This window comes from Methylobacterium sp. GXS13, from assembly GCF_001455965.1.
GTDB lineage: Bacteria > Pseudomonadota > Alphaproteobacteria > Rhizobiales > Beijerinckiaceae > Methylobacterium.
The window spans coordinates 1-56,970 of sequence record NZ_LKKO01000033.1 but is presented as its reverse complement, the minus strand read 5'-3'; the positions used below and the strand labels follow the sequence as shown (position 1 = coordinate 56,970).

Sequence of the window (56,970 nt, the reverse complement as noted above, 5' to 3'; positions counted from 1 at the left end):
GAGAACGGGTCGAGCAGGAACCGGGCGTATTGGTCGAGGCCGAAGCGGGTCATGACTGGATCGGCGTAGAAGCTTACCAGCACCAAGAGCGCCAACGGCGCCAGGAAGAAAACGAGGAAGAACGCCCCGAGCGGCAGCGCGAGGCGGATGTCGTAGGCCGCGATCCAGGGACGGCCCGGGCGGCCCGGCGCCGCGACCGGGTCAGGCGGCATCGGCGCGAAGACCGCGGTCACACCCGGATCTCCCGATTGAAGCGCTCGATCCAGGCTGCGCGGCTGTGGTTGATCGCGGCCCAATCCTGGAACACCGCCTTGCGCTTCAGATCTTCGGCGTCCTTGGCCAGAACCTTCGCGACCTCGCCGTCCATCGCCACCTTCCGGTTGGTCGGGACGATCAGATAGGGGCTCTGCATCAGCTTGGCCTGAACCTCCGGCGAGAGGGCGGCCTCGATCAGCCTGAAGGCCAGATCCTTCACGGGGGTGTTCTTGACGATGTGGATCGTCGTCTTGAAGGCGATGATGCCCTCCTTCGGCGCGGCGAACTCCACCGGCACGCCGCGGGCTTTCAGGATCTGGATCGCGTTGAAATTGCCAGGCCCGATATCGACCTGCTCCTGCTGGTACAGCGCCGCCAGGGCACCGGGATTGGCGGCGACGGCGGCGAGGTTGGGTTTGAGCGCTTCCAGCGCCTTGAAGCCTGGCTCGACATTGGTCTCCGAGCCCCCGTGCATCCGGGCGATCTCCACGAGGAAGCCGGTGCCGAGCGTCGAGTTCAGGTTGGTGATGCCGACCCGGCCCTTGTATTCGGGTTTCCACAGATCGGCCCAGGAGGTCGGCGGCGTCTTCACCTTCTCAGGATTGTAGGTCAGCCCAACGATCTGGAAAAACGGGGCCGGGCCCATCGGCTCCTGCGCATCCGCGATCAGGTCGGCATAGTGGGCGGACTGGGCCACCGGATAGGGCTCGACGAGGTCCTGGGCGATCGCCGTGAGTGCGGGACCGGGATCGTGCAGCATCACGTCGATCGGCGGGTTGGTGCGGGCCGCCTGGACCTTGGCGATCTGATCGACCGAGAGCATCGGATCGAGGATGATGTCGCCGACCGTGCTCTTACGGAAGGCCGGGACCAGCACCGCCCGGTGGGCCTCTTCCCAGCTGCCCGTGAAGGTCGCGAAGACGAGCTTGCGGGCCTGCGCGTGGGACAGGCCGGGGAAGGCTTGCGTCGCGCCGAGAGTTAAGGCGCCGGCGAGGAGGCTGCGGCGGTGCAGGATCATGGTCGGAATCTCCGGGCGGCTCGGCTTCAGTGGCGGGGGTCGGGGAAGACGCCGACCCGCTCCGGCTCGGTCGGGTGCAAGCGCACGCGCGCGCCGGGCGATCGCGGGCCGGCGCCCGCCGCACGGGCCTCGGCAGTCTTCAGGCGTGCGCCGCCGTCCAGGCGGATCTCGTGGACCAGCGTGGCGCCGAGCGGCAGGCCGATCTCGACGACGCCGTCGAGTCCCTCCCCATCCGTTTCGAAGGCGACGTGCTCGGGCCGCAGGCAGGCGGCTACGCGCGTCCCGTCCGGCAGGGCGGTGACGGTGGGGAGAAGACCGCCGCCGGCGAGCGCCACCGCGCGGCCGCCATCCGGGCCGGTCGCGAGCTGACCGTGCAGGACGTTGGCCGTGCCCACGAAGGTATTGACGAACAGCGTCTCGGGGCGGTCGTAGATGTCGGTCGGCGGGGCGAACTGCTCCAGGCGGCCGGCATTGAGCACCGCGACCCGGTCGGCCATCGACAGGGCCTCCTCCTGGTCGTGCGTGACGATCAGCGTGGTGGTGCCGGCGCTGCGCTGGATGCGCTTGATCTCGATCTGCATGTCGAGGCGCAGATTCTTGTCGAGGGCCGCGAAGGGCTCATCGAGGAGCAGGATCGAGGGCCGCACCGCGAGCGCCCGGGCGAGCGCCACGCGCTGCTGCTGACCGCCCGACATCGCCCGCGGGTAGCGCTCGGCCAGATGCTCCAGGCGCACGAGGGCCAACATCTCGGCCACGCGCGCCTTCTGCTCGGCACGACCGACGCCCCGGGCGGCGAGCCCGTAGGCGACGTTCTCGGCCACGCTCATGTGGGGGAACAGGGCGTAGTTCTGGAACACGATGCCGACGGTGCGCCGGTTCGGCGGCAGGTGATCGACCGCCTGCCCCCCGATGATGACGCGCCCCTCCGTGGGTTTCAGGAAGCCGGCCACCGCCCGCAGCAGGGTGGTCTTGCCGCAGCCGGAGGGGCCGAGCAGGGCGACGAGTTCGCCGCCCTTGATGTCGAGGGTCACGGTGTCGACGGCGAGCGCCGTACCGTAGCGCTGGGTGATCCCGTCGAGGATCAGGGAGGTCTCGCCTCCGGCCGCGGCGCTCACGGCCGGGCCTCCGCGAACACGCGGCCCCGCGCGGCGAGATCCGCATGGGTGCAGCCGGCGAGGTCCAGGCCCTTCCAGAGGGTGACGGCGACCGAGTCGAGGACCGGCACGCCGAGTTCGGCCTCCAAAGCCGGGGCAAGCGCCGCGCCCGCGAGGTTGGTGCAGACGATCGCCACCGCATCGACGCCCTCGGCCGCCACCGCGCGGACCATCTGGGCGATCGCCTCCGGGCCGACCGTGGCGAAGGCGAAGTTCTCTGACAGGCCGCAATGGCGCTCGGCGGCGCAGTCGAGGCCGGCCGCCTCCCAATTCGCCTGGATCTGCCGCTGGACGTCGCCCGTATAGGGCGTCACGAGACCGATCCGGCGATAGCCCCGAGCGCGGAACAGATCGCGGAAGGCGAGCGCGGCGGGCGAGGCGGGGCAACCGGTCCGGTCCTCGATCGCGTCGCGCAGGCGCTCGTCCGCGTCGAAGCCCAGCCACGCGCCGGAGGTGCCGTTCCAAAGGATCGCCGCCACGCGGGCATCGGCGAGCAGTTCGGCCGCCATCAGGATCGGCTCAGGGTCGAACTGCCCCAGGGCCGCCTGCGACAGGCCGATCTGCGTGACCCGGAAGCGTGAGAAATGCGCACTGACCTGCGCGCAGCCGGCGAGCAGATGCGCGGTCGCCGGCTCCAGCACGCTGTTCGACGAGGGCGTGAGCATGCCCAGACGCGTCGTCCCGTTCGGTTCCGCCATCGCATATGTCTCCGATGCGGCGAGCATCATCCAGGCGCGTCCGACCAACAAGGTATTTTCTGCATGCTGCATGCAATTTGCGCAAATGCCTGTTACGGCACCGCAAAGACGCCAAAAATGGATCACGGGCCCAACGCTCGGATGCGCTAGAGCGGTCGCGTAGAGTTGGAAAACCGATGGACGATGTCGCACGCCCCAGGGGCCGCCCCCGCAAGGCCCTGATTGTCCCGGCCGCCCCGCTCCCGCGAACCGGCCTACACGAGCGGGCAGCCAGCCGGCTCAAGGACATGATCGTCCGCGGCGTGCTGCCGGCGGGCGCACCCCTGGTCGAGAAGGACCTCTCGATCGCGCTTGGGGTTTCCCGCACGCCGTTGCGGGAAGCCCTAAAGCTTCTGGCGGCAGAGGGTCTGGTCGAGCTGCATCAGAACCGGAGCGCGCGCGTTCCGGACTGGGAGCCGGAAGAGGTCCTCGAACTGTTCGAGGCATTGGCGGGCATCGAGCGGCTGACCGCGGAACTCGCAGCGATTCGGATCTCCGACACCCTCTTGGACGAACTGCGCGAGAAGCAGGCCCGGCTCGATTGCATGCACCGGGACAAGGTGCTCGACGCTTATTTCGCTCTCAACCAAGAGATCCACCGGACGATCGTGACGGCCGCCCACAACCGGCCATTGGCCGAGGCCCACGCGCCGCTCCAGGCCCGAGCCCAATGGGCACGCCTGCGGGCGCTCTCGACTGGCAGCCGTTGGGCGGAATCGGCTCGGGAACACCGCGATCTGTTCGCGGCTCTCGACGCGCGCGATGCCACGGAAGCGGGCGCCATTGCCTATCGGCACGTGCTGCGCACCGGTGTCGTCATCGCCGATACCCTGAGAGCGCAGCGCGCGAAGGCCCCATCCGCAAGCACGTGACCGGCAGCGCATGCGGTCTGGATCGGATCGCGCCAAGCGCACACGACTTCTGAGGTCGGCACAGCTTGGATGACGTCGCGCAGGTGATCTGACCGGCTGGCTTTGAACCCGGCCGATAGAGAGGATCAGTTAGGACCAGAGAAGTCGGGGATGGCGCGGGCGGCGTATGCCGGCGCAGTAAAGGTAGCGTGTTGACGCCTCATGTTATCCCACAGCACGCCCGATCGTTGTGTGAGGCTTGCTTGATCGCGCCTTAACACTTGGAATGACCAGAATACGCTTTCTCCTGATCTAAGCGCCGTTGTTCGGCCCCATTCCTGCAAGCGCCCGCGAGCTGGATCGCTCGGTGGGTCCGGGCTGGGATCAACGCACAACGATCACGCCGAGATAGATCGGGAAGTCTTCCATGAAGCGACGGACGCTGTTGCAGGGTGCGGGCGCCGTGGTCGCCAACGCGGTCGCGGCCCCAGCCCTGGTCAGGGCGGCTACCGCCTCCACCCTGCGCTTCATCCCGCAGCAGGACCTCGTGACCCTCGATCCGGTCACGACCTTCGCGTACATCACCCGCAACCATGGCTACATGGTCTTCGACACGCTCTACGGCATGGACGCCTCTTTCCGCGCCACGCCCCAGATGGTCGATGGCCATCGTGTCGAGGCGGATGGGCGCCGCTGGGATCTGACCCTGCGCGACGGCCTCCTCTTCCACGACGGAGCCCGTGTGCTCGCCCGCGACTGCGTGGCCTCCCTGCGGCGCTGGGCCAAGCGCGACCCCTTCGGTGGCTCGCTCCTGGAGGCGACGGACGAGCTGTCGGCGCCCGATGATCGGACCATTCGGTTCCACCTCAAGCGCCCTTTCCCGCTCCTGCCGATCGCGCTGGGCAAAGCCTCGGTGCCGGTCTGCGCGATGATGCCGGAGCGCCTCGCCGTCACGGACCCGTTCCAACAGGTGCCCGAACTCATCGGCTCCGGGCCGTTCCGCTTCAAGGCGGACGAGCGGGTGCCCGGTGACCGGACCGTCTACACCCGCTTCGAGGGCTACGTGCCCCGCAAGGACGGCCGGCTCACCTGGACCTCAGGTCCAAAGGTCGCCCACTACGACCGAGTCGAGTGGCGCGTCATCGGCGACACCTCCACGGCGACCTCCGCGCTGATCGCCGGCGAGGCCGACTGGCAGGAATACGCCTCGCATGACCAACTGGGGCTGCTGAAAGCGGCCAAGGGCGTGAGCACCCGCGTACTCGATTCGACCGGCTTCGTGACGATGCTGCGGGTCAACCACTTGCAGCCGCCCTTCAACAACCCGGCCATCCGGCGGGCGCTCTGGGGGGCGATCGACCAGACCTCCTGCATGCAGGGCGTCGTGGGCGCCGACGATCCCGGCCTGTTCCACGTGCCGCTCGGCTTCTTCTGTCCCGACACGCCGATGGCCTCGACCGACGGGCTCGCGCCGCTCACGACGCCACGCGATCCGGCCCAGGTGCGCGCCGACCTCAAGGCTGCCGGCTATGCCGGCGAGACCGTGCTGCTGATGGTGCCGTCGAACTCGGCGCCGCTCCTGGCACTCGGCCAAGTCGCCGCCGACCTGCTGCAACGCGTCGGCATGAATGTCGAGGTCTACGCGGTCGAGTTCAACGCGATGCTGCAGCGGCGCAACCGCAAGGGGCCGGTCTCCGAGGGCGGCTGGAGCGCCTTCGTCACGAACTGGTCCGGTACGGATTGGCTCAATCCCGCCGGCTACATCGCCCTGCGGGGAACCGGCGAGACCGGCTATGCCGGCTGGGCCACGACGCCGCGGATCGAAGCCCTGCGCGAGGCGTGGTTCACGGCCCCGGACGAGGCGGCGCGCGCCGCCCTCTGCCGGGACATCCAGCTCCAGGCCATGGAGGACGTGCCCTACTATCCCCTTGGCCAGTACCTGCAGCCGACCGCCTATCGCTCAGGCCTCACCGGGATCCTCGACGGGTTTCCGACTTTCTGGAACGTGCGGCCCGCCTGAAGCTCGCGGCGCCGAGGCCTCACAGCCCCGGGAAGGTCGGCGGGGCGATGGCGTCGGGGCCGCGCCCCGCCCAGTCCAGCTGCCGGATCTGCGCGAGCGCGCGACCTTGCGCTTCCTCAAGGGCTGCGGCGGCGGCCGCGTAATCGACCGTCAGTACGCGGCCGTCGCGCACGATCTCGCGGCCATCGACGAAGACCTGCCGCACCGCGCGGTCGGCCGCCGAATAGATCAGCGATTGCACGGGGTCGCGGCACGGCCGCATGGCGGGATGCGCGCAGTCCACGAGCACGAAGTCAGCCTTGCAGCCCGGCATTAGCCGGCCGATGTCGGAGCGCCCCAGCGCCCGGGCCCCGCCGATTGTGGCGGCGTGGAACACGTCCGCCGCGCGGGTGTCACGGGGGTTCTCAGCCACGACCCGGGCGAGGTACGAGACAAGGCGCATCTCGTCGAGCATGTTGTGCGGATAGACATCGGTGCCGATGCCCATGTTGATGCCGGCTTGGACGTAGCGGCCGAAATGATTGAGTGCGATGCCGCGGCGGGCGAAGACCGTCGGGCAATGGGCTACCGTGGCGCCGCGCTCGGCCAAGCGCCGCATGTCCGAGCCCGGGCTGTGCCAGTGGGTCCAGGGATGGTCGTCGAGGAAGATCCCGTGGCCCACGATGGTGCGCTCGGTGAGCACCCCCAGATCGTCGAGCCACTCGATCGGCGTCATGCCGGTGCGGCGGGTGATCTCGTGGAACTCCGACAGGGACTGCGCTGCATGGGTGTGGAAGCGCAGGTCGCGCCGCACCGCCTCGGCATGGGCATCTCGCATCAGCTCCGCCGTGCAGGTGTCCACCTGCGCCGGGCAGAGCATACCGAAGAGACGTCCGCTCGGATGCGCCTCCGCTCCCTCGATCTCGGCCAGGGCCTGATCCAGGCCGCGTCGGCCGGCGACCTCGTCCCATTCGTACTCCACGCTGTAGCCGTTCCGGGTTAGCCAGCGGCCGGACCGGAACATCGGGGCGATGCAGACTCGCAGGCCCGAGCTTCCGAGGAGGTCGAGCCAGCCCTCGCTCGGCAGGGCGAGGTCGCACACGGTCGTGACTCCCGAGAGAGCCAGCTCGGCCAGCGCGACCCCATAGGCGGCCCGCGTGCCCTCCACATCCGGACGCAGGATCGGCAAGTACTCGTAGAGCGAAGTATTGTAGAGCCGTGGGCTGCCGACCTCGTCCCACATGCCCTTGTTCATCGGTTCCGAGAACAGGTGCGTGTGGATGTCCACGAGCCCGGGCATGATCATGCAGCCGGATGCGTCGACGGTCCGGACGGCCGGGGCCCCCGCGTAGTTCGGACCGACATGGATGAGGGCGCCGTCCTCGAAGGCGACGTCCGCGCCGGTGCGATAGACATGGCCGCCGCTGTCGGGATCCCAGGCGACGACCCACCGGGCCCCTTTCACCAGGGTTACGCCGGCCGTCTTGTCCGCATCGCTGTCGTGCATCGAGAACCTCCTAACCGGGTCGGGTCCGGGGGCAAGATCAGTGCCCGATCGGGCGAGCGTCGAAGGTGGCGCGGCCCGAATCTCGCTAGATCGGGATCGGTCCGTCGGCGGCAAGGCAGCTCTTGGCGGGACGAACAGGAGGAGGCATGCCCAATCCCGGCGCCATCAGGCCGGCGCGCATCCTGGTGATCAACCCGAATTCCTCCCGAACCGTGACGGCCGCCATCGATGCGGCGCTGGCGCCGCTGCGCCTGCCGAGCGGTCCCGACATCACCGTGACGGATCTGCCGGAAGGGCCCGAGAGCATCTCCTCGCAGCAGGACGCGGATCATGTGGTGATGCCGCTGGCGCGGCGCATCGCAGAGGATTCGGCGGACGCCTTCGTCATCGCCTGCTTCAGCGACCCGGGTCTGCAGACCGCCCGCGAGGTCGCCGCCGGCCGGCCGGTGATGGGCATCGCCGAATGGGGGATCCTTCGCTCGCTCACCCTCGGTGAGCGCTTCGGCATTGTGGCGCTGTCGGAGGGCAGCGTGCGCCGCCAGCGCCGGATGGTCCGCCAGATGGGCCTCGGGGAGCGCTATGCCGGCAGCCGGCCGATTGAGGCGCTGGCGGCCGAGATGGCGGACGAGGCCATCCGCATACGTCTAATCGCGGCGGCCCGGATCCTGATCGAGCAGGACGGCGCCGACGCCATCGTGCTCGGTTGTGCCGGCATGGCGCCCCACCGGATAGCGGTCGAGCGCGCGATCGGGCGCCCGGTCGTCGAACCCTGTCAGCAGGCCGTCGCCGCAGCCCTCGGGGCTGTACTGCTTCGGGCGGCCCCTTAGGGAGGAATGCCGATGCACTATGACCTGCTGATCCGCGGCGGCACCTGCGTGACGCCCTGGAGCGCCGAAGTCGCCGATATCGGCGTTCGCGATGGGCGCATCGTAGCCATCGGAGCGCCAGTCGGCGAGACCGCGGAGGTGCTGATCGACGCCGACGGCTTGCATGTCCTGCCGGGCCTGATCGACAGTCATGTACACCTGCGCGATCCCGGCAATCCGGCCGTGGAGACGATCGAGAGCGGCACGCGGGCTGCGGTTTTGGGCGGGATCGCCACCCTGTTCGACATGCCCAACACCGATCCGCCGATCGCTGATTTCGAGCGCCTCGCCTGGAAACGCGACTACATCGCTGGCCGCAGCTGGTGCGACATCGGCCTGTACGTGGCCGGCGCCAAGACCAACATCGACGCACTCGCCGCGCTCGAGCGCGAGCCCGGAGTCTGCGCCGTGAAGGTTTTCGCGGGGAGCTCCACAGCCTCCCTGATGATCGAGGACGACGCGCATCTCGAGCGGGCGATGCGGTCCGGCCATCGGCGCATAGCCTTCCACAGCGAGGACGAATATCGCCTCCAGGCGCGCAAGCCGCTCTTCAGCCGGGGGCAGCCGCACCGGACCCACATGGAGTGGCGTGACGAGGAATGCGCATTCCTGGGGACCCGACGCCTGATGGCACTGGCCCGTAAGACCGGCCGAGCGACGCACATCCTCCACGTGTCCACCGCCGAGGAACTCGAATACCTCCGGGACTATCGCGACATCGCGACCGTCGAGGTCTTGGTCAACCACCTGACCCAGGTGGCGCCCGACTGCTACGACAGGCTCGGCGGGTTCGGAGTGATGAATCCTCCCATCCGCGGCGAGCGCCATCGGGCTGCTGCCTGGGCCGCCGTGCAAGACGGGACCGTCGATACGATCGGCAGCGACCACGCACCCCATGCCCGGGCAGCCAAGGAGCGGCCCTGGCCCGACTGTCCGGCCGGCCTGACCGGGGTCCAAACCTTAGTCCCGGTCATGCTCGACCATGTCGCAGCTGGGCGCCTGTCGCTGGCGCGCCTCGTCGACCTGATGGCGGCCGGCCCGGCCCGTGTCTACGGATTGCTTGGTAAGGGGCGCATCGCAGTCGGATACGACGCGGATTTCACCCTGGTGGATTTGAAGGCACGTCGCACCATAGAAGAATCCTGGATCGCGTCGCCCTGCGGTTGGACTCCTTTCGCGGGACTGCGCGTGATCGGATGGCCGGTCGCCACTATTGTCCGAGGCAAATCCGTCATGCACGATGACGAGGTCTTGGGCGATCCGGTCGGGCGCCTGGTGCGCTTCTCCGGCTGAGCCGAGGCGCCCCGATCAATCGCATCTGGTTTCGGCTACCAGCCAGGTGGTGAGGATCGCGACGGCGTCCATTAGGTCGTCTATCTCCATGGCCTCATCGGGGTTGTGGCTGCCGTTAGCGTTGCGCACGAATAGCATCGCCATCGGAACACCAGCTTTGGCGAAGGCCGCAGCATCATGCGAGGCCGGGCTGCCGAGGGGAATGGTGGCGATGCCAAGGGCTGTAGCCGCGGCCTCGAGACCGCCGCGGATCGGCGACGAGACTTCTCCGACCGCCACCTCGGCGCGCGGGCCGAGTACAATCTCGACATTGCGGCGCGCCACGATTGTCGCGACCTGGGAAAGAAATTGTTCCTCGATCTTAGCAAGCATGTTCGCCTCATAGGCGCGTACGTCCAGGCTGAACCGAAACTCGCCCGGGACTGTGGTCAGCCCGTGGGCTGCACCGTCGGTGTGGAACCGCCCGAACGTGACGGCCATAGGGCGGCCGGCCTCTTCGTTGGCCTGCCAGATCCGGTCAAGCGCCAGAGCGATCTCCGCGCCGGCCATGGCAGCGTCGCGCCGGAACCGCCGGGGCGTGCCAACATGGTCGTAGCGGCCGAGGATCTGGGCATCCGGATAGCGGAAGTTGCCAGGGATCCCGGTGCAGATGCCGACCGCGATCCCGGCCTCGACGAGACTCGGAGCCTGCTCGATATGCACCTCCAGGAAGGCGTGGATCGCGGACGGATCGAGCGGCGGCGCACCTCCGCGCAGGGCCTCGGGATCACCGCCGGAGGCCGCGATGTGATTGGCGAGGTCGCGCCTTGTATCGACCCGAGTGATGGCCAGTGCTCCCTCCGGCAGAGTGCCAAGTGCCGCTCGACTTCCAAGGTAGGATACCTGGAACCAGACGCTCTCCTCGGCGCGCACGGCCATGACGGTGATATCGCGGTCCGGGGTCAGTCCAAGGCTCTGGATCGCCGCGACAGCCGCGAGCCCGGCGACGACCCCGGCGGCCCCGTCGAAGTTGCCGCCGTGCGAGACGGTGTCGAGATGGGAGCCGATTAGAATCGGTGGCAGGGTGCGGTTCCTGCCTGGTAGCGTCATGTAAGTATTGGCGGCGGCATCCTGGCGGATGGACAAACCTAGATCATCTGCGCTGCGCATCACGAGAGCGTGGGCTTCGGTCTCCTCCGGGCTGTACGAGGGCCGGGTGAACCCAGGATCGTTCCGGCCGCAGCAGGCGAGCTCTGTCAACAGATGCTCCGCCCGCCCTCGTTGCTGGCGGACCGCTTGGCGGAGAGCAATGACGGATGCTTGTTCCAATGGGTTTCTCCCTGGCCGGGACAGAAATCTCGCCGCCCGTCACGCCGGTCTCGTTGGGCTCCCAATGATCGCCCGGCAGTATTGGTTCAGGCCTGCACGGCGATGATCGACACGTGTGCGGAGACCACGTTCCACCCGATATTGGGCAGGCGCATCCATGTCTGGCTTTGGCGCCCTATACCGGGCTTGCCGCGCGGCTTGAACTCCAGGTTTACGATGGCGACGTCTGAGCCGATCGTCAGGATCTCCAGCCGGATGCGTGCCTCCTTGGTCCCCCCAGGCGGTGTATCGGCCGCGATGCGAGCGGCATGAATCGCCGCGAAGCCATAGCCATTCTCGCCCACGGCGTAGCGGATCGTGTGAGGGCTGTCCCAGAAGGTCGCGTCCAGAACCGCGACCTCCTTGTCGATCAGTGCCTGCTCGTAGCGCTCGAACAGGGCCGAGACCTCGGCCACGACTTCGGGGCGGTTTACGGTCGCGTCCATCTAGGCCTCCAGGGCGAGAGCGGTGCGGATTAGGTTGAGGTCGGATCCGCGCGCACCGATGATCGACAAGCCCACCGGGGCGCCATCGACCTGCCCGCCCGGAATGTTCACCTGCGGGACGCCCGTGAGGCCGCCGTGGCTCGTCAGGCAACTGATGCGCTCACGCAGCGGATTGAGCACACTAAGTGGTAGCCCGCGCCTTGGGGCCGGGAACGGTGTGGTTGGAAGACACAGGATGGTCCCGGTGGGCAGAAGCCGTGCCATGCGCGCCCGTGCCTCGATCCGCATCAGGTTCGCGGCGCTGCGCTCGGCCTCCGTCATCATCGAGCCCTGGACGAGCGCTCGGGCTACGGAGAAGGCGAGGCGCGGATTGTGGGTGTCGAGCCAGGGCTCGAAGGTCTGCCACGCCTCGCTGCTCTGCAGGACGCGCTGTGCTCGCTGCCACATTGACAGGCCCTGCGGCGCCATCGTCACGTCGCGCCGGTTACCGATCAGGGCGGCCAGACGGTCGATGAACGGTGTTAGCGTCTGCTGCACCGCGGCGTCGGCGAAGCCGAGCGCATCCGCGGCCACAAGCAGCGTATCTGGCAGCCGATCCGGCATCGCCGCGCCGAACAGGACTTCGCCGACCTGAGCGAAGGTCTTCGGATTGCGGGCGAACCAGCCGCAGGTATCGGCGCTCGGAGCCTGGACGCAGATCCCGGAGAAATCGATGCGACCATGCGTCGGGCGGATCCCGTAGAGGCCGCAGAAGCTCGCCGGCACACGCACGGAACCCCCGCTGTCGGTGCCCAGCGCGAAGTCACAGGCTCCCGAGGCTACAGCTGACGCCGAGCCGCTGGATGAACCACCGGGCACCCGGTCCGGTGCAGCTGGATTCAGCGGGGTGCCGTCATGGGCATTCTCGCCGAGGATCCCCAACGAGACCTCGTCGGTGACGGTCTTGCCCACCACCGAAGCGCCCGCGTCGAGGAGCGTCTGTACCGCCCAGGCGTGTCGCGCCGGAGTCGGGTAGATGCGCGGCCAATCCGGGTTGCCGCCACCGGTGGGGATCCCGGCGACGTCGATCAGGTCCTTCACGGCGAAGCCGAGCCCAGCGAGCGGCCCGGTCGCGGAGCCGACGACGCGGGTGCGCGGCCCCGGCAGGAATGGGTCGGTCGACATGGCGGACTGCTCGGGCATCATGCGGGGATCGATTCCTGCCATTGGGCGCCGGGCACGGCTGCAAACAGCGCCCGGGTGTAGGGGTGCTTAGGCGCGAAGAAGATCTCGGACGTGGGCGCGACCTCGACCACCTGGCCGGCCCGCATCACGGCGATCCGGTCGCAGACCTGCAGGGCGACGCGCAGGTCGTGGGTCACGAACACCATGCTGAGGTGCAACCGCGCTTTAATGTCGGCGAGCAGAGCCAGAACCTGGGCTTGCACTGAGACGTCCAGGGCTGAGACCGGCTCGTCGGCCACCAGCACCTCGGGCTGCATGGCCAAGGCGCGGGCGATGCCGATCCGCTGACGCTGGCCGCCGCTGAATTCGTGCGGGAAGCGCTGCGCCGCCGCGGGGTCGAGGCCGACCCGCGCCAGCATCTCGCGGGCTTGAGCCTTGGCGACCTCCGGCATGGTGCCATGGATGATCGGGCCTTCGGCCACGATGTCGACGACGCGCTGGCGCGGGTCGAGGGATCCGTAGGGGTCCTGGAACACCATCTGCACCCGCTTGCGGTGCGGACGCATCTGGCGGCGGGTCAGCGCGCCGACGCTGTGCCCAGAGAGAAGGATCTCGCCGCTATCGACGGGCATCAGCCGGGTGATCGCCCGCGCCAGAGTGCTCTTGCCCGAGCCGCTCTCGCCGACGAGCCCCAGGGTCTCCCCCCGCCGCAACTCCAGATCGACGCCGTCGAGCGCGCGGGTGATGCGCCCGCCGAACAGGCCGCGCGCACCGTAGGTTTTCTCGACCGCCCGGGCTTCGACCACCAGGGGGGCCGTGCTGGGCGGTCGTTGCGACGGCGGCGCCAGCCTGGGCACCGCCGCGATCAAGGTGCGCGTATAGGGATGCTTCGGGGCGCCAAGAACCGAAGCTGCGGGGCCTTGCTCAACCAGGGTGCCCTTCTGCAGCACCGCGACCGTGTCGGCGATGTCGGCGACCACCCCGAAATCGTGTGTGATGAACAGGACGCTGGTCCCGTGCTCACACTGCAATTCCCGGATCAGGAGAAGGATCTGCGCCTGGGTGGTCACGTCCAGCGCGGTGGTCGGCTCGTCGGCGATGAGAAGCCGTGGGTTCAGCGCCAGCGCCATGGCGATCATCGCGCGCTGGCGCTGGCCGCCGGAGAGCTGGTGGGGATAGGAGCGCAGGAGCCGAGCGGGCTCCGGCAGGTGGACGCTGTCGAGAAGCGCGACGACCCGAGCCCTCCGGTCGGCGCGGCCGAGCGCCGTATGGATTCGCAGGACCTCGTCAAGCTGGCGCCCGATCGTGTGAAGCGGGTTGAGAGCCGTCATCGGCTCTTGGAAGATCATCGCGATGCGCGCCCCCCGGATGCGGCGCATCTGCTTCGGCGTGATCGTCACGAGGTTCTCGCCCTCAAAGTCGATGCGCCCGCCGGAGACGCGCACGTGCGGCCCGGGCAGCAATCCGAGGATCGCGCGCGCCACCAGCGACTTGCCCGATCCGCTCTCGCCGATGAGGCAAGTGACGGCGCCCGGACGCAGCACGAGGTCCACGTCGGTGACCGCGTTCGGCCTGTCCGCGCCTGAGGGCAACGCGATCGTCAGCTTCTTGATGTCTAGGACGGAGTCGCTCATCGCTCGCGGAGCCTCGGGTTCATTGCCTCGTTCAAGCCATCGCCAACGAGATTGATGCCGAGGACGGTGAGCAGGATTGCGATGCCGGGGAAGGTGCAGATCCACCACGCCGAGCGCAGAACCGCGCGTCCGGCACTGATGATCAGGCCCCAACTCATCACGTTCGGGTCGCCAAGCCCAAGGAACGCGAGCCCTGCCTCGATCAGGATCGCCGTGCCGATCAGCAGCGACCCCACGGCGATGATCGCCGAGGCGCAGTTCGGCAGCATGTGGCGGAAGATGATGCGGGCGTCGCCCGCCCCGAGGCCGTCGCAGGCGAGCACGAACTCGCGCCCGCCAAGCGCCACGAACTCGCCCCGCACCAGCCGGGCGATGCCCGGCCAGGAGACCGCTGCGATGGCCACGATCTCGCTGGTGAGCGACGGCGACAGGATCGCCACGATGAGGATCGCCAGCACGAAGGCCGGGATCGTCTGGAAAAACTCTGTGAGCCGCATCAGCGCGATCTCGACGCCGCCCCGGTAATAGCCGGCCAATCCCCCGACGAGGGTTCCGAACAGGATCGCGGCAAGCGTCGCGCCGAGCCCGATCATTAGCGAGGTGCGCGCGCCGTAGGCGATCTCCGCGGCGACATCCCGCCCGAGCGTGTCGGTGCCGAGCAGGAACCGGCCGCCCGGCGGCTGGAGCGCGGGCCCGACCAGGCGAAACGGATCGTCGGGAAACAGCAGCGGGGTGAGCGCCACGAGGGCAAGCAGCCCGAGCAGCACGGCCGCTCCGAGGAGCGCCAGTCGGTTGCGCGCGAACCGCGCCAGAGCGGACCGCATCGCTACAGCTCCATCCGGGGATCGAGGCAGACGTAGACGAGGTCCACGGCGAGGTTGATCACCACCACGAGGCAGGCAGAGACGAAGAAGATGCCGAGCAGCAGGTTGAGGTCGCGCGACTGGAGGGCGTTGAAGGCCAGGGTGCCGACCCCGGGCCATCCGAACACCGTCTCGACCACGATCGAGCCGCCGATCAGATTGCCGGCCTGTACCCCCGCCATGGTGACCACCGGCAGTAGGGCGTTGCGCAGGACGTGGCCGGTCATCACCCGGGTCTCGGTCTGACCCTTGGCCCGGGCCGTGGTGACGTAGTCCATGCCGACCTGTTCCAGGACGGAGGCGCGCATCACCCGGGCGTAAACGGCGAGGTAGAAGAGCGAGAGGGCAACGGCCGGCATGACCAAGTGACGCCCGACATCCCAGACCTCGTCCCAGCCCTCGTTGTCGGCCCCCACCGTGTCGAAGCCGCTGGTGGGCAGCCAGCCGAGCCGGATCGCGAAGATCACGATCATCATCAGGCCGAGCCAGAATCCCGGCGTGGCATAGGCCACCAGGCTGACGAGCGAGATCACCGCGTCGCGCCAGGAATTGCGCCCGGTCGCGGCCGCGAGGCCCAGAAGCGTGCCGATGACCAAGGCGGTCCCGAAGGCGGTCAGCATCAGCAGGCTCGTCGGCCACAGCCGGTCGAGGATCAGGCTTGCCACAGGGCTGTCGTTTCGGAATGAGTAGCCGAGATCGAGGTGCAGCATGTTGAGCAGGTAGACGCCGAACTGCGTCGCCATCGGTTGGTCGAGGCCGAACTTGTGCCGCAGCTGCTCCATGTATTCCGGGCTGGCCGCCCCGCTCTCGCCAGCCAGAACCGACGCCGCATCGCCCGGCGCCAGGTGGATCAGGAAAAAATTCAGCACGACGATGCCCAGGATCACCGGGATCGCCAGCAGAAGCCGATGACCGAGAAAGCGCGCGAGCCGCACGGGATTACTTATCCATCCAGGCTCGCTCAAACGCCTGTTGTGTGCCCAGCGGTCCGGTGGTGTGATCCTTGAGGCGCCGGTTGAAGACACTCACGTATTGCACGTCGATCAGCCAGATCATCGGGCTGTCCTCGGCCAGGATCTGCTGGACCTTTTTATAGATCGCCCCGCGCTTTTCTGGGTCCAACTCGCGCGCGCCCTCGCCGAGCATCCGGTCGACCTCTGGGTTCGCGTAGAACGTGTCGTTGACGAAGGTGACACCTTTTCGGATCTGCGATGTCAGGAACTGCTTGTTCAACCCGTAGACCGGATCGACGCCCTGGCTCAGAAACGGCTCGTTGATGTCGTAATCGTAATTCGTATAGACGCGCCGCAGCCAAGTCGCGGTGTCTTCCGAACGGAGTGTCACGTCGATTCCGACCCCGCCCAGCGCCTGTTTGAGGTACTCGGCCTGCCGCAGCCACTGCTCGCCGAACGAGTTCACTTCCAGGTGCAGGGCAAAACGTATCCCGCCCGCTCCGCGGGGCGCACCGGCCTCATCGAGCAGGCGGTTGGCGATCTCCAATCGATCCGGCACGTCATACTGACGCACGTCGTCGGTGTAGAGGCCAGCCGTCTTAAATTTGCGGCTGAGCGGACCCGAGGCGGGCAGGCCATAACCGAACATCACGTCCCTGAGGATGACGTTGCGGTCGATCGCGTAGGCGATGGCTTGGCGCACCGGCTTCTTCTGGAGCTGCGGATGGCGGCCGTTCAACTCCAGGACGCTCTGGGCCGGCGTCATCTCGTAGCCTTGGGTCGTCAGGTCGAGGACTGGATTGGTCTTCATCCGCGCGAGATCGGCATAGTTCACCGCGCTGTAGCCGGCGAAATGGGCTTCCCCGGCCTCCATGGCGGCCGAACGCGTTGCGGCATCCGGGATGAAGCGGGCGACGATACGATTGAGGTACGGCAGCCCTGGCTTCCAGTAATTCTCGTTGCGGTCGAGCCGCACGGACTGACCGCGCTCCCAGCTCACGAACTTGAACGGGCCGGTCCCAATCGGCTTGTTGGCGGTCGGGTTCTGAAGGACATCGGTTCCCTCGAACACCGATCGGCACAGGATCGGCAGGTCGCGCCCCGAAAGCGCTTTCATGATGTACGGGGCAGGGTTGGCGAGGCGCAGCACCGCGGTCATCGGATCGGGCGTATCGACTGCTACCAGTTCTGCAAGCATTACTGGGGCGACAGGATTATACTTCTTCAGGATTTCCATGAAGGAGTATTGCACGTCCGCGCTAGTGAGCGGCTTGCCGTTGTGAAAGGTCACGCCCTCCTGAAGTGTGAATGTGATGGTCTTGCCGTCCGGTGCGACATCCCACGACTTGGCGAGGTTGGGCCGTGGGTTCAAATCCCAGTCGTAGGTGCACAGTCCTTCATAGACCTGCGTGGCAATCGGCGGGATGTTGCCGGCCGACACGGCGTAATGAGCTAAGGTCGAAGGCTCTGGATGCACGATCATAACCATCGTGCCGCCCCGCTTCGGTTCGGCTGCGCTTGCGCCGCTCGAGGCCGCGGCGAGACCGAGTGGGAGCGCCAGCACCGTGCGGCGGGAGAAATCAGTCAAGTGAGATGTGCGAGACAAGCCGAAGGACTCCTGAAGTTGAGGGGGCTTCAGCAACGGTCGTGCCACCGGGAGGACAAATTCATCCCATTATGATGTCGATTGATCGGGGGGATCTGCGCACGGCATCGAAGACCGCGTGAAAGCAAACTGGAAATAAGTCTTTATCTCCGATGCCGGATGCCTGAGTTCCGCCTCGGAACGAACCTTGCCATGAGCTGCGACCGAGCCGTCCCTGGCTCGCGTTTGGAGCCATTGAACACGATGCTCGAATCCGGACGGACGATCAGGCTCGGGATGCTTACCCCTTCGTCGAACAGTGTGCTCGAACCGATGACGGCGCGCATGCTGGCCGGACAGGACGCGGTCACGGCCCATTTTTCACGCGTGCGCGTGACGCAGATCGGCCTGTCAGCCGTCGCACTGGGCCAATTCGCGCAGGAGCCGATGCTCGCGGCCGCCGACCTGCTCGCCGATGCGCGAGTCGCCTCGATCCTTTGGAACGGGACTGCGGGTGCCTGGCTTGGCTTCGACAATGACGTGGCGCTCGCAGCGGCGGTGACCGAGCGAACCGGCGTGCCGGCCTCGACCTCCGCGCTTGCTTTCCGCGACCTGTTTCGGCGACGCGGCATCGAACGCATTGGGCTGGTGACCCCCTATACCGGGGACGTCCAGGCGCGGATCCAGGCGAATTGGCGCTCCGGCGGGTTCGACTGCTCGGCAGAGCGGCATCTCGGTCTCTCAGAGAACTTCGAATTCGCTCTGGCCGGCGCAACCGAGATTGCAGGCATGGTGCGCGCCGTCGCGGCAGAGGGGGCGCAGGCCGCGGCTATCGTCTGCACCAACCTCGCGGGCGGCGCGGCCGGGGCCGCCCTGGAGGCCGAACTGGGCATCCCAGTCTACGATTCGGTAGCGGTCAGCCTGTGGAAGGCGATAGACCTTGCCGGGGCGCGCACCGAGGCAATCATTGGATGGGGCGAAGTGTTCGCGACTGCCTGAGCGACCTGCCTCAGCAGGCGTCATCATCGGCTTTGCGGCGCTCGATCCACCGCCGCAGGGACGGCGCGAAGCCGGTGGCCGGCTTGGCCGGCGGACGTGCGAAGCGGCCCGCCCGCGGGGGCTTCACGCCGAGCCGGACCATGACCTGCGCCTGCCCAAGCGCGGCAGAGAGCGGATCGATCAGCGGCACCGGGACCGCCTCGGCAATCCGAGCGGCCAGGCCGGTCAGCGGCGCTCCGGCCAGAATCACCGCGTCGACACCACCCTCGGTCACAACTCGGTTCGCGAGGGCGATGATCTCGGCCTCAAGCGCGTGCTGCACCTCCGTGACGGACCGGAAGCCGGCCGCAACAGATCGGACGCAGGCGCATCGGGCAGAGAGTCCGGCCAGCAGCACCGCATCCTCGTACCAGGGCAGCAGAGCGCCCGAGAACGTCACGACACCGAAGCGCTGGCCGAGCATGCAGACGGTGAGCATCGCCGCCTCGGCCATCCCAACGACGGGCAGGTCGAACAGCTCGCGTGCTGCGATCAGGCCGGGATCGCCAAAGGCCGCGATCACGGCGGCGTCGAAGCCGGATTGATGTTCGGCTAGAGTCTCCAGCACCGCTGCGCCGGCGAGCTGCGCATCTGCTCGGCTCGCGATGTAGGGGGAGGCCGTGCGCCGCCGTCAGTGCGGTGAGCCGCACGTCCGGGGCCAGCGCATTGGCGGCGGCGGCCTCCATCCGGGCCGTCATGGCCGCCGAGGTGTTCGGGTTGACGAGGAGGATTCGCACGCCTCAGACGCGCGAACTCGGGCGGTAGAACGGCTCGTGCCGAGCGGGGTCGATATAGTCGGCGTAAAAGCGCCGGGCGTGAGGAAGGAGGGCCTTGGAGAGCTGACGCCGCTCGACCTCATCGTCTGACAGGGCGCGTGCCAAGTCGTCGTGCAGCGCCTTCAGGGCAGCGTCGCGGTCGACCCGGGTGAAACGGCCATCAGCGTAGAGCACCTCGCCGTCGCACAGCACCGTCGTGACGCCGCCGGTTTTGGCGCGCTGGATCACCGCGTCGAGCAGCGGCGTCTCGGCGTCGAGGTAGGGATATGCGATCTGGTCCCAGTCCAACAGCACGAGGTCGGCGGCCTTGCCGACCTCGATCGTGCCGAGGCTGTCGCCGAAGCCGGTGGTGCGGGCGCCTCCGACAGTCGCCATGCGCAGCACCTGGGCCATGCCCGGCACGTCGGCCTCGTCCATGCCGGGCACCCGGTGGGCGCGCAGCACAAGCCGCATCTCTTGGAGCATATCGCGATCGTCGTTGATGCCTGCTTCGTCGAGTCCAATCGCGGTGTTGATGCCCTTCGCCTCGAAGCGGTTCAAAGCCGCCACCCCCGAACGCAGCCGGAAGTTCGAGGAGCAGTTGTGGCAGATACAGGTTCCGGTCGCGGCCACGCGGTCGATGTCGGCCTCGTTCAGCCAGACGCCATGGCCGAGCGTCATACGCGGCCCGAGCAGGCCGAACCGGTCGAGATGTTCCACTGCCGTCCCGCCGCTGCGCTTTTCTGCGTAGGCCTTCTGGTAGGCGGTCTCGACCAGATGCATGTGCATCGGCACATTGTAGGATTCGGAGAGCCCGGACAGACCCTCGAGCGCCGCGTCGGAGCACCAGTGGAGGTTGGCCGGGGCAAGCTGGATCTTGGCCCGTGCAGCCCCGGTCTGGCCTGAATGCAGGCTGCGGAATAGCGCGAAATTGTCCTCCAGTGACATCTGGAAGCGTTCGAACCAGCGCTTCATCGGATCTTGAAGCGAGGTCGGCAGGCTCGCCACGAAATCCATGTCCGCCTGGTAGACGAGTCGGTTCTGGTCGCGCACCGCGAAGCAGTACGAAACCCGCATGCCGATGTCGCGATAGGCACGCAGCACCTCGTTCGAGCGCGCCTCGACCTCCTCCAAAGAGCCGGGCATCCACCCGTGGATGTGCTGGACCGTGGTGATCCCGGAGCCGACCATCTCGAAGGCCGAGTAGAGAGTGTCGAGATAGAGGTTCAGGTTGCGCGCCACCATGCGGGTGACGAACCAAAGCTCAAGCGGCATGTCGGGGGAGCCGAGCTGGACCGGCGTCAGACCGACATGGTGGTGCCCGTTGACGAAGCCAGGCAGCAGGATCTCGCGGCCCGAGCCGATCACGGGCGCGTCGGGATAGCGCGCATGCAGCTCCGCGTAGGTGCCGACCGCTTCGATCACCCCGTCCTTCTGGAGCACAGCTCCATCGGCGACCTCCTCCCACCGCTCACGGTCGAGTGTGCGGGTGATCATCCGCCGGCTGCGAATCAACGATGTGGCCATGCTTCGGTCCGTTATGGTCGGAATTGGTCAGGCGAGTGCTTCCTGCTCGGCGAAGGCCCGATCGACCTCATCACGCAGGAGTTCGGTGAGATGCCGCCGCATTGCTTCGGCACCGGGCGAGAAAGGGTTGCGGGGGCGCGGCAGGGTGTTGACCACGATCGTTTTGATCCGGCCCGGACGCGCGGTGAACACCACCACTCGGTCGGCCAGCGCCACCGCCTCGTCGATGTGGTGGGTCACGAAAAGCACCGAGGCGCCGCTATCGCGCCAGACATCGAGCAGGAAGTCCTGCATCTTCTGGCGGGTCTGCACGTCGAGCGCCGCGAAGGGTTCGTCCATCAGAAGGACTTTGGGGCGCATGGCCAGCGCCCGGGCAACCGCTACGCGCTGACGCATGCCCCCCGACAGCTCGTCGGGCCGCTTGTCGAACGCCTCGACGAGGCCGACCCGCTGGAGGGCGGCTCGCGCGATGCTTCGGCGCTCCGATTCCGGAACACCCTTTAGCGATAGGCCAAAGCTGACGTTCTGCCAGACGCTGAGCCAGGGGAAGAGCGAAGTCTCCTGAAAGATCAGGCTGCGTTCGGGGGATGGTCCAGCCACCGGTTCGCCAAAGGACTGGATCCGCCCCCCTGTGGCGGCCTCGAGCCCGGCGATCAGGTAGAGCAGCGTGCTCTTCCCGCAGCCGGATGGGCCGAGGAACACCACGAACTCGCCGGGCTGCACGTCGAGGTCAATGTCGCGCAGGGCCTCGTGGGCGCGGGCGGTGCCGGCGGCCCAGACCTTGGAAACGCCGCGGCAGGACACAGCGTCGTTCTGGCCGGACACGGCCGGGCGATCGGTAACGGAGAGATGGTCAGAGTCCAAGGGAAGATCCCGCGGCGCGTGGCAGCCAGTAGAGCATCCGCCGCTGAACCAGCCGAAACAGCAGATCAAAGGCAAAGCCGAGGAGGCCAATCAGCGTGATGGTGAAGAAGACTAGCGACGGGTTGAAGGTGTTACGCGCCAGCATGATCACCTGACCGAGCCCGTAGCCAACGCCGGTCGCCTCGGCGACGAGGACCACCATCCAGGCCCCGAACAGGTTGAGACGAAGCACTGCCAGAAGCCCCGGCAGGATCGCCGGCACGATCACTCGTGCATAGATCTGGCGCTTCGACGCACCCATCGTCCGGGCGACGTTGATGTAGTTCCGGTTGACCCCGTCGATCTGATGGACGGTGGAGAGGACCATCGTGAAGAATAGGGCGATGAACACCATGAAGATCGCCGGAGCGTTGCCGATCCCGAACATGAAGATCGCCACCGGCAGCCACGCGATCGGCGAGACCGGCGCCAGGAGCGTGATGGTCGGCAAGGTCAGCCGCTCGAACAGCACGAAATAGCGGATCGTCACGCCGACGAGGATCGACAGGGTCGCGGCCAGGAACAGTCCTGCCAACACCCGGCCGGTAGAGGCCATCACTGTGATCAACACCGCCATGGCGGGGCTTGGGCCGGCGGTCATCCCGGTGCCGATCTGCCAGCGCTGGGCGGTGTTGAAGAAGCGTGCCTGCTCTACGAGGTTGCCGAGGAAGATGTGCGGCGGCGGCAGCAGCTTGGCATCGGCGATGCCGAACGCCCAGAGCAGCTCCCAGAGGCCGGCGAAGCAGCCGACTGAGACCAGCATCCAGCCGATCCGTTGCAGAAGCGGGACGAGCCCGTCGGGCAGAGCGAGGCGCTGCGCGAACGGGAGGCGCGGCTGGCCGTGCGGAACGGCGGCGGCGCGGGCAAGATCGATGGCCATCCGCTCAGGCCGACTTCAGCTTGAGCTTGCCGTAGAGATCAGGGTTCTCGGCGATAACTTGCTCCAAGAGCGTCCAGTCGATCGCGTCGCGGCCGGGCTTCTTCTTGATGTAGCCCATCTCGGCGACGGAATCGGTCCGGTCGAGGATGAATTGGGTCTGGTTGCGTGCGTCCACCACCGAGGGCTGCCGGCCCATGGCGAGCTGGGCGTTGCTCATCGAGGTCTTGTAGTAGGAGCCGACGAGCTTGTTCAGGGCGGCCTGGGGGTCGCCCTCGGCCAGGGCCTGAGCCTTCATCATGCTCTTGATCAGAGCTTTAACGGCGCCCGGCTTCTTGGCCATCAGCTCATTGCGCACGGCGAGCACGCAGTCAGTATAGCCCTTGCCGTAGATGTCGGTGCCGTCGGAGAGCTTTACGGCGCCCTTCACGTCGGTCAGCAGCGCCGTGCCGTAGGGCTCGATCGTGGAGATGATGTCGAGGGCGCCGGCGCGGAACGCCTCCACGGCCTCCGGGGTGGACCCCATGTAGCGGACCGTGATGTCCTTGAAGGCGACGCCGTTCTTCTTCAGCCAGTCGTAGGGCAGTACTTCGAGCGTATCGAGCTGGAAGGTGCCGAGTGTCTTGCCCTTGAGCTTCTCCGGACTGTCGAGGCCCGGCTGGGCTACGAGCACGCAGCCCTCGATGCCGCCGCCCGCCACGATCTTCACCGGGGCACCCGCATCGTAGAGTGCCATGAAGCTCGTATAGGGCATCACGCCGGCATCGACCTGACCCATCCCGAGGAAGGTGACCTGATCCGAAAAGGTCGGCGTGTTCACGAAGTCGATGGTGAGACCGTCGTCCTTGGCGAGTTGCATCGCCTCGGCCAGGAAGAAGTTCAAATTGCAGAAGCCGGTCCCGTGCGTCGCCCGGATGCCGGTGGCCGCCGCGATCCGGCCGATCGTGCCGGGCCCCACGGCGAGCGTGAGTGCCGCGGCAGTTCCGCCGAGAAAGCGTCTGCGGCTGGGCTTGAACCGTGAGAAATCGGGAACGCGATAATCGCCGTGACGGTCGCACATATCGGCTCTCCTCAGGAGGCGGATGTCGGAGTCTTTCAGGCGGTGCGCCGGCTCCCGGCCGGACGCGCGACTATGTCGAGGTCGTGATTGGGGCAAAGCGGTCGCGGAGATCCGGTCACCCGGCACCTCACAGTATCGACGGCACACCAACCCGTAGTCGTCGCTTTGCGCGACGCTGCGCTGATGTGATGCTCACAAGAAGCGTGCCATTCGCGACCGAAACGTCTGGTAGGACGCGCCTCGACCGGCGCAGGCATTCCTGCGCCCCGGTGACGTGGGCTGGATGCACCTGCCCTCGTGATTTTGACGAAGTCGCGCCCCGTTTCCGACGGTTGAGAAACTCGTAATTGATACGATAATTTTGACGTTCTCAGCCGAAGACCGCCATTCGTGCGCGCATGTGCCGTCAATATGCGCAAGATCCTCGCCGGCCTGCAGCCTCTTTGACCTTCCCGGTTACCGAACATCGGTCGACAATCGGGCGCTCAATCCTTGGGAGCTTCGGGATCGATGACGCATCTCACGCGGCGCAGCTTCGTCGGCACCGCGGCGCTGCTCGCGGCGCCGGCTCTCATCCGGCCGGCCTTCGCCGCCGACACCGTCAAGCTCGGCTGCCTGTTCTCGTCATCCGGCACGATGGCCAATATCGAGGGCCGGCTGAACCATGTGGTCCGCATGGCCGCCGACGAGATCAACGGCCGCGGCGGCGTCAACGGCCGCCAGATCGAGGTGCTGACCTCCGATCCGGCCTCGGACTGGCCACTCTACGCGCAGGTCGGACGGCAGATGCTGCAGCAGGAGAAGGTCGCGGCCCTGTTCGGCTGCTGGACCTCCGTGTCCCGTAAATCGGTGCTGCCCGTCGTCGAGCAGAATGACGGGTTGTTGTTCTACCCGCTCCATTTCGAGGGCGACGAGAATTCCAAGAACGTCGTCTACGTGAACTCGCCGCCCGCGAGCTCCGTACTGCCGGCGGTGGACTACCTGATGGGTCAGGACGGCGTCGGCGCGAAGCGCTTCTTCATGATCGGCTCGGACTACGTCTGGCCGCGCACGATCAACAAGCAGCTGAAGGGCTACTGGAAGAGCAAGGGGGTCCCGGAAAGTGCGTGGCGCGAGGAATACGTCCCCTTCGGCTTCTCGAACTTCCAGACCCTCGTGAACCAGGTGCGCAGCTTCGCCAGCCAGCCCGGGGGCCAGCCGATCGTGGTGCTGACCGTCGTTGGCTCCTCGATCCCCGATTTCCTGCGCGAATTCGCCAACCAGGGCATCAGCGCCACCGACGTGCCGATCCTTGGGCTCGACATGGTGGAAGCGGATCTCGAGGGTCTCGATACCGGCAAGCTCGTCGGCCACCTGAACTGCTGGGCCTATCTCCAGGCCGCCAAGGGCGAGCGGAACAAGACGTTCCTCGGTGACTGGGCCTCATACGTGAAGGCCAAGAACGTCCCATTCAGTGCAGATACGGTGATCGATCCGATGGTCTCGGCCTACGACAGCGTCCATCTCTGGGCGCTGGCCGCCGCCAAGGCGGGCTCCTTCGCGGTTCCAGAGGTGCGCGAGGCCTTCGCGGGCCTCAGCTTCGACGACCCGTCGGGCTACACGCTGACCATGACGGGGGAGAACAACTACGTCTCCCGCGGCGTCTTCATCGGGTCGGTCAACGAGAAGCGTGGCTTCGACGTGCTCGTGCAATCCGCCGACGCGCCGAAGCCGGTCCCGTTCAGCCCCTATGGTTGATCCGATTCGGCGTGCTCTCCTGGCGCTCTGGTATCTGGCGCTCCTGGCAATCCCAGCCTCCGCAGCGCCGCTCGACCGGACGATGTTCGCCGGGTCCTTGTGCAAGGATGGCGCCGCGCAGGTCGGCGCCGCCGAGGGGCTCGTCCGCGCCGGCGGCGATCTGCCGGCGGACGACCTCGCCTTCGCCGGGGGGCTTCTCGGCGCCCTCGCCGAGCGGCGCCTCACCTGCCCGCCGGACGGTGCCCTGTTGCTCGAGAGCCCGAATGCGGCGGGGGGCCAGGACGCCGTGACCGGCGCGCCGCGGCCGTCCGCCGAGGCACGCGCGCCGGTCCTCGGCCTGCGCCAGCGTGCCGCCGTCGAGACCGCACGCGGCGTGGTGGCGCTGCTCACCGAAGAGACGCCCGCAGCGCGCTCTGCCGGTCTTGCGGTCCTGGAACGGCGCATCGCCACCGTCCCGGCGGCGGTGCTCGATCGGGCGCGAAACGCGGAGACAGATGCTGCTCTGAAGGGGACGATCGCCGGCCTCGCCCAGGGCGCCGCCCTGTCCTCGCCCGATCCGACCCGGCGCCGGGCGGCGATCGCCGCCGTGGCCGCGAGCCCGTCCGGGGCCGCCGCGGCGCGGCTCGCCGCACTGAAGGGCGACCCCGCCTACGGTTCCGACCCAGCCTTCCGGGCCGCCCTCGATGCGGGTCTCGCCAAGGTCGGGCGTGCGGTCACGATCGGCGATGGCCTCGCGATCCTCTACAACGGCCTGAGCTTCGCCAGTATCCTTTTCATGGCGGCGGCCGGGCTCGCGATCATCTTTGGGCTGATGGGCGTGATCAACCTCGCGCAGGGCGAGTTCATCATGCTCGGCGCCTACGCCACCTACGGCGTGCAGGAGGTGCTGCGTCGGTTCGCCCCCGCGCTGCTCGACTTCTACCTCGTGGCGGCGATCCCGGTCGCCTTCCTGGCGGTCGCCCTGGTCGGCATCGTCGTCGAGGCGCTGATCCTGCGCCACCTCTACCGGCGTCCGCTGATGAGCCTGCTCGCCACCTGGGCGGTGAGCCTGTTCCTGGTGAACCTCGTGCGCGTGACCGTCGGCACTCAGAACCTCCAATTCGCCATGCCGGCCTATGTCAGCGGCGGCGTGCCGCTCTACGCGGACTTCGTCGTCACTTGGAACCGCCTCTTCGCGATCGGCTTCGCGGCGGCGACGCTGGTCCTGACGCTGCTGATCCTGCGCCGCACGCCGCTGGGGCTCGACATCCGGGCCGTGACCCAGAACCGCGACATGGCCGCCTGCCTGGGCTTGCCGACCCGCCGGGTCGACCGCCTCGCCTTCGGGTTGGGCTCGGGGCTGGCGGGCCTCGCCGGCGTGGCGCTATGCCCGATCTACAGCGTCAATCCCGGCATGGGATCTGGCTTCATCGTCGATAGCTTCATGGTCGTGGTGCTCGGCGGCGTCGGCAGCCTTGCCGGAACCCTGGTGGCGGCCCTTGGGGTTGGCGGCGCCAACGTCCTGATCGAGCCGATCTCGGGCGCGGTCGCGGCCAAGGTGATCGTGCTCATCGGCATCATCCTGTTCCTGCAGCGCCGGCCCGAGGGCCTGTTCGCGGTGCGGCGGCGGCGATGAACGGCGCAGCGCAGACGACCGCCCTCGCGAGCCCCCTCGGACCGGCGCGCCGCGCGGTGCGCGATCCCCTGGTCGCCGGCCTCGTCGGCCTCTGCCTCGCCGCCGCCGTCGCCCTTCTGGTGGCGCCGCCAGCGCCGTACCTGATCAACGCCATCGGTCAGCTTGCCGCCTTCGCGATCCTCGCGGTGTCCCTCGACCTGGTCTGGGGCTATCTCGGCATCCTCAGCCTCGGGCATGGGCTGTTCTTCGCGATCGGCGGCTATGTGTGCGCCATGCACCTGCTGGCCCACGGTGCCGCCGTGACCGGCGCGCTGCCGGATTTCGTGCAGTTCATGGGCTGGAAGAGCCTGCCGGCCTACTGGGTGGGCCTCGACCACGCGCCGTACGCGTTCGTGCTGGCGCTGGCGCTCGCCGGCCTCGTCGCCTTCGTGTTCGGGCTCGCCTCGTTCCGCTCGCGGGTCAACGGCGTCTACTTCTCGATCATCAGCCAGGCGCTCGTCTACGTCGCGATGCTGCTGATGTACCGCAACGACACCGGGCTCGGCGGCAACAACGGCAGGACCGGTTTCCCACTGCTGTTCGGCTGGCCCATGGGATCGCCCGGCGTGGTCACCGGCCTCGCGGTCGCGGCCCTGCTGGCGCTGACTGCGGTGCTCGCGGGCGCGCGGGTGCTGGTCGGCAGCGCAATCGGGCGCCGCATGCTCGCCTGTCGCGACGACGAGACCCGCCTGCGCACCCTCGGCTACAGCACCACCCGGTTGAAGCTCGGGATCTGGTGCCTCTCGGCCATGATCGCCGCGCTCGCCGGCATCCTCTACGTGCCGCAGGTCGGCATCATCAACCCGCGGGTGCTGGCGCCCGATCTTTCCATCGAGATCGCCGTCTGGGTCGCCATCGGCGGCCTGGGACGGCTCGGCGGGGCGGTGATCGGTGCCATCCTCGTCAACGGCCTGAAGTTCTGGCTCAGCGCCGCGATGCCGGAGGCGTGGCCCTTCATCCTGTCGGGGCTGGTGCTCCTCGTGGTGCTGGGCCTGCCGAACGGCCTGCTCGATCTCGTGGGTTTGCGCCTACGCCCAACCTGGCTGCGGGCCGCCCGATGAGCGCCCTCACCGTCGAGGCCCTGACCGTCGCCTTCGGCCGCTTCACGGCGCTCGATGCGGTGTCGCTCGCGGTCGACCCGGGCGAGGTGCGGGCCGTGATCGGCCCGAACGGCGCTGGCAAGACCACGCTGCTCGACGTGATCTCGGGCGTCACCAAGCCGGTCTCCGGCCGGGTGATGCTCGGCGACCGGATCGACCTGACCAAGCGCTCCGAGGCCGAGATCGCCCGCGCCGGCGTGCGGCGGAAGTTCCAGAAGCCGAGCGTCTTCCCGGCGCTCACCCTGCGCGAGAACCTGGAGATCGGCTGCGGCCCTGCGCTGCCGGCGCGCGAACGCCCCGCTCGCATCGCTTCCGTCCTGGCGGAGATCGGCCTCGCCCCACGCGCCACAGTGCCCGCCGGCACCCTGGCGCATGGCGAGAAGCAGTGGCTGGAGATCGGGATGGTCCTGGCCGCCGAGCCCAGGCTCCTCCTGCTCGACGAACCCGTGGCCGGCCTGTCCGATGCCGAGACGGCCCATACCGCCGCGCTGATCCGGGCACTCCGTCGGCCGGACAGAGTGATCCTGGTGATCGAGCACGACATGGGCTTCGTCGAGGCCATCGCCGACCGGGTGACGGTCTTGCACGAGGGGCGAACGCTCTACGAAGGCAGCATGCCCGGCGCCCGGCGCGATGCCCGCGTGATCGAGGTCTTCCTCGGCCGATGACCCATGCGCCCGCACCCGCGCGCCTCGATGTCGAGGGGCTCGACCAGCATTACGGCAGTGCACAGGTGCTGCGCGGGATCGGCCTCGCAGTCGAGCCGGGGGCCTGCCTCGCCGTGCTCGGCCGCAACGGCGCCGGCAAGACGACGCTGCTGCGCTGCCTCACCGGCCTGATCCCGGCGAGCCGCGGCCAGATCGCCCTCGACGGGACCGACCTGACCCGCCTGTCCCCCGACAGGCGCGCCCGTGCGGGGCTCGCCTACGTGCCCCAGGGACGCGAGATCTTCCCCGACCTGACGGTCGCCGAGAACCTGCGGGTCGCGGCCCGGGCTCACGGGCTCGATCGCACCGACGCGATCGACGAGGCGGCCGTCCTGTTCCCGGCTTTGCGCAGCCTCTGGCACCGCCCGGGCGGCAAGCTCTCGGGCGGCCAGCAGCAACAGCTCGCCATCGCCCGGGCGCTGGCCACCCGACCCCGCGCCATCCTGCTCGACGAGCCGACGGAAGGCATCCAGCCCTCGATCGTCGCCGCCATCGAGACGGTGATCGCCGGCCTGAAGGGGCGGATCACGGTGCTGCTCGTGGAGCAGTATCTCGACTTCGCGCTCCGGGTTGCCGACGCGGTGGTGGTGCTGTCCCGGGGCAGCGTCGTCGAGCGCGGAGACGCCGGCTCGTTGAATCTCGAATCTCTCACCCGTCACATCGTCGTCTGACAGAAACCCGAGGAGACGCCGTGCCCACCCATCACGAGATTCCCGCCACGCCCGAGACGATGGTGCTCGGCTACTTCGACGCGGCGCTGCCGCCGGTGCTCACGGTCGCGTCCGGCGACACTGTCACCCTGCACTCGCATCCGGCGGGCGGGCGCGAGTCGCTCCACCCCGACCCGGCCCGGGTGCCGGCCGACCTGCTCCACGCCCTCGACACGCTGGAGCGCGGCCCCGGTCCGCACTTCGTCACGGGCCCGGTCCATGTGACGGGGGCCGAGCCCGGCGACATGCTGCAGGTCGACATCCTCGACCTCAAGTTCCGCCTCGACTGGGGCTTCGTGGCGATCCTGCCGCTGCTTGGCACCCTGCCGGACGAGTTCACCGAGTACGAGACCGTCCACGCCGACATCGACACGGCCAGCGGCCTCTGCCGCCTACCCTGGGGGACCGAGCTGCCCCTCGATCCGTTCTTCGGCATCATGGGCACCGCCCCGCCGGCCGCCCGGGGCCGGGTCGGCACGCCGGTCCCCCGCGCCTTCGGCGGCAACATGGATAACAAGGAGATGCGCGTCGGCACGACGCTCTACCTGCCGGTCTTCAATCCCGGCGGCTGCTTCTATGCAGGCGACGGCCATGGCGTGCAGGGCGACGGCGAGGTCTGCATCACCGCCCTGGAGACGGGACTCACCGGCACCTTCCGGCTCACAGTGCGCAAGGATCTCCCCGGCGCCTGGCCCTTCGCCGAGACCCCCACCGACCTGATGTCGATCGGCCTTCACGAAAGCCTCGACGAGGCGATGCGACAGGCGGTGCGCGAGATGGTGCGTCTGGTCTGCGCCCGGACCAGCCTCACCCGCAACCAGGCCTACATGCTGTGCTCGCTGGCCGGTAACCTGCGGATCACCCAGACAGTGGACGGCAACAAGGGCGTGCACATGCTCATGCCCAAGTCCGCCCTGGGCACGGCTCCCGCCAAGTCCGCCTGAGGCGGCGAGGATTCGAGAGATCAGTTCGCGCTTCGCCCGAAGGCGAAGCGGCCGACACAGGCGGCCGCGCCGCGATGGCGCGGTCCCTGGTGGGGGGCCGTGCGTTCGGTCACGGCCGTCCGGATCGGCTCTGCCCGCACCGGCTGCAGGAGCAGGGCGGCGCGGAGCCGCTGCACCTCTGCCCGGAGTCCGGCATTCTCCCGCTCGACCTGAGCGAGCCGGGCCACACCCGCAGGCTTCAGCCCACCGAGCCGCCGTCGCCAGCGGTAGTAGGTGCCGAGCGAGACATGGGCGCTCGCGCAAATCTCGGCAACCGGTATGCCGCGCGCGGCCTCCGCGAGCAGGAACGCGATCTCCTCGTCCGTGTGCAGGGATCGGCGCATGCAGGATCTCCTGGTTCACCGGCCTCGATCGAAGCCCAAGAGCGGGGCGAGCAAGAAGCGGACCGGCAGCGATACCACGTTTCCACCCCCCCAGGCCGTTCGCCCAGGAGACCAGCAGGCATCGCCTTATCCAGCGTTGAACCGTGCTTCAGTTTCTGAGTGACCGTCCTTGTTTCTTGAAGCTGGAAGCGCAACACGGATTGACTCGGCCGCGGATACCGTTGTCTCCCGGCGGCTCATCCGTCGCGGTGGAGCGGAACTCGATCCATTTTCGTCGAGGGGTAGATTGGCTTCCATGGCAATATTTGGCTGAATAAGAGCACCTCACAGAACTTCAGGTTCCCGGGAGCTCTCCCTTCGCACGCGACGGTGCGGAGGGAGTTTTGTGAGAGGCTCTAAGACAGCTGGCCATTCCAGTGTCCAAATCAGAGGTATCAGCCCTTCTTCGGCGCTTAAGGGCTCCATCAGCGCCAGTCTTTGCGGTCGGCGCAAATCGATCACCGCAAAGACCCGCACGATTGGGTCTGATCTCGAGCCTCACAGGCCATGTCGAGCGACCGATGTCCTCAAGAGAATTGATAATTTGGCGTCGATAGGCGCCGGAAATTACTGATTGCTCATGCGCCGAGCAAGATTTTCCCCGATCATCACGCAGGTGAAATGTAGGTTGGCCCTGCAATCGCTGGGCATGATGGACGCGTCGCAGACCCGCAGACCGCCGATCTCGCGGACCTTCAGATCGGGATCGACGACGCCGGATGCGTCCTGCCAACCGCTCATGCGGCAGGTGCCGGCCGCGTGCTGGATGTCGCCCGCTTCCGCGAGCATCAGGTCGTCGAGTTCGGAATCCGGGAGGCGCGCAGCTTCGCCCAGCGCGAGGGGGCTCTCGCCGAACCGGATCGCCGTCGCGAGGTCGGCCAGCGCCGGATGCGTCGTCAGGCGCGCCAGCCGCCGCACCGCATCGCGCAGCCGCAGGCGGTCGCGCGGATCGTCGAGCATGTTCTCCTCGATGACCGGATTGATCTCGGGATCAGCCGATGTGAGGTGCAGGGAACCGCGCGAGAAGGCGTCGTACAGACCGACGCCGACGGCACCCTGCGGGGTCGGTTCCAGACCCGTCAGGCCGCGGTGATTGTAGGCGACGACGATCATGTCGCGCTCGCCGCCCCCCGCGAGACCGCTCGAATAGGTCACGCAGCAATTGGTATGGCGGGCATCCGGCCCGAGGGCCCGGTGGCCGGGCTTCAGATCCATCGTCGCCCTCAGGATCGGGTGATCCATGAAATTACCGCCGACCGCCTCGTGCGCGTGAAGGATGGGGATGCCGAGGGCGCGAAGCGACTCGGCGGGGCCGATGCCGGAGCGCATCAGGATCGCCGGGCTGTGGACGGCGCCGGCGCAGAGGACGATCTCGCGGCCGTGGAGCTCGGTCCAGGCGTCCGTCCCGAAGCGGACGCGGAGCCCGACGGCCTTGCGCCCCTCGAACAGGACGCGATTGACCAGCGCCTCGCAGCGAATCTCGAGGTTCGGCCGGTTGCGGGCCGGTTCGAGATAGCCGTCGTTGGTGGTGACCCGGTGCCCGTCGCGACTGTTGATCGGGTTGCACGACACGCCCTCGCCCTGCGGCGCGTTGAGATCCGCCTTCCAGGCATAGCCGTCCGCCAGTGCGGCCTCCCTCAGCCCGCGGTCGACGGCGCCCCACGCGTCCAGCGGGGCGCGGTAGACCGGCAGCGGACCGCCGCGACGGGCCCCTGCCTCGGTGGCGAATTCGGCGTCGTCCTCGATCCGGTCGAAGAGCGGCATCACGTCCTCTGCCGACCAACCCGTGCAGCCCTGCGCCGCCCAGGCATCGAAGGCAGCTGGGACACCGCGGATCGCGATCTGCGCGTTTACCGTCGAACTGCCGCCGAGCGCGCGACCGCGCCAGTAGAAGCGGGGCTCCTGGGCGCGGGTTCGGCGGCTCATCAGCCCCGGCCATTGCCAGTCCGCCTGGTGGCTCGGATCGTACATGAACGGGACGATGTTGGCCGAGCGCAGGGCCGGCGGGGCATCTGCGGACCGCCAGTCGCGGCCCGCCTCCAGCAGGAGCACCCGGCGGCCGGGATCCTCCGACAAGCGCGCGGCCAGGGCGGCACCGGCAGAGCCGGCGCCGACGACGATGACATCGTACACGGCAGCGCTCATGGCTTCTCGACGTTCCAGAAGAGCGGGATGGCGGACGGGATCAGCCCGGTCAGGGAGGTCCGGTAGGCTGCCGGCTGGGCGAACTGGCCGAAGGGTACGACCAGGCCTTCGCCGTAGACGATGGACTGGATCTCGCCGGCGATGTCACGCCGCTTGTCCGGATCCGGCTCGCGGGCGAACCGATCGAACAACCCGACCATGCGCGTGTCGCACATGAACCCGGAACTCGCCGCATCCTTGCAGGTGAAGTTGATCGCCGAGTTCGTCAGCGGCGAGCTGAGATCGAGGCCGAGGGCGTGAATGCCGAAAACGCTCCAGCCGGTCTTCTTGGTGCGACGGGCAAGCAGGGCCGCCCAATCCATGACCTGGAGATCGACGGTGAAGCCGGCCTGCTTCAGCCGGTCGGCCAGGATCGTGGAGGAGACGCGCGCCGCCTCGAGGTCGTTGGCCGCCATCACGATCACCGGCTCGCCCTTGTAGGCGGTCGCCTTCAGGGCAGCCCGCGCCGCCGCGACGGACGGATCGTGCAGGAGCTCGGCCCCGACATGCGTCTCGTAGGGCGAGCCGCAGATGAAGAAGGCGTCGCAGGTCTGCGAGAAGCGCGGGTCGAGGCCGAACCCGTCCAGGACTTCGCGCTGATCCACGAGGCGGAGCAGCACGCGCCGGATCGCCGGGTCGTCGAAGGGCTTGGCTGCCGTATTGATCCTGTAATGCCCCGTGAAACGGTGCGGGCCGGTGAAGTTCATCACCGCCAGATTCTTGTTGCGCTCGATCTGCTCGATCAGATCGAAGGGCGCGTACTGCATGAGATCGATCTCGCCGGCGCCGAGGGCCCCGACGGCGGTCGCACCGTCCGGGATGACGCGGATGTCGAGGGCATCGACTTTCACGACCTTGCCGCCGGCGAGGAAGTCGGCCGGTTCGGGACGCGGCCTGTAATCAGGATTCTTGCGCAACAGCATGTGGTCGCCGGTGATGTGCGCGGCGCGGTCATAGACGAAGGGACCGGATCCCATGACCTCCGTGAGCTGCGTCGTGGGCGGCGTCGCGGCGAGCCGGGCCGGCATGATGAAGGGCGTCGGGCTCGACGTGGTGCCGAGGGTGTCGAGCACGAGGCCGTAGGGCTCCCGTAGCGTGAGCACGAAGGTCCTGTCGTCCACGGCGTCGAGGGCGGCCGCCACGTCCATAAGCCGGCCGCCCAGCGCGCTGCGGGCCGCCCAACGCTTCAGCGAGACGACGCAGTCGGTGGCCCGGACCGGCGTACCGTCATGGAAGCGCAAGCCGTCGCGCAGGGTGAAGCGCCAGATCAGACGATCGTCCGACACCGACCACGTGTCGACCATCTGCGGCTTGAACAGGCCCTTCGCGTCCGGCGCGAACAGCGTGTCGTAGACCATGAAGCCGAAGGTCCGCGTGATGTAGGCCGTGGTGAAATACGGATCGAGGGTGACGATCTCGGCTTCGAGCACGGCCCGCACCGTCGTTTCCGCCCGGGCCGATGCAGGCGCCAGAGGTGCCAGGAACGCCGCCGCGGCTGCAAGCAGCCCGGGAAGCCAGGATCGTCTCATGTGCATTCGCCCTCTGTCCGGGCCGGATAGGCAAGCCCAATACCAGGACGATAGCACTATCCGCTTCAGCGATCGTCCCGGCGTCGGTTGCGGCCCTGGGTCAGGCCAGCAGGAGGCAGCAGCGCGGCGGCACAGGCCGGGCTCGGTGCGTTCCTCGACGGCGGTGCACGGACATCTTCACCTTCTCCGTGTCGGCCGCCTCGTCTCAATGCCCATAAGTGGCCTGTTCGATGCATTGGGCTGGCACGGCCCCGGCCTGCCGTGGGGATTGCAGGACCGTCCGCCCGGACGGTCCGAGGCGCTTGAAAAGGTCCCGGATGAATCGTCGCGATTTCGCCAAGCTGGTGCTCGTCGCAGGGGCGGCGGGGCCGATCCCTTTCGGCATCACGCGCGCTGCAGGCCAGACCCGGGGCGGCGTCCTCAACACCGTGATCCAGCCCGAGCCACCGATCCTGGTTTCGGCGCTCAATCAGCAGGCGCCCACGCTCACGGTCTGCGGCAAGATCTACGAGAGTCTGCTGACCTACGATTTCGACCTGACGCCCAAGCCCGGCATGGCCCAGAGCTGGGAACGCAGCCCTGACGGCCTAACCTACACCTTCAAGCTGTTTCCCGGCATCACCTTCCACGATGGCTCGCCGATGACTTCGGAGGACGTGGTGTTCTCGGTCACGAAGGCGCTGATGGAGGCACATGCCCGGGCGCGCGGCACGTTCTCACGCTTGGCCTCGGCCGAAGCGCCGGACCCGCTCACCGTGGTGTTCAAGCTGAAGGAGCCGTTCGCACCGTTCCTGCACGCCTTCGATGCGACGACCGCGCCGATCATCTCCAAGGCGCTCTACGAGAACACCGACCTGCGGCAGAACCCGAACAACGGCCGGGCGATCGGCACGGGCCCGTTCAAGCTCAAGGAGTGGGTGAAGGGCTCCCACATCCATCTCGTGCGCCACGAGGGCTACTACCGGAAGGGCGAGCCCTATCTCGACGAGATCTACTACCGGGTGATCCCGGACGCCGCCGCGCGGGCGGTCGCCCTGGAGAGCGGCACGATCCAGCTGACCCAGTGGAACGACGTCGAGGCCTTCGACGTGCCGCGCCTCAAGGCGCTGCCGAACCTCGACATGACCACGAAGGGCTACGAATTCTACGCGCCCCATCTCTGGCTGGAGATGAACACGCGCATCGCGCCGATGAACGACAAGCGCTTCCGCCAGGCAGTGCTGCACGCCATCGACCGGGAGGCCCTGCGCAAGCGCGTTTTCTTCGGCCTCGGCAAGGTCGCCACCGGCCCAGTCTCCTCGAAGACGCGGTTCTACGAGCCGGACGTGAAGACGTACGAGTACGCCCCCGCGAAGGCGACGGCGCTCCTCGATGAGATGGGGCTGAAGCCCGGCGCGGGCGGCAAGCGGGTGAGCCTGAAATACCTGGTGCCGCCCTACGGCGAGATGTGGCAGCGGGTGGCGGAGTACGTGCGCCAGTCCCTCGGCAAAGTCGGGATCGACATCGTGCTGGAGGGCATCGACGTCGGCGGCTGGGCGGCGCGTTGCGGCAACTGGGAATTCGAGATGTCCGCGCCCTGGACCTACCAGTACGGCGATCCGGCGCTCGGCGTGGCACGCTCCTACATTTCCTCGAACATCCGCAAGGGCATCCTGTTCTCGAACACCTCCGGATACAGCAACCCGGAAGTCGACAGGCTGTTCGAGGAAGCCGCCGTGGCGCGGGACGACGCGACCCGGCAGGCGCTCTACAGCCGGGTCCAGAAGATCCTGGTCGAGGACGTCGCGGTGGCGTGGCTCACCGAACTCGACTTCCCGACCTTCACCGACAAGCGCATCAAGGATCTCGTCGTCACGGGCAGCGGCGTGAACGACACCTTCGCCCGGGCCTATCGCGCATGAGGACGATAGCCGCCCTGGCCGCCTGGATCGCGCGGACGCTGGCGGTGATCCTGGTCATCGCCAGCGTGAACTTCGCCCTCGTCCACGCGGCGCCCGGCGATCCGGCCCAGGTCATCGCGGGGCAGTCCGGCGCCTCGGACGAGACGCTCCTCCGACAGCTCCGGGCCGAATACGGCCTCGACAAGCCCTACCCGGTGCAACTCGCGACCTATCTGGGCCGGGTCCTGCGGCTCGACCTCGGCTATTCCTACCGGCAGCAGCGGCCGGTGCTCGGCCTTGTGCTGGAGCGGCTGCCCGCGACCCTGCTGCTCACCGGCACGGCCTTCGCCCTGGCGCTCGGATCCGGGATCCTGCTCGGCACCCTCTCGGGGGTGCGGGCGGGCCGGTGGTCCGACACCCTGATCGGCCTCGTGGCGCTGGTGCTCTACGCCATGCCGGTCTTCTGGCTTGGCCTGATGCTGGTGCTGGTCTTCTCAGTCCAGCTCGAATGGCTGCCGGCCTTCGGCTACCGCAGCGTCGGTACGACGTTCTCGCCGCTGGGGCAGGTCGGCGACGTGCTGGCGCACCTGATCCTGCCCGTCCTGTCGCTCGCCGCGGTCTATCTGGCGGTCTACGCCCGCCTGATGCGGACCTCGATCGTCGAGGTCGCCGCCCAGGACTTCGTGAAGACCGCCCGGGCCAAGGGCCTCACCCGCGGCCGCGTGATCCGCGATCACATGATCCGCAACGCGATCCTGCCGGTGGTGACGGTGGCCGGCATGCAGGCCGGCGCATTGGTCGGCGGCTCGGTGGTGGTCGAGACGGTGTTCGCCTGGCCGGGCCTCGGTCGGCTGGTGTTCGAGGCCCTCAGCCAGCGCGACTATCCGGTCCTGCTCGGGATCTTCCTCGTGATGTCCGTGCTCGTGATCCTCATCAACATGCTGACTGACCTGCTCTCGCGGCTCATCGATCCGCGGATCGCCGCCTCCGCGAAGGCCGCGTGATGGGGGTCATCCGGGCATTCCTGCGCAACCCCGGCGGGGTGATCGGCCTCGTGCTCCTCGTTGCGGTGGTCGCGGTGGCGATCTTCGCGCCGCTCCTCGTCCCGGTCGATCCCTGGGAGATGGTCGGCGCGCCATTCGAGCCGCCGCTGAGCCCGGACCTGCCCCTGGGCTCCGACACGATGGGCCGGGACATCGCCGCCGGCCTCGCCCACGGCGCCCGGGTCTCGCTGGCGATCGGCCTCGCCTCGACGCTCACGGCTCTGCTGGTCGGCGTGGTGATCGGTGCGACGGCCGGATGGTTCGGCGGCCTCGTTGACGGCGTACTGATGCAGATCGCCGAGCTGTTCCAGACAATCCCCGGCTTCATCCTGGCGGTGCTGCTGGTCGCGACCCTGGGGCCGTCGCTCGCCCACGAGATCCTGGCGATCGCGGCGATCAGCTGGCCGCCGCTGGCACGCCTGACCCGCGGCGAGTTCCTGCGGCTGAAGAACCGGGACTTCGTACGGGCCGCCGCCTGCCAGGGCGAGCGCCCCGCGGCCCTGGTCCTGGGCGACATCCTGCCGAACGCCCTGGCGCCGATCATCGTCACCGGCTCGCTCACGGTCGCCACCGCGATCCTGATCGAGAGTGCGCTGAGCTTCCTCGGTCTGGGCGATCCGAACCTGATGTCCTGGGGCTACATGGTCGGTGCCGCCCGCACGGTCATCCGGCAGGCCTGGTGGACGAGCGTCTTCCCCGGTGCTGCGATCCTGGTGACGGTGCTCGCCATCAACCTCGTCGGCGAGGCGCTCAACGACGCGCTCAACCCGCGGCTTGCCCGGCGGAGCGGCGCATGAGCCAGCCGGTCCTCACGATCACGGACCTCTCCATCCGCCTGCCGCGGGCCGCCGACCGGGCCCAGGCGGTGAGCGACGTCTCGATCACGGTGGGCGCCAACGAGATCGTCTGCCTCGTGGGCGAGTCGGGGTCGGGCAAGTCGATGATCGCCCATGCGATCCTGGGCCTGCTGCCGCCGGGGGTGACCGTGGCCGGCGGCGGCGTCACGCTTCGCGGGCGCGACATCGCCACCGCGTCCGAGGCGGAGATGCGCGCCATCCGCGGACGCGACGCCGCGATGATCTTTCAAGAGCCGCTCAGCGCGCTGAACCCGCTGAAGCGTATCGGCGAGCAGATTGCCGAGGCCATACGGGCCCATGCGCCGGAAACGCCGCGCGCCGCGGTCGGAGCGCGGGTCGGCGCGCTGATCCAGGATGTCGGCCTGCCGGACCCGGCGCGGATCCGGGCCAGCTTTCCGTTCGCGCTGTCGGGCGGCCAGCGCCAGCGGGTGATGATCGCCATCGCCATGGCCAACAATCCGGCGCTGCTGGTGGCCGACGAGCCGACTACCGCCCTCGACGTGACCACGCAGGCGCAAATCCTCACGCTGATCCGCCGCCTCCAGAGCGAGCGGCAGATGGGCGTCCTGCTGATCACGCACGATTTCGGCGTGGTCGCCGAGATGGCCGACCGCGTCGTGGTGATGCGCGACGGCCGGGTAGTCGAGCAGGGCAGCGCCGAAGCGCTCCTGACCACGCCCCGCGACCCCTACACCCGGGCCCTGATCGCCGCGGTGCCGCATGGCAGCGGCCGCCCGGCGCGCAGGACGACGGCGGCATTGCCGCCGCTGCTCGAGATAGAGGCACTCTCAAAGACCTTCATCACGCGGCAAAGGTGGTTCCGTCAGGCCCGCCGCGTGGTCGCCGCGGACGGGATCTCCCTCACGCTGTCGGCCGGCGAGACGGTGGCGGTAGTGGGCGAGTCGGGATCGGGCAAGTCGACCCTCGGGCAGATGATCCTGCGTCTGGCCGAGCCGGATTCGGGCCGGGTCCGCTTCGAGGGGCAGGATCTCCTGGCCCTGCGGGGCGAGGCGCTCCGGGTCGCACGCCGCCGCATCCAGATCGTGTTCCAGGATCCGTTCGCGGCGCTGAACCCGCGCCAGAGAGTCGGCGAGGCGATCGCCCGCGGCCCGATGGCCTACGGCGTACCGAAGGCCGAGGCCGTCGCCGAGGCGCGGGCGCTGCTCGAGCGGGTCGGCCTGAAAGCCGGCGCCGCCGACCGTTTCCCGCACGAGTTCTCCGGCGGCCAGCGCCAGCGCATCTGCATCGCCCGGGCGCTGGCGCTCAAGCCGCGCGTCCTCGTGGCAGACGAGGCCGTCTCGGCGCTCGACGTCTCCGTCCAGGCCCGCGTGCTCGACTTGTTGGCGGAGCTCCGTGCCGAGTACAATCTCGCGATGCTATTCATCACCCACGACCTGCGCATCGCCGCCCGGATCGCCGACCGGGTCGCGGTGATGCAGCGGGGCCGGATCGTTGAGACGGGACCGGCCGCTGCGATCTTCGCGGCGCCCGAGCACCCATACACCCGCGGCCTCGTGGCCGCGATGCCCGGCCGTCGCCTGTTCGGCGGTCTCGACGCGTCGGCGCCCGAGGCGCTGACCGCCTGAGTGCGCCCGCCGGTTCGGCGACGAAGGCCCGCGGCACCGGCACGGATGATGCAGCGGCCATGTGTTTTGCGAGGCGCGTGCAACTTTCGGGGAGATCCATGGCTTCGGCGAGCGGACGGATTCTGTCGGGCGCGGAGGTAAAGGCGCTGTCGCAGCGCTCGGACCTGCGCGGTGCGATGCGCCTTGGGGCGCATGTCCTGATGTTGGCCGGCTCCGGCTGGCTGGTCTGGCGCTCCGGATCGTGGACGCTGCTGCCCGCCATGATGCTGCTCGGCATCGTGCAATCGGCGCTGTTTGCGCCGATCCACGAGACCATCCACCTGACCGCGTTCCGCTCGCGCCGGGCCAACGCCGTCGTCGGCTGGCTAGTCGCTTGCCCGTCGCTCCTGAACTGGCACTTCTACACGGCTTTCCACCTCGCCCATCACCGCCACACGCAGGATCCCGAGCACGACCCCGAACTCGCGTTGCTGCCACCTTCAACCCTCGACGCCTATGTCTGGCGCGTGATGGCGCTGCCCTACTGGCGCACCCGCCTCCAAGTTGCTGCGGCCGGCCTGCGCGGCGACCTATCGGCCTACCCCTTCATCACGGAGCGCACCGCGCCGCGCATCATCCGGTCGCTCAGACTGATGTGCGCCTTCCTGCTCGGCGTCTCAGTTCTCGGTATGGTGCTGATCGGCTGGTGGGCGCCCCTGGTGTTCTGGATCGGGCCGCAGCTCCTCGGGCAGCCGTTCCTGCGGCTCTACCTGCTCACCGAGCACACGCTCTGCACCATGGACGACAACGGCCTGACCAACACCCGCACGACCTTGACCAACGGCCTGATGCGTCTGCTCATGTGGAACATGCCGTTCCACACCGAGCACCACCTCTATCCGTCGATCCCGTTCCACCGCCTTCCGGACGCCCACGCGGCGATGCGCAAGCGCCTCGTCGTGCTGCAGCGCGGCTACGCCAAGTGGCATGTCGGCTTCGTCCGGACGTTGCGCCCGTGACCGGATGGCCGACGGCTACCGGAACCTTCGAACTCGGGGACCTGCCGCTTCAGTCGGGCGCCGTGCTGCCGGGCGCGCATCTGCGCTGGAAGACGCACGGGACGCTCTCGCCCAGACGCGACAACGTCGTGCTCTATCCGACGAGCTACGCGGCCCAGCATCCCGACCTCGAATGGTTGATCGGCCCGGACGGCGTGCTCGATCCAGAGCAGTGGTTCATCGTCATCCCGGACATGTTCGGCAACGGGCTGTCATCGAGCCCATCGAATACGCCGGACTGGCCCGGCCTCGTCACCGCCTGGGACAATGTCCACGCCCAGCGCCGCCTCATCGCCGAGATCTGGGGAATCGAGCACCTACACGCCGTCTACGGCTGGTCCATGGGCGCTCAGCAGGCCTACCATTGGGCGGCCCTGTTCCCCGAGCAGGTCGCCCGGACGGTGATCACCTGCGGCAGCGCCCGCACCGCCACCCACAACCGCGTGTTCCTGAAGGGCCTCATGGCGGTGCTGGAGGCCGCGCCCGAGTATCGTGGCGCGGGCCGCTTCTCGGCCGAGCCCGCCGCGTCGCTGCGGGCCTTCGGGCGCATCTACGCCGGCTGGGCGCTCAGCCAGGACTTTTACCGGGCAGACCTGCACCGGACGACGCTCGGCGCACCGGACCTCGATACCTTCCTGCGCACCGACTGGGAGGAACGCTTCGCCCGGCGCCCGGCGGCCGACCTCTACGCACAGCTCTGCACCTGGGACGCGGGCGACATCAGCCGCAACCCGGGCTTCGACGGCGACCTGGCGCGGGCGCTCGGCGCGATCACGGCCCGGCTGCTGCTGATGCCCGGGGAGACCGACCTCTACTTCCGCGTCGCCGACAACGCGGCCGAGCTGCCCCACCTCCGCGATGCCATCCTGCGGCCGATCCCCAGCATCTGGGGCCACCGTGCGGGCAATCCCTCCACCCACCCGGCCGATGCGGCTTTTCTCCGCGATACGGTACGGGCGTTCCTCGGATCATCCGAAGACATGTGAGTGCGGGACCTTCGCATACTTGCGAATCGGCAGGTACACATCTCCGTCCCGGGCCGGGCACCTTCGTTCACGTGATCCAACCCACGACGTTTGCAGCAGCGTTCCCTTTTGAGATGCTGCGAGGATTGGATAAACGGCGACATTGGGCGCGAAGCTGTCCTACGCCCCAATTGATTGAATGTTCGGTTTCCCGACTTTGCTTCCCGAAAGCGGACGGGCCCAAAACTACCCAAACCAGCTATAGGCCGCTCCTCTCGTCAGCCTGGGAGCGGACTTTCCCAAGTCGCGCACTGGGTCGCACACGCCTGCGGACTATCTCGGTGCACCTCGATCCGTAGCGTGCCCTAATGCAAATCGCTTAGCGAAACAGCCGTCGCGCTGAATGTTTGCTATGGAGAAGCGGCCTGAGCTGCCTGAATGACTGAGATGGGCGCAAAGCCGAAGGTCCGCTTTTGGCCTCAAAGCCCAATTGTCCGTCGTCAGATGATTTGGGACAATCTGCGGTGTTCAGGAGCGGAGGCTCTGGTCCATCTGGGGTAAGAGGTTAGGCGGCCTGCGCGTGGTGGCGCAAGCGGCGATCCATCAGGGTCTGGCGCTTGATGCGTTCCCGCTCGGCCAGGATCCCTTCGCCGCGTCCGAAGTAGACGTCAGCGGGCGTGAGGTTGCTCAGGCTCTCATGGGCTCGGGCATGGTTGTAGTGTTCGACGAAGTCGGCAACCTGCGTCTCCAGTTCGCCGGGCAAGGAGGCGTGTTCGAGCAGGATGCGGTTCTTGATCGTCTGATGCCAACGCTCGATCTTGCCCTGCGTTTGAGGATGGCATGGCGCACCGCGGATGTGGTGATGCCCCGAATGCCGAGCCAGTCAGCCAGGTCGCTGGCGACGTAGCTCGGCCCGTTGTCGGAGAGCAGGCGTGGCCGCGGCATCACCTGCGCCTGATCGAGCCCCGCCGCACCCAGCGTGAGGTCGAGCGTGGCGGTGACGTCGCTGGCCTGCATCGTCGTGCACAGCTTCCAGGCGACGATGGTGCGTGAGAAGTCGTCCAGGACCGTCGACAGGTCGGACCAGCCCCAGCCAGCGACCTTCAGGCAGGTGAAGTCCGTCTGCCAAAGCTGGTTGGGCGCGGTGGTCTTATCGCGGAACTCGTCGGCGGCCTTGATGACGATATAGGCCGGGCTGGTGATCAGGTCCTGAGACTTGAGCAACCGGTAGACGGTCGCTTCAGAGACGACGTAGCGACGCTCGTCGGTGAAGCGCACCGCCAGCTCACGCGGACTGAGTTCAGGCTCCTCCAGAACCAGGGCCACGATCTGCTCGCGGATCTCCGCAGGCAGGCGGTTCCAGACCCGGCTCGGCTGCGAAGGATGATCATTCAACGCCTCGGGGCCGCCGCGCTGGTAGGCGTCGTACCAGCGGTAAAACGTCGAGCGCGGGATGCCGAGCTTGTCCAGGGTGGCACGCACCGGCAGGTGGGATTGCTCGACCAGCCGGATGATCTCCAGCTTCTCGGGGGGCGGGTACCTCATGCCTCGTCGCCCCCAACCCCGCGCATGCTTTTTTTAAGCAGACGGTTCTCCAGGACGAGATCAGCGACGACCTCCTTCAGCGCCCCCGCTTCGCGACGGAGATCCCGCACCTCATCCGTGCTGGCCGCACGAGCCGTGTCGCCGGATAGGCGCTTCTTGCCAGCCTCCAGGAACTCCTTGGACCAGCCGTGGTCCATCGAGGCGGCGATCCCCTCACGTCGGCACAACTCGGCGATGCTGTCCTCGCCACGCAAGCCTTCCAGCACCACACGGATCTCCTCGGACGAGAACTGCCGACGTGTGGCCCGACGGATGTCCTTGATCATCGCTTCAGCCGGCTTCTTGGCCGGTCCGGAAGTCTGCTTCATTTTCGCTCCTCAGGGGCTACGGTGAACCAGCCATCCTCCGTTCGTGAAGACCCTCAATCTGTCCCACAGGTGCTGACGGCGGACAACGTCGATTGGTGACGAGGAGGATCACTTGTCGGTTTGTTCGGCGTGTACCTAGGTCAAGGTCACCGCCAGGTGGAGCGGCATCGCATCACCCCGTACGTCCGTGCGCTCCATGTTGACGGAAGTGCTCGTTGTGCTTGCAACGGTCCCCGCGTATGCGCCACCGATCGATTGATCGGTCTGCTCCGCCAAAACGCGCGTCACGGTCTCGATGGCTTGGCATTCTTCTTGGCTCTGAATGAGCGGGATCAATCCTTCCGGGCTGTCCGTGACCCAGACGTCGCGCTCTGGGCAATAGCGACCCGGCAATACGTCTATGCCCATTCGTGCCTGCGCGAACCGCATCAGAAATGGCGACACGGTTTGGGCAACATGCCTGGTTTCGCTTGGCATAGAGTCTCGTCCCATCTGTCCCGGTGACCTCTGGACCACGAGATCCAGAGCTGTGCGTCGGTCCGGACATCGAGCGGACGCCACGATCACAGGCTCGGAAAAAAGCGCTGACACTTCAATGGCTGCAGTGTCGCAGACGCAGGTTTATGCTGCGATCGCAGCAACCATCACCGCGAAAACGCAAATTTATGACGTTCATGATGGGACTGGCGGAGAGGGGGGGGATTCGCCGCCGTACACCCGAGCCCGTTGCAAATAAAAGGCTTTTGCTCGCTCCAAGTTCGGACTTCGTAGCAACGTTTCGTGGCACAGGTCAAACTGTGAGAACGGGTTCGACAGCGCGTGATCACCCTTCAGCGAGGCCATCGGATGCCAATATGCGACGAACAGTCCTGCCGAATTCCCGTGGTGTTGGCTATGAAGAAAATCTTAGCATTGAAGCTACCCGGGCGCCGATAAGCGGACCTTCGGCTTTGCGCCCATAACGGTCGCCCGAGCGGGTTGCGTGCGTGCTCCGAAGCGGACCTCGGCTTAGGCCTGATCGCAGCTGAAGAGCTACCGACTACGTCACCCCTGCCGAGTCATCCCTTCACCGAAGCGTTTTCACTTGGCGTTGCCATTCTGTAACTGGCAGGCGCTCGTCTGCGTGTCTACTCATCGTTGTGCGCATTAGTCGGGGAACGCCGCAGGGTGATGATCGGGCACGCTCTGTTGGCGAGATGCATCTCGCAATCTGCCATCGCCATGTTGCTGACCTCAAGTCTCGCTACGGCCTCTGGCCTTGCCGAGGAACCGAAGGATGACAAGGCGAAATCCTCGTCGAACAGCGGCAGCTCGGGCGGGAAGCGCGGCAAAACTGACGGGCAGAAGGATGTCGACACCGAGCACCTGTTCGGCTTCACCGAAGGCTCTGACACTGGTGAGAAGGGCGAGCAGGAAGTCCTAGTCGATACCATCTCGCGCTTCAGCAAGCGCCGTGACGGTCCGGGCCCCTCCACCTACCGCGTGCTCGATATGTTCCTCCCCCGACTTCACGGACAGGGGTTTAGCTCGCGTTCCGTTCGGCCTGCTCGGGGGTGATGTAGCCCAGTGCCGAGTGGATGCGCTGCCGATTGTAGTAGCCCTCAATGTAGGCGAACAAGTCGCGTCGAGCCTCGTCCCGGGTCGCCCATCGTCGCTGGTGGACGAGCTCGACCTTGAGGGTATGGAAGAAGCTCTCCATCGGGGCGTTATCATAGCAGCAGCCGGTCCGGCTCATGGAGGGGATCGCCTTCATGCCGATGAGCTGCTTTCGATAGGCCTCGGCGGCGTATTGGCTGCCGCGATCCGAGTGGCAAATTAGGCCAGCCCGCGGTCGTTGCCGTTGGGTGGCCATCATCAGGGCCGCCGACGTCAGTTCGGTCCGCATGTGTTCGCGCATGGACCAGCCGACGATCTTGCGGGTTGCGAGATCGAGCACGGCGGCCAGGTAGAGCCAGCCGTCTCCGGTCGGCAGATAGGTGATATCTGCCAGCCAGACCGTGTTGGGCAACGCCGCTGAGAACTGTTGCTTCACGAGGTTGGGTGCGATCGGCAGGTCGTGACGGCTGTCGGTCGTACAGGGCCGGAATCGGCGCCCTGCCAGGGCCCGGATGCCATGACAGCGCATCAAACGCTCCACCCGCCCGCGGCTGGCCGTTCGTCCTTCCGCGCGCAGGGCAGCATGCATCCGAGGTGAGCCGTAGCGCCTGTGATGCTCGGTGTGGATGCGGCGGACGTGGTCCAAGAGCCGACGGTTGGAGGCCGATCGGTCGCTCTCGGGGCGAGATCGCCAGTCGTAATAGCCACTGGGGGAAACTTCGAGCACGCGGCACATGAGACGCACCGGCCAGATGCTCGCATGCTGCTCGATGAAGGCGAACGTCACTTGGGCATCTCCGCGAAGATGCCGATCGCTTTTTTTAGGACGTCGCGCTCCATACGCGTCCGGTCGAGCTCACGCCGCAGACGGGCAATCTCGGCCGCCTGATCGGAGGGGGAAGCCACCGGGCTCGCGACTGGGGCTCCCGGTGATCCTGCTGCCCGTGGCGGTGGGGAGCCACCCATCAGCGCCGAGCGCCACTGCCTCAACATCGAGGGTTGGATCCCAAGTTCGGCCGCGATCTGCGTCTGTGGCCGGCCGCTGCTTTCCAGCAGGGCCACCGCCTCGCGTTTGAACTCGGGAGTGAACTCGCGTCTCGTCTTCGCCATCAAACACCTTCCCCGCCCGCAAGGAGCGTATCAGAGGTGTCCGTGAAACCAGGGGAGGATCAGTAGCCGACTAGTGCGCTGTCTCAGACAGATGGTTCAGGGGATCGGCTGACGGCGGCGAGGATGTCGGTGGCGGGTTTGGCCCAATCAAAGTGTCTGGCGCTTCGGTTGTATCCGGCGATGTAGCGATCGATGGCTGCCTGCAGGTCGACGACGCCGGTGCGAGCGCTGCGCCGCAGCCGACGGCGCGTGAGCGCCGAGAAGAAGCCCTCGACCGCGTTAAGCGATGAGGCCGACGTTGGAGTGAAGTGGAAGGTCCAACGCGACGCCCGGCCTCAACCGGTCTTCTCGATGTTCCAGAAGAACTGCACCGGCGCCATGACCATGCCCTTGAGCTTCGTGCTGACCGCCATCGGCTGCTGCACGAGGCCCGCAGGCGCGTAGGGCACGACCGCGAAGGCCTGCTCCTCGATGCGCGCGGCGAGCGCCTTCTGCTGCGCCTCGTCCGCGGTCGCGATCCAGTCGCTGCGCAGCGTCTCCAGGGTCGGGTCGTCCGGCCAGCCGAACCACGCGGCCTGACCGTTGGCGCGGATCAGCGGGTGCAGGGCCGGGTTGAGCACATCCGCCCCCGACCAGAGAGTGTGGAACAGCGACCAGCCCCCGGCATCGACCGGCCCGCGATTGCCGCGGCGGGCAATGAAGCTGCCCCAGTCGGTCGAGACCAGATCGACATTCATCCCGAGCTGCTTGAGCAACTCTTGGGTCACGAGCGACTGGTTGTAGGCGATCGGCTGGTCGGCCGGGGCCAGCAGCACGACGCGCTCGCCCTTGTAGCCGGCCTTGGCCAGCATCGCCTTGGCCTTGCCAAGGTCCTCCTGCATGGCGGCGGCCTGGCCGGCCCCAGTCGACATCGGCGAGCCCGGCGTGAAGAAGGTCTTGGCCTCCCGGTAGTATTCGGGGCTGCCGACCACCGCCTGCATGTAGTCGTCCTGCTTCATGGCCATCATCACGGCCCGGCGGATCTCGGGATTGTTGAACGGCGGCTGCGTGTGATTGAACCGCATCAGCAGGATCAGCCCGAGGGGAACGTTCCGGATCTCGATACCGGGCTTGCCCTTGAGGACGGGGATCAGGTCGATCGCCGGCTGCTCGTACCAGTCGACCGCCCCCTGGATCATCGCGCCGACCGCCGCCGACGCCTCGGTGATGGCGAGCCACTCGATCCGGTCGACCTTGGCGACCTTGCCGCCTGCGGCCCAGGAGGGCGCCTCCTCGCGAGGGCGGTAGCCGGCATGGCGCGTATAGATCGCGTTCTGTCCGGGGATCCATTCCCGCGCCTCGAAGCGCCAGGGCCCGGAGCCCATGGCGTCGGCGATCGGCTTGGACGCGTCCTGCAGCGCGATGCGCTCCGGCATTATGAAGGGCACGTTCGAGGACAGCTTGCCGAGCGCCGCCGGGAGGAGGGGGAAGGGCTTCTTCAGCGTGATGGTGAAGGTCCGCGCGTCCTCCTGGCCGTACGCCTCCACGAAGCCCGCCAGGGTCTGGCCGAACGCGTCCCGCTTGGACCAGCGCGCGATGGACGCGATGCAGTCCTTGGCCTCGACGGGGGAGCCGTCGTGGAAGGTGAGGCCGTCGCGGAGATGGAAGGTCCAGCGCAGGCCGTCGGGCGCGGTCTGCCAGTCGCTCACCATCTGCGGCTGGATGCGGAAATTCTCGTCGGTGGCGAACAGCGTGTCGTAGACGAGATAGCCGTGGTTGCGGATGACGTAGCTCGTGGCGACGATCGGATCGAGGGACGGCAGGGGCGTCGACGGGATGAAGCGCAGCACGCTGCCACTGCCGGGCTGGGCCCGGACCAGGTGCGGGAGGCCGAGACCGGCGGCCGCGCCTGCGGTACCGGCCAGAATCTGGCGGCGGGAGAGCGTCATCGCGGGCACCCTTGTCCTGATCGAGCCCGATGCCCGATTGATTTTATACAATTTCAATACCGGAGCTCCGCCGTCAAGGGTCTTGCGGAGCATCTGGTGCCGACCGGGAGCGAGACGATGAAGAACCGGACCATCGCGGGTTCGATCGGGACCGAGATCCGGCGGCGCATCCTCGACGGACGCTATCCGGCCGGCTCGCAACTCCGCCAGGACGGCCTCGCGGCGGAGTTCGGCGCCAGCCGGATCCCGGTGCGCGAGGCCCTGTTCCAGCTGGAGGCGGAGGGCCTGGTGCGGATCCTGCCCCATCGCGGGGCCATGGTGGCACCGCTCTCGCCCGCGGAAGCCGCGGAGGCCCTCGAACTCCGGGGAGCCCTCGAGCCGCGCCTCCTGGCACTCTCGGCGCCCCGCCTGACCGCCGGAGATTACGCCCGGGCCGACGCGCTGCTGGAGGAGTACGCCGCGGCCCTGCGAGCTGGCGCGACGGCGCGCTGGGGCGCCCTCAACACGGAGCTGCACCTCCTCCTCTACGGCCGGGCGGAGCGTCCCCGCGCGCTCGGGCTGGTCGGCTCCCTGCTGGCCGAGTGCGACCGCTACACGCGCCTGCAGCTCTCCACCGACAGCGCCGAGCTGGAACGGGCCGACCGCGAGCACCGCGAGATCGTGCGGCTCTGCCGGAACGGCCACGTCTCGGCCGCCTGCGCCCTCCTGACCGACCATATCGATCACGTCGCCGTAGCGCTGATGGCGTTCCTCGGCGCCACGCCGGACCCGGCCCGCTCGACCGTGATTGTATAAAATCCTTGCCAGACTCGCGCGTCGCTGCCATGGAGAGGCGTGCCGCCCCGCGAGGCCCGCAAGGCCGCCCGGGACGATCCCACTTCCCAGTAGGCGAGCCGGCGATGGCCTTCGATCGACACATCTTCTCCGGCACGATCCCGGCCCTGATGACGCCCTGCCGGCCGGACCGGACGCCCGACCTCGACGCCCTGGCGCGCAAGGGTCGGGAACTCGTCGATGCCGGAATGTCGGCAGTCGTCTACTGTGGCTCGATGGGCGACTGGCCGCTGCTCACCGACGAGGAGCGGATGGCTGGTGTCGAGCGGCTGCTCGCCGCCGGCGTCCCGGTGATCGTAGGGACCGGCGCGCAGAACCCGAAGCGGGCGGCGGCGCTCGCGGCGGACGCCGTGCTGGCCGGCGCCCACGGGCTGATGATCATCCCGCGGGTCCTGTCGCGCGGCAGTTCGGCCGCAGCCCAGGAGGCACATTTCGGCGGCATCCTGGAGGCGGCCGTCGACCTGCCTTCGGTGATCTACAACAGCCCCTATTACGGCTTTGAGACCCGGGCGGAGCTGTTCTTCCGCTTGCGCGCCCGCTACCCCCACCTCGTCGGGTTCAAGGAATTTGGCGGCGCGGCCTCGCTCACCTACGCGGCCGAGCACATCGCCGGCCAGTCGCCCGACATCACTCTGATGGTTGGGGTGGATACGCAGGTGGTGCACGGCTACGTCAATTGCGGCGCCCGGGGCGCCATCACGGGCATCGGCAACGTCCTGCCGCGGGAGGTGCTCCATCTCGTCGCCCTGTGCGAGAAGGCGGCCACCGGCGACGTCCTGGCTCGGCGGCGGGCGGGGGAGCTCGATGCTGCGCTGGCGATCCTGTCAAGCTACGACGAGGGGCCCGACCTCGTGCTCTATTACAAGTACCTGATGGTGCTGGAGGGGAGCCCGGAATATGCGCTCCACTTCAATGCCTCCGACGCGCTGAGTGCCGGCCAACGCCATTACGCGGAGAACCAGTTGCGGATCTTCAAGGCGTGGTACGCGCGCTGGTCGAAGGAGGTCGCTTAGAGTCAGGGACAAGCCGTTTGACCTGTGCGCTGGAGATGAGGGCACGGGTAAGCGTGGCGAAGGCGGTATGGGGATCAGCCGTATTGAGGCACAGCGGTGCGCTCTCGAAATCCACCGCCAAGATTTTGAGAGCTTCGGTGACAGGCTGAAGCGCGCCAAGGATCGCGCCACCTTCGACCGCTTTATGGCGGAACATCCCGATAATTATGGGACGGTGATCGACATCGCCGGAACTGCCGATCACCCCGATCACCGACCCGGTTAGCTTCAAGTATGGTTGCGCCGGCGGTACGGGCTGCCGGCCAGCAGAACTCTTTAAGCTTGTCGCGGCGCGGTGTTGGTTCGCTGCGGGATCGTCAAGGATGGAACAGCCTCGGCCTGCAGTAACAGGTAGCCGGTTTCGGAAAGCGTCGATGGTTATCGGAGCGCCCGGAATGGGTCAGTCCAAGCCCGTCCGCTCTTCTGGCGCCCATTCTCCGAAGCAGACGCTCCGCTTCCGGCCAGACTACGTCATGCTGGATCGCCAGGGGACGCAAAACCGGTCGTTCAGCTTTGCGCCCATCCCGATCATCTGATGACCTTCGGCTGCATCTCCAAAGCAGAAATTGGAGAAATTTGGGTTATTGGGCAGATTTTCGCGACATCGGAGTTTCCAATATCGTATCACTAGCGGCCTGCTTGAGATGTCGGACCCGAATTTTGTCGGCGAAGGGGCTCCTGCCACAGCGGACAAACCCGCCATTCTCGTCGAGGCATACGGCTGCCCCCTTTGTACTAGCGGATGCCGCCATCGCTGAGCCGGTACCAGGCGATGATCGCCGAGACGTACAGGCGGTGGAACACGTGCAGCGGTAGCGGTGCGACCGGTGTCAGCGGAAGCGGCAGGCGGTCGGTGTCGCCCGTCGTGATGTAATCGGCGATTGCCCGTCCCATCGTGGATTGCAGGCCGACACCGCGGCCCTGGCAGCCGATGTCGATGAGGAGCCCGGGGGCGGGCTCGTGGAGGTGGGGCAGGTAATCCCGGGTGATCGCGACGCGGCCGCACCAGCGATGGTCGAACGCGGTCCCGTCGAGCTGCGGGAAGAGCTTGCCGACGATGCGCTCGAGATGCGCCCAGTCCCGGGGCGTGCGCGGCTCCCGGAACGGGCCGCGGCCGCCCATCAGCAGGCGTCCGGTATGGTCGAGGCGGAAATACAGCAGCAGCTTGCGCGTGTCCGAGGAGACCTGCCCCTCCGGCAGGATCGAGCGGCGCAGGTTGTCCGAGAGCGGCTTCGTGGCGACCTGGAAGGAATTGGCCGCGATCACGGTCTGTGCGAGGCCGGGCCACAGGGCCCCGGTGTAGCCGTTGGTGCACAGGACGACCCGCTCGGTCGAAAGCCGCGCGCCCTGTGCGGTGGTGACGGTCCAGGTCGACCCGTTGCGGGACAAGCCGGTCACCGGGCTGGCCCCGTGGATGACGGCGCCGGCCTTCAGCGCCGCGCGGGCGAGGCCGCGGGCGTAACTCAGCGGCTGGACCGCGCCGCCGCGGCCGTCGAGCCAACCACCGAGGTACCGTTCCGTCCCGAGCAGCCGATCGGTCTCGGCCTTGTCGAGGACCCGGGTCGGCGCACCAAGGCCGGCCCATTGCTCCGCCCGACGCGCGACCTCGGCAAGCCCGGTCTCGGTATGCGCGCCCTGGATCCAGCCCGCGCGCCGGTGCGGCACATCCATGTCGTGCCGCGTGATCAGGTCGAAGACCGTGTCGGCTGTGCTGCCGGCAAAACGCGCGAGCCGCTCGCCGCGCTCGCGCCCGAACTTGGCGACGAGGTCGGCGGGATCGTATTTCAGCCCCGGGATCACCTGACCACCGTTGCGCCCCGACCCGCCGAAGCCGACCTCGCGGGCCTCCAGCACCACCGGCCGGATCCCGCGCTCGGCCAGGTGCAGGGCGGTCGAGAGGCCGCAGAAGCCGCCGCCGACGATGACGACGTCCGCCTGTCCGGATTCGGTCAGCGGCGGCGTCTCGGGTCCGGGCGGCGCGGTGGTGGCCCAGAGCGACGGCGCGAGGGGAAACGGTTCGGCCACGGTGATCCCTAGAGCGGGTGCAGCACGCGCTGCAGGAAATCCTGGGTGCGCGGGTGCTGCGGACGGTTGAGGATCTCGGCGGCCGGGCCCTGCTCGACCAGGCGTCCGCCGTCGAGGAACAGCACCCGGTCGGCGACCTCCCGGGCGAACCCGATCTCGTGGGTCACGACCAGCATGGTCATGCCCTCGTCGGCCAGCCCGCGCATCACCCGTAGGACGTCGCCGACCAGTTCGGGATCTAGCGCCGAGGTCGGCTCGTCGAACAGGATCGCCTCGGGTCTCATGGCCAGGGCCCGGGCGATGGCGACGCGCTGCTGCTGGCCGCCGGACAGCGCGTCGGGCCGGGCGTGCTCCTTGCCGGAGAGCCCGACCCGCGCGAGCAGGGCGCCCGCCCGCTCCTCGGCCTCCGCACGCGGCTCGCCCTTCACGTGGATCGGCCCCTCGACGACGTTCTCAAGGGCGGTGCGGTTGGCGAACAGGTTGAAGCGCTGGAACACCATCGAGACCCGCGTGCGGATCGCCTTGATGCTGCGCGCATCCCGGTCGACCCGCTGCCCGCCGACGCGGATCTGCCCGCCGTCATAGGCTTCGAGCCCGTTGATGCAGCGAAGAAGGGTCGATTTGCCGGAACCCGACGGCCCGATGATGCACACCACCTCGCCCTTAGTGACCTCGGCGGAGACACCCTTGATCACCTCCAGCGAGCCGTAATGCTTGCGCATATCCTCAAGGACGATCACCGGTGGCGCCCCTTCGCTTCGAGATGGCGCACCAGGAGGATCAGTGGCAGGCTGAGCGCCAGGTACATCAGCGCCACCATCGTGTAGACGCTGGTGTTCTTGAAGGTCGAGGAGGCGATGAGCTTGCCCTGGAGCGCCAGCTCCGCGACCGTAATGGTCGAGGCCTGGGACGAATCCTTGAGCATCATAATCATGATGTTGCCGTAGGGCGGCAGCGCGATCTTGACCGCTTGCGGCAGGATCACCCGGCGCATGGTCATCCACCAGCCCATGCCGATCGAGAGCGCCGCCTCGACCTGCCCGCGGTCCACCGCCTCGATGCCGGCCCGGAAGTTCTCAGCCTGATAGGCCGAATAGGCGATCCCGAGCCCGATGATCGCCGCCTGGACCGCGGTGAGCGACAGGCCGAAATCCGGCAGCACGAAGTAGATGTAGAACAGCTGCACGATGATCGGGATGCCGCGCAGGATGTTGATCATCACCGCGCTGAAACCGGCCAGCACGGCGATCCCAGAGACCCGCAGCACCGCCCAGAACAGGCCGAGCAGGGTCGAGACCACCAGGGAGGCCAGGGTGATCAGGACCGTGAGCTGCACGCCCTGGAACAGGATCGGCAGATAATCCTGCGCGTCGGCGAGGAACTCGCGCATGAAGCTCAGGACCGGTCGGCGGAGGGCGGCAGACCCCACTTCGTCAGGATCTTCTCGAGCGTCCCGTCGGCCTTCAGCTTGGCCAGGGCCGCGTCGATCTTGGCGAGCAGGGCAGTGTCGGCCTTGCGCACGCTGATGCCCACCGAAGCGACGACGCTCGGCTTGAGGCTCTCGACCAGCCGGACACCGGGAAACATCCCCTGCTTGACGTAGTAGGCCAGGATCGGGGCGTCGGCGAAGCCGGCCTTCAGCCGTCCGGAATTCACGTCGCGGATGATGTCCGGGATCGCGTCGTAGATCTTCACCTCGGCGAACAGACCCGATTTCTTCAGCGGCTCGACGAAGGCGGTGCCGACCTGGGCGCCCACGGTCTCACCCTTCAGGTCGGCGAAGGACGTGTAGTCCTTCGTGTCGGCCTTGGGGACGATCAGCCCCTCGCCGTAGCTGTAGACCGGCGCCGAGAAGGCCACGACCTCCTTGCGCTGGGGCGTGATGAACATCGCCGCCGAGATGATGTCGATCTTCGAGGCGGTGAGCGCCGGGATCAGCGTCGAGAATTGCAGCGGTTCCACCGCGACGGCGAAGCCGGCCTCCTTGCGGACCGCATTCACGAGGTCGACCATGACCCCCTGGATCGTGTTGGTCTTGGTGTCGAGGAAGGTGAACGGCAGGCCGGTGGGCGTGGCGCCGACCCGCAGGGGCGGCTCGGCCCTGGCCGGGCCGGCGATCATCAGGGCGAGGCCCAGGCCCAGGCTCGGAAGCAGGCGTCTCATGGCGCGGATCCTCAACACTGGCATAGCGCGGCTTTGCGCTATCGCTCGTCTGTTTTCATATCTGTGAAGATTACCGCACGGTTCGCGGCTCGACGCAAGGTGATTTCACGTGCATGAAGATGCCACGGATCCTCCAGGATGATGCCGCAGTGAGCAGGCCCAAAGTCGAACCGATGGCCGCCGATCCGGTGGACCGGGCCGTGGGCCAGCGGCTGCGCGCCCTGCGCCAGGAGCGGCGCCTGTCGCTGGAGAAGGTCGCGGCCATCACCGGGCTGTCGATCGGCTTCATCAGTCAGGTGGAGCGCGGCCTGTCCTCGCCGTCGCTGCGCGTCCTGGCCCTGCTCGCCGACACCCTCAAGACCGGAATCGGCGGCCTGTTCGAGGCGGCGCCGTCGGAGAAGGACCCTGATCCGATCGTGGTGTTCGAGCGGGACCGGGCCGAGCTCAAGCTCTGGCGCGCCGGCATCACCAAGCAGCTGCTGACGCCCGCGGGGGGGCCGCAGAGCCTCAGCCTGTTCCACATGGTGCTCGAGCCGGAGGCCAGCACCGGCGCGGAGCTGTTCAGCCACGACGGCGAGGAAGCCGGCCTGGTGCTGGAGGGACGCCTGACCCTGGTCGTCGAAGCCCGCACGCTGGAACTGGCGGCCGGCGACAGCTTCCGCTTCGCCAGCCATCGGCCGCACCGGTTCCGCAATCCCGACGAGAGCGCGCGCGCCGTCGTCCTGTGGGTGAACGCGTTGGGGATGGCGCGAGCGGCCGCTCCATGAGCGCGGGCGGCAGAAGCTCGGCCAGCCCGTGCCGCGCTCGGCCGTCGCGACCCGTCACGGTCTCGGCATGTGGATCGGCGTCGAAGCATGCCCCCTCCCGCAACTCTGCTTAAGCCATTGCGAGTTAGACGTAACGATCTTGAGAGGTGCGGTCACGATCGGCGCCGATCGTGACCGCATTAAAATCCAGATTTTATTGGATTTATCAGTAATTTATTGAAGGTTCTGCGGGGGCTATGCTTCAACGCTGATTCACACCTTGAGCCGCTTTCGACCAAGGATGTGTCGCTCGGTCGTCGATCCTAGTTTGTGAAGACCCACATTCCGGCTCCAGAGAGCTGCTGGAAGAAGCAGGTCGTAAGCCACCGTTGGCTCGCTGCCCGAAAGCCGACGTTCGGCTTTGCGCCCATCCCAGCCATTCAGCGGCTTCTCCCGAAATCCGCGAAGCAGACAAGGCCCGTGAAGTAGTTCACCCGCGTAGGGTACAGTCCGCACGCTTGAGTGCATGACGCCGCCCCCCTAATCGGTCAGCCAGCACCACGAGGCGGCCCTCATGTCGCCGTTCGACCTGCTCGTGTGGCACCGCCCGCGGATCGAGAGGCTGTTCGGGTTCCAATCCCGCACGAGGCGCGATGCGCGCCCTCGCCGTCGGCCGGCCCGGGGTCATGGCGGCACTCTGGCGCGATACGCTGGCCGATGCCTTAGTCTACCGCGAGCGGATCATGACACTCGGTCGACGGCAGTTCCTGGGGCGCACGGAACATCTGTTCTGCGAAATGTACATGCGCCAGCGCGCCGTGGAGCTGGCGGGCGACCTTTCCTGTCCGCTGCCGCCGACGCAGGCGGATCTGGCCGATGCAGTCGGCGTCACGGCGGTGCATTTCAACCGGTCGGTTCGGACCCTGCGGGCACAGCGCAAGATCGTCCTCCAGGGCGGCCACTTCACCATCGGCGACTGGCTAGGCCTCGTCGCCACGGCCAAGTTCGACCCCGTCTACCTGCATTTCGACGAGGATCGGCGCCGCTCTGAGTGAAAAAGCTTTGGCTTAGAGTGGTCTCCGCCGAAGTGGATGCCGGTTCGGCGCGAGAGGAAGCTACCTCGAGGCCGCCCTCGCCCGGGGCGAGCTGTACACGACCGCGACCGAGGCCGATCTCGATCGCCGCTTGCTCGACCTCTATCGTCTCGCCCGCAATGGTTTCGAGGAAGGCGGGGCCAATATCCTCTTTCTCGCGATCGGCTTCCTGTCGTGGACGAAGAAGGAGGGCGGGGCCCCCTACCGAGCCCCCCTCCTCCTCATCCCGGTCTCACTGAAGCGATCCAGCGTGCGCGCCGGCTTCCGGTTGGCGCGGCACGACGACGAGGTCCGGATCAATCCGACCCTCCTGGAGATGCTG

General features: G+C 67.6%; 50 protein-coding genes and 3 pseudogenes (1 of these 53 only partly in view). 24 read left to right on the top strand and 29 right to left on the bottom strand.

The features are described 5' to 3' along the window. The 4 genes in view from AO398_RS12400 to AO398_RS12385 are tightly spaced (at most 26 nt apart) and all read right to left on the bottom strand, a layout consistent with a single transcriptional unit that may run on beyond the window. Nucleotides 1-212, bottom strand: partial view of an ABC transporter permease gene (locus tag AO398_RS12400; RefSeq protein ID WP_058192359.1) — the start only. 673 nt of this gene lie to the left of the window's left edge; only the first 212 of its 885 coding nucleotides appear in the window; its start codon is at nucleotides 210-212; its stop codon lies beyond the left edge, outside the window. Between the two features lie 17 nt (nucleotides 213-229). Continuing rightward, nucleotides 230-1,273, bottom strand: a complete 1,044-nt coding sequence (locus AO398_RS12395; protein WP_007558328.1) for an ABC transporter substrate-binding protein — start codon at nucleotides 1,271-1,273, stop codon at nucleotides 230-232. Nucleotides 1,274-1,299: 26 nt separating this feature from the next. Then, nucleotides 1,300-2,388, bottom strand: coding sequence for an ABC transporter ATP-binding protein (locus tag AO398_RS12390; RefSeq protein WP_058192345.1), 1,089 nt, complete (start codon nucleotides 2,386-2,388; stop codon nucleotides 1,300-1,302). Then, nucleotides 2,385-3,125 carry an aspartate/glutamate racemase family protein gene (locus AO398_RS12385; protein ID WP_058192358.1) on the bottom strand — a complete coding sequence of 247 codons (741 nt, stop codon included), beginning with the start codon at nucleotides 3,123-3,125 and terminating at the stop codon, nucleotides 2,385-2,387. Before AO398_RS12385 ends, AO398_RS12390 begins: the two co-directional genes overlap by 4 nt. Before the next feature lie 176 nt (nucleotides 3,126-3,301). On the opposite strand from AO398_RS12385, the gene AO398_RS12380 reads away from it, so the two are divergent. Next, the gene (locus AO398_RS12380; protein ID WP_058192344.1) at nucleotides 3,302-4,036 is read left to right on the top strand and encodes a GntR family transcriptional regulator; all 735 of its coding nucleotides are present in this window, start codon (nucleotides 3,302-3,304) and stop codon (nucleotides 4,034-4,036) included. Between the two features lie 406 nt (nucleotides 4,037-4,442). Continuing rightward, on the top strand, nucleotides 4,443-6,035 hold the full coding sequence (locus AO398_RS12375) for an ABC transporter substrate-binding protein (RefSeq protein ID WP_058192343.1): 1,593 nt from the start codon (nucleotides 4,443-4,445) through the stop codon (nucleotides 6,033-6,035). Between the two features lie 19 nt (nucleotides 6,036-6,054). On the opposite strand, the gene AO398_RS12370 is transcribed toward AO398_RS12375, so the two are convergent. Then, nucleotides 6,055-7,521 (bottom strand): amidohydrolase family protein, encoded by a 1,467-nt coding sequence (locus tag AO398_RS12370; protein ID WP_058192342.1) that lies wholly within the window; start codon nucleotides 7,519-7,521, stop codon nucleotides 6,055-6,057. Between the two features lie 146 nt (nucleotides 7,522-7,667). Here AO398_RS12370 and AO398_RS12365 point away from each other — a divergent pair, with 146 nt between their 5' ends. Both AO398_RS12365 and AO398_RS12360 read left to right on the top strand, forming a co-directional pair. Further along, the gene (locus tag AO398_RS12365; RefSeq protein WP_058192341.1) at nucleotides 7,668-8,348 is read left to right on the top strand and encodes an aspartate/glutamate racemase family protein; all 681 of its coding nucleotides are present in this window, start codon (nucleotides 7,668-7,670) and stop codon (nucleotides 8,346-8,348) included. Nucleotides 8,349-8,360: 12 nt separating this feature from the next. Beyond that, nucleotides 8,361-9,680: a dihydroorotase gene (locus AO398_RS12360; RefSeq protein ID WP_058192340.1), complete on the top strand. Its 1,320-nt coding sequence runs from the start codon at nucleotides 8,361-8,363 to the stop codon at nucleotides 9,678-9,680. Between the two features lie 15 nt (nucleotides 9,681-9,695). Here the strand turns inward: AO398_RS12360 and AO398_RS12355 are convergent, their stop codons facing one another. The 7 genes from AO398_RS12355 to AO398_RS12325 form a co-directional block, all read right to left on the bottom strand. Beyond that, nucleotides 9,696-10,988, bottom strand: coding sequence for a Zn-dependent hydrolase (locus AO398_RS12355; protein WP_058192339.1), 1,293 nt, complete (start codon nucleotides 10,986-10,988; stop codon nucleotides 9,696-9,698). An 86-nt stretch (nucleotides 10,989-11,074) separates the two neighbouring features. Further along, nucleotides 11,075-11,473, bottom strand: a complete 399-nt coding sequence (gene hpxZ, locus AO398_RS12350; protein ID WP_058192338.1) for an oxalurate catabolism protein HpxZ — start codon at nucleotides 11,471-11,473, stop codon at nucleotides 11,075-11,077. Further along, entirely contained in the window at nucleotides 11,474-12,637 is a 1,164-nt protein-coding gene (locus AO398_RS12345) for an amidase (RefSeq protein ID WP_201025754.1), read from the bottom strand. Nucleotides 12,638-12,654: 17 nt separating this feature from the next. Next, a complete protein-coding gene (locus AO398_RS12340; protein ID WP_058192336.1) occupies nucleotides 12,655-14,271 on the bottom strand; it encodes an ABC transporter ATP-binding protein in 1,617 nt (538 codons plus the stop codon). After that, complete coding sequence (locus AO398_RS12335; RefSeq protein ID WP_058192335.1) at nucleotides 14,268-15,095, bottom strand: ABC transporter permease; 828 nt, start codon at nucleotides 15,093-15,095, stop codon at nucleotides 14,268-14,270. Before AO398_RS12335 ends, AO398_RS12340 begins: the two co-directional genes overlap by 4 nt. A gap of 2 nt (nucleotides 15,096-15,097) precedes the next feature. Next, a complete protein-coding gene (locus AO398_RS12330) occupies nucleotides 15,098-16,069 on the bottom strand; it encodes an ABC transporter permease (RefSeq protein WP_058192334.1) in 972 nt (323 codons plus the stop codon). A gap of 4 nt (nucleotides 16,070-16,073) precedes the next feature. Further along, nucleotides 16,074-17,675: an ABC transporter substrate-binding protein gene (locus tag AO398_RS12325; RefSeq protein WP_058192333.1), complete on the bottom strand. Its 1,602-nt coding sequence runs from the start codon at nucleotides 17,673-17,675 to the stop codon at nucleotides 16,074-16,076. Between the two features lie 261 nt (nucleotides 17,676-17,936). Here AO398_RS12325 and AO398_RS12320 point away from each other — a divergent pair, with 261 nt between their 5' ends. Next, nucleotides 17,937-18,671, top strand: coding sequence for an aspartate/glutamate racemase family protein (locus AO398_RS12320; RefSeq protein WP_152997507.1), 735 nt, complete (start codon nucleotides 17,937-17,939; stop codon nucleotides 18,669-18,671). Between the two features lie 10 nt (nucleotides 18,672-18,681). Here the strand turns inward: AO398_RS12320 and AO398_RS12315 are convergent, their stop codons facing one another. From AO398_RS12315 to AO398_RS12295, 5 genes are all read right to left on the bottom strand, one after another. After that, nucleotides 18,682-19,278 (bottom strand): aspartate/glutamate racemase family protein, encoded by a 597-nt coding sequence (locus AO398_RS12315; protein ID WP_244498745.1) that lies wholly within the window; start codon nucleotides 19,276-19,278, stop codon nucleotides 18,682-18,684. Between the two features lie 172 nt (nucleotides 19,279-19,450). Continuing rightward, nucleotides 19,451-20,992, bottom strand: coding sequence for an amidohydrolase family protein (locus AO398_RS12310; RefSeq protein WP_058192332.1), 1,542 nt, complete (start codon nucleotides 20,990-20,992; stop codon nucleotides 19,451-19,453). Between the two features lie 27 nt (nucleotides 20,993-21,019). After that, the gene (locus tag AO398_RS12305) at nucleotides 21,020-21,796 is read right to left on the bottom strand and encodes an ABC transporter ATP-binding protein (protein ID WP_244498749.1); all 777 of its coding nucleotides are present in this window, start codon (nucleotides 21,794-21,796) and stop codon (nucleotides 21,020-21,022) included. A 49-nt stretch (nucleotides 21,797-21,845) separates the two neighbouring features. Then, entirely contained in the window at nucleotides 21,846-22,775 is a 930-nt protein-coding gene (locus AO398_RS12300; RefSeq protein WP_058192330.1) for an ABC transporter permease, read from the bottom strand. A 4-nt stretch (nucleotides 22,776-22,779) separates the two neighbouring features. Further along, nucleotides 22,780-23,832 (bottom strand): ABC transporter substrate-binding protein, encoded by a 1,053-nt coding sequence (locus AO398_RS12295; protein ID WP_058192329.1) that lies wholly within the window; start codon nucleotides 23,830-23,832, stop codon nucleotides 22,780-22,782. A gap of 510 nt (nucleotides 23,833-24,342) precedes the next feature. Here AO398_RS12295 and AO398_RS12290 point away from each other — a divergent pair. The 6 genes from AO398_RS12290 to AO398_RS12265 are packed head-to-tail and all read left to right on the top strand — an operon-like array spanning nucleotide 24,343 to nucleotide 30,684. Next, nucleotides 24,343-25,569, top strand: coding sequence for a transporter substrate-binding protein (locus AO398_RS12290; RefSeq protein ID WP_058192328.1), 1,227 nt, complete (start codon nucleotides 24,343-24,345; stop codon nucleotides 25,567-25,569). Then, nucleotides 25,562-27,184 (top strand): urea ABC transporter permease subunit UrtB, encoded by a 1,623-nt coding sequence (urtB, locus tag AO398_RS12285; RefSeq protein ID WP_058192327.1) that lies wholly within the window; start codon nucleotides 25,562-25,564, stop codon nucleotides 27,182-27,184. Before AO398_RS12290 ends, urtB begins: the two co-directional genes overlap by 8 nt. Further along, entirely contained in the window at nucleotides 27,181-28,284 is a 1,104-nt protein-coding gene (gene urtC / locus AO398_RS12280; RefSeq protein WP_058192326.1) for an urea ABC transporter permease subunit UrtC, read from the top strand. The genes urtB and urtC overlap by 4 nt, the downstream gene beginning before the upstream one ends. Beyond that, complete coding sequence (locus tag AO398_RS12275) at nucleotides 28,281-28,991, top strand: ATP-binding cassette domain-containing protein (protein WP_058192325.1); 711 nt, start codon at nucleotides 28,281-28,283, stop codon at nucleotides 28,989-28,991. The genes urtC and AO398_RS12275 overlap by 4 nt, the downstream gene beginning before the upstream one ends. Beyond that, on the top strand, nucleotides 28,988-29,701 hold the full coding sequence (gene urtE, locus AO398_RS12270) for an urea ABC transporter ATP-binding subunit UrtE (protein ID WP_058192324.1): 714 nt from the start codon (nucleotides 28,988-28,990) through the stop codon (nucleotides 29,699-29,701). Before AO398_RS12275 ends, urtE begins: the two co-directional genes overlap by 4 nt. A gap of 20 nt (nucleotides 29,702-29,721) precedes the next feature. Then, the gene (locus tag AO398_RS12265) at nucleotides 29,722-30,684 is read left to right on the top strand and encodes an acetamidase/formamidase family protein (protein WP_201025752.1); all 963 of its coding nucleotides are present in this window, start codon (nucleotides 29,722-29,724) and stop codon (nucleotides 30,682-30,684) included. 20 nt (nucleotides 30,685-30,704) lie between these two features. Here AO398_RS12265 and AO398_RS12260 read toward each other — a convergent pair whose 3' ends face one another. The 3 genes from AO398_RS12260 to AO398_RS12250 form a co-directional block, all read right to left on the bottom strand. Beyond that, nucleotides 30,705-31,067, bottom strand: a complete 363-nt coding sequence (locus AO398_RS12260) for a transposase (RefSeq protein WP_058192323.1) — start codon at nucleotides 31,065-31,067, stop codon at nucleotides 30,705-30,707. A gap of 606 nt (nucleotides 31,068-31,673) precedes the next feature. Next, entirely contained in the window at nucleotides 31,674-33,239 is a 1,566-nt protein-coding gene (locus AO398_RS12255) for a GMC family oxidoreductase (RefSeq protein WP_058192355.1), read from the bottom strand. An 8-nt stretch (nucleotides 33,240-33,247) separates the two neighbouring features. Then, on the bottom strand, nucleotides 33,248-34,819 hold the full coding sequence (locus AO398_RS12250; RefSeq protein WP_152997505.1) for an ABC transporter substrate-binding protein: 1,572 nt from the start codon (nucleotides 34,817-34,819) through the stop codon (nucleotides 33,248-33,250). Between the two features lie 317 nt (nucleotides 34,820-35,136). Between AO398_RS12250 and AO398_RS12245 the strand changes: the two genes are divergently transcribed. From AO398_RS12245 to AO398_RS12220, 6 genes are all read left to right on the top strand, one after another. After that, a complete protein-coding gene (locus AO398_RS12245; RefSeq protein WP_058192321.1) occupies nucleotides 35,137-36,720 on the top strand; it encodes an ABC transporter substrate-binding protein in 1,584 nt (527 codons plus the stop codon). Beyond that, nucleotides 36,717-37,703, top strand: coding sequence for an ABC transporter permease (locus AO398_RS12240; protein ID WP_058192320.1), 987 nt, complete (start codon nucleotides 36,717-36,719; stop codon nucleotides 37,701-37,703). The genes AO398_RS12245 and AO398_RS12240 overlap by 4 nt, the downstream gene beginning before the upstream one ends. After that, nucleotides 37,703-38,539, top strand: a complete 837-nt coding sequence (locus AO398_RS12235) for an ABC transporter permease (RefSeq protein WP_058192319.1) — start codon at nucleotides 37,703-37,705, stop codon at nucleotides 38,537-38,539. The genes AO398_RS12240 and AO398_RS12235 overlap by 1 nt, the downstream gene beginning before the upstream one ends. Then, complete coding sequence (locus AO398_RS12230; protein WP_058192318.1) at nucleotides 38,536-40,185, top strand: ABC transporter ATP-binding protein; 1,650 nt, start codon at nucleotides 38,536-38,538, stop codon at nucleotides 40,183-40,185. The genes AO398_RS12235 and AO398_RS12230 overlap by 4 nt, the downstream gene beginning before the upstream one ends. 98 nt (nucleotides 40,186-40,283) lie before the next feature. Next, complete coding sequence (locus AO398_RS12225; RefSeq protein ID WP_058192317.1) at nucleotides 40,284-41,183, top strand: fatty acid desaturase; 900 nt, start codon at nucleotides 40,284-40,286, stop codon at nucleotides 41,181-41,183. Continuing rightward, on the top strand, nucleotides 41,180-42,208 hold the full coding sequence (locus tag AO398_RS12220; RefSeq protein ID WP_058192316.1) for an alpha/beta fold hydrolase: 1,029 nt from the start codon (nucleotides 41,180-41,182) through the stop codon (nucleotides 42,206-42,208). Before AO398_RS12225 ends, AO398_RS12220 begins: the two co-directional genes overlap by 4 nt. 544 nt (nucleotides 42,209-42,752) lie before the next feature. Here the strand turns inward: AO398_RS12220 and AO398_RS12215 are convergent. Both AO398_RS12215 and AO398_RS12205 read right to left on the bottom strand, forming a co-directional pair. Then, nucleotides 42,753-44,100, bottom strand: a pseudogene (locus AO398_RS12215) (IS3 family transposase). Nucleotides 44,101-44,235: 135 nt separating this feature from the next. Then, nucleotides 44,236-44,577, bottom strand: coding sequence for a hypothetical protein (locus AO398_RS12205; protein WP_152997504.1), 342 nt, complete (start codon nucleotides 44,575-44,577; stop codon nucleotides 44,236-44,238). Nucleotides 44,578-45,267: 690 nt separating this feature from the next. Here AO398_RS12205 and AO398_RS12200 point away from each other — a divergent pair. After that, nucleotides 45,268-45,657, top strand: a complete 390-nt coding sequence (locus tag AO398_RS12200; protein WP_244498744.1) for a hypothetical protein — start codon at nucleotides 45,268-45,270, stop codon at nucleotides 45,655-45,657. Here AO398_RS12200 and AO398_RS12195 read toward each other — a convergent pair. The 3 genes and pseudogenes from AO398_RS12195 to AO398_RS12185 all read right to left on the bottom strand — a co-directional run bounded on the left by AO398_RS12195 (nucleotide 45,623) and on the right by AO398_RS12185 (nucleotide 48,734). Continuing rightward, nucleotides 45,623-46,806 (bottom strand): IS3 family transposase gene (locus AO398_RS12195; RefSeq protein WP_152997503.1). Its coding sequence is split into 2 segments (ribosomal slippage): nucleotides 45,623-46,509 and nucleotides 46,509-46,806, totalling 1,185 coding nucleotides; the frame shifts between segments, so codons are not numbered across the junction. The two genes, AO398_RS12200 and AO398_RS12195, sit on opposite strands and share 35 nt — an antisense overlap. 83 nt (nucleotides 46,807-46,889) lie before the next feature. Continuing rightward, nucleotides 46,890-47,129: pseudogene (locus AO398_RS27490) on the bottom strand (IS630 family transposase); the annotation flags it as partial. Nucleotides 47,130-47,141: 12 nt separating this feature from the next. After that, nucleotides 47,142-48,734 carry an ABC transporter substrate-binding protein gene (locus AO398_RS12185; protein WP_058192311.1) on the bottom strand — a complete coding sequence of 531 codons (1,593 nt, stop codon included), beginning with the start codon at nucleotides 48,732-48,734 and terminating at the stop codon, nucleotides 47,142-47,144. Nucleotides 48,735-48,851: 117 nt separating this feature from the next. On the opposite strand from AO398_RS12185, the gene AO398_RS12180 reads away from it, so the two are divergent. The 3 genes from AO398_RS12180 to AO398_RS12170 all read left to right on the top strand — a co-directional run bounded on the left by AO398_RS12180 (nucleotide 48,852) and on the right by AO398_RS12170 (nucleotide 50,846). Further along, nucleotides 48,852-49,529: a GntR family transcriptional regulator gene (locus AO398_RS12180; protein ID WP_058192354.1), complete on the top strand. Its 678-nt coding sequence runs from the start codon at nucleotides 48,852-48,854 to the stop codon at nucleotides 49,527-49,529. Nucleotides 49,530-49,633: 104 nt separating this feature from the next. Next, nucleotides 49,634-50,581 carry a dihydrodipicolinate synthase family protein gene (locus AO398_RS12175; protein ID WP_058192310.1) on the top strand — a complete coding sequence of 316 codons (948 nt, stop codon included), beginning with the start codon at nucleotides 49,634-49,636 and terminating at the stop codon, nucleotides 50,579-50,581. Between the two features lie 67 nt (nucleotides 50,582-50,648). Next, on the top strand, nucleotides 50,649-50,846 hold the full coding sequence (locus tag AO398_RS12170) for a DUF2852 domain-containing protein (RefSeq protein ID WP_058192309.1): 198 nt from the start codon (nucleotides 50,649-50,651) through the stop codon (nucleotides 50,844-50,846). A gap of 509 nt (nucleotides 50,847-51,355) precedes the next feature. Here the strand turns inward: AO398_RS12170 and AO398_RS12165 are convergent. Genes AO398_RS12165 through AO398_RS12150 form a run of 4 tightly spaced genes read right to left on the bottom strand, consistent with a single transcriptional unit; the run spans nucleotide 51,356 to nucleotide 54,808 of the window. After that, nucleotides 51,356-52,645, bottom strand: coding sequence for an FAD-binding oxidoreductase (locus AO398_RS12165; protein ID WP_058192308.1), 1,290 nt, complete (start codon nucleotides 52,643-52,645; stop codon nucleotides 51,356-51,358). An 8-nt stretch (nucleotides 52,646-52,653) separates the two neighbouring features. Continuing rightward, nucleotides 52,654-53,385 carry an amino acid ABC transporter ATP-binding protein gene (locus AO398_RS12160; RefSeq protein WP_058192307.1) on the bottom strand — a complete coding sequence of 244 codons (732 nt, stop codon included), beginning with the start codon at nucleotides 53,383-53,385 and terminating at the stop codon, nucleotides 52,654-52,656. Further along, nucleotides 53,382-54,035 (bottom strand): amino acid ABC transporter permease, encoded by a 654-nt coding sequence (locus AO398_RS12155; protein ID WP_007562626.1) that lies wholly within the window; start codon nucleotides 54,033-54,035, stop codon nucleotides 53,382-53,384. Before AO398_RS12155 ends, AO398_RS12160 begins: the two co-directional genes overlap by 4 nt. A gap of 5 nt (nucleotides 54,036-54,040) precedes the next feature. Further along, nucleotides 54,041-54,808: an ABC transporter substrate-binding protein gene (locus AO398_RS12150; protein WP_058192306.1), complete on the bottom strand. Its 768-nt coding sequence runs from the start codon at nucleotides 54,806-54,808 to the stop codon at nucleotides 54,041-54,043. Nucleotides 54,809-54,981: 173 nt separating this feature from the next. On the opposite strand from AO398_RS12150, the gene AO398_RS12145 reads away from it, so the two are divergent. From AO398_RS12145 to AO398_RS12135, 3 genes and pseudogenes are all read left to right on the top strand, one after another. Continuing rightward, nucleotides 54,982-55,575, top strand: a complete 594-nt coding sequence (locus tag AO398_RS12145) for a cupin domain-containing protein (RefSeq protein ID WP_058192353.1) — start codon at nucleotides 54,982-54,984, stop codon at nucleotides 55,573-55,575. 632 nt (nucleotides 55,576-56,207) lie between these two features. Continuing rightward, nucleotides 56,208-56,609: a helix-turn-helix domain-containing protein gene (locus AO398_RS12140; protein ID WP_058192305.1), complete on the top strand. Its 402-nt coding sequence runs from the start codon at nucleotides 56,208-56,210 to the stop codon at nucleotides 56,607-56,609. A 73-nt stretch (nucleotides 56,610-56,682) separates the two neighbouring features. Next, nucleotides 56,683-56,970, top strand: a pseudogene (locus AO398_RS12135) (DUF4011 domain-containing protein); the annotation flags it as partial.

Bases quoted from the DNA above. Each gene is read 5' to 3' on its own strand.
- AO398_RS12395 (WP_007558328.1), bottom strand. From the start codon at position 1,273: ATGATCCTGCACCGCCGCAGCCTCCTCGCCGGCGCCTTAACTCTCGGC.
- AO398_RS12385 (WP_058192358.1), bottom strand. From the start codon at position 3,125: ATGGCGGAACCGAACGGGACGACGCGTCTGGGCATGCTCACGCCCTCG.
- AO398_RS12380 (WP_058192344.1), top strand. From the start codon at position 3,302: ATGGACGATGTCGCACGCCCCAGGGGCCGCCCCCGCAAGGCCCTGATT.
- AO398_RS12375 (WP_058192343.1), top strand. From the start codon at position 4,443: ATGAAGCGACGGACGCTGTTGCAGGGTGCGGGCGCCGTGGTCGCCAAC.
- AO398_RS12370 (WP_058192342.1), bottom strand. From the start codon at position 7,521: ATGCACGACAGCGATGCGGACAAGACGGCCGGCGTAACCCTGGTGAAA.
- AO398_RS12365 (WP_058192341.1), top strand. From the start codon at position 7,668: ATGCCCAATCCCGGCGCCATCAGGCCGGCGCGCATCCTGGTGATCAAC.
- AO398_RS12360 (WP_058192340.1), top strand. From the start codon at position 8,361: ATGCACTATGACCTGCTGATCCGCGGCGGCACCTGCGTGACGCCCTGG.
- hpxZ (WP_058192338.1), bottom strand. From the start codon at position 11,473: ATGGACGCGACCGTAAACCGCCCCGAAGTCGTGGCCGAGGTCTCGGCC.
- AO398_RS12345 (WP_201025754.1), bottom strand. From the start codon at position 12,637: ATGTCGACCGACCCATTCCTGCCGGGGCCGCGCACCCGCGTCGTCGGC.
- AO398_RS12340 (WP_058192336.1), bottom strand. From the start codon at position 14,271: ATGAGCGACTCCGTCCTAGACATCAAGAAGCTGACGATCGCGTTGCCC.
- AO398_RS12335 (WP_058192335.1), bottom strand. From the start codon at position 15,095: ATGCGGTCCGCTCTGGCGCGGTTCGCGCGCAACCGACTGGCGCTCCTC.
- AO398_RS12320 (WP_152997507.1), top strand. From the start codon at position 17,937: ATGCTCGAATCCGGACGGACGATCAGGCTCGGGATGCTTACCCCTTCG.
- AO398_RS12310 (WP_058192332.1), bottom strand. From the start codon at position 20,992: ATGGCCACATCGTTGATTCGCAGCCGGCGGATGATCACCCGCACACTC.
- AO398_RS12300 (WP_058192330.1), bottom strand. From the start codon at position 22,775: ATGGCCATCGATCTTGCCCGCGCCGCCGCCGTTCCGCACGGCCAGCCG.
- AO398_RS12295 (WP_058192329.1), bottom strand. From the start codon at position 23,832: ATGTGCGACCGTCACGGCGATTATCGCGTTCCCGATTTCTCACGGTTC.
- AO398_RS12290 (WP_058192328.1), top strand. From the start codon at position 24,343: ATGACGCATCTCACGCGGCGCAGCTTCGTCGGCACCGCGGCGCTGCTC.
- urtB (WP_058192327.1), top strand. From the start codon at position 25,562: ATGGTTGATCCGATTCGGCGTGCTCTCCTGGCGCTCTGGTATCTGGCG.
- urtC (WP_058192326.1), top strand. From the start codon at position 27,181: ATGAACGGCGCAGCGCAGACGACCGCCCTCGCGAGCCCCCTCGGACCG.
- AO398_RS12275 (WP_058192325.1), top strand. From the start codon at position 28,281: ATGAGCGCCCTCACCGTCGAGGCCCTGACCGTCGCCTTCGGCCGCTTC.
- urtE (WP_058192324.1), top strand. From the start codon at position 28,988: ATGACCCATGCGCCCGCACCCGCGCGCCTCGATGTCGAGGGGCTCGAC.
- AO398_RS12260 (WP_058192323.1), bottom strand. From the start codon at position 31,067: ATGCGCCGATCCCTGCACACGGACGAGGAGATCGCGTTCCTGCTCGCG.
- AO398_RS12250 (WP_152997505.1), bottom strand. From the start codon at position 34,819: ATGAGACGATCCTGGCTTCCCGGGCTGCTTGCAGCCGCGGCGGCGTTC.
- AO398_RS12245 (WP_058192321.1), top strand. From the start codon at position 35,137: ATGAATCGTCGCGATTTCGCCAAGCTGGTGCTCGTCGCAGGGGCGGCG.
- AO398_RS12240 (WP_058192320.1), top strand. From the start codon at position 36,717: ATGAGGACGATAGCCGCCCTGGCCGCCTGGATCGCGCGGACGCTGGCG.
- AO398_RS12235 (WP_058192319.1), top strand. From the start codon at position 37,703: ATGGGGGTCATCCGGGCATTCCTGCGCAACCCCGGCGGGGTGATCGGC.
- AO398_RS12230 (WP_058192318.1), top strand. From the start codon at position 38,536: ATGAGCCAGCCGGTCCTCACGATCACGGACCTCTCCATCCGCCTGCCG.
- AO398_RS12225 (WP_058192317.1), top strand. From the start codon at position 40,284: ATGGCTTCGGCGAGCGGACGGATTCTGTCGGGCGCGGAGGTAAAGGCG.
- AO398_RS12205 (WP_152997504.1), bottom strand. From the start codon at position 44,577: ATGCCAAGCGAAACCAGGCATGTTGCCCAAACCGTGTCGCCATTTCTG.
- AO398_RS12185 (WP_058192311.1), bottom strand. From the start codon at position 48,734: ATGACGCTCTCCCGCCGCCAGATTCTGGCCGGTACCGCAGGCGCGGCC.
- AO398_RS12180 (WP_058192354.1), top strand. From the start codon at position 48,852: ATGAAGAACCGGACCATCGCGGGTTCGATCGGGACCGAGATCCGGCGG.
- AO398_RS12175 (WP_058192310.1), top strand. From the start codon at position 49,634: ATGGCCTTCGATCGACACATCTTCTCCGGCACGATCCCGGCCCTGATG.
- AO398_RS12170 (WP_058192309.1), top strand. From the start codon at position 50,649: ATGGGGATCAGCCGTATTGAGGCACAGCGGTGCGCTCTCGAAATCCAC.
- AO398_RS12155 (WP_007562626.1), bottom strand. From the start codon at position 54,035: ATGCGCGAGTTCCTCGCCGACGCGCAGGATTATCTGCCGATCCTGTTC.
- AO398_RS12150 (WP_058192306.1), bottom strand. From the start codon at position 54,808: ATGAGACGCCTGCTTCCGAGCCTGGGCCTGGGCCTCGCCCTGATGATC.
- AO398_RS12145 (WP_058192353.1), top strand. From the start codon at position 54,982: ATGGCCGCCGATCCGGTGGACCGGGCCGTGGGCCAGCGGCTGCGCGCC.
- AO398_RS12140 (WP_058192305.1), top strand. From the start codon at position 56,208: ATGCGCGCCCTCGCCGTCGGCCGGCCCGGGGTCATGGCGGCACTCTGG.